General features: G+C 74.3%; 48 protein-coding genes (2 of these 48 only partly in view). 15 read left to right on the plus strand and 33 right to left on the minus strand.

Going from position 1 to position 57,355, the window contains the following annotated elements; all coding sequences use genetic code 11:
- A protein-coding gene (locus ACFWA9_RS01255) for an MFS transporter (RefSeq protein WP_380382221.1) crosses the window boundary here: on the plus strand, positions 1-444 show its 3' portion. Its footprint begins 765 nt before the window's first position; the window shows 444 of its 1,209 coding nt (coding positions 766-1,209); its start codon lies beyond the left edge, outside the window; its stop codon occupies positions 442-444.
- 223 nt (positions 445-667) lie between these two features.
- Here ACFWA9_RS01255 and ACFWA9_RS01260 read toward each other — a convergent pair whose 3' ends face one another.
- The 4 genes from ACFWA9_RS01260 to ACFWA9_RS01275 all read right to left on the minus strand — a co-directional run bounded on the left by ACFWA9_RS01260 (position 668) and on the right by ACFWA9_RS01275 (position 4,418).
- Positions 668-1,906 (minus strand): LacI family DNA-binding transcriptional regulator, encoded by a 1,239-nt coding sequence (locus tag ACFWA9_RS01260; RefSeq protein WP_380382223.1) that lies wholly within the window; start codon positions 1,904-1,906, stop codon positions 668-670.
- 122 nt (positions 1,907-2,028) lie between these two features.
- Positions 2,029-2,370: a DUF4229 domain-containing protein gene (locus tag ACFWA9_RS01265; RefSeq protein WP_329489223.1), complete on the minus strand. Its 342-nt coding sequence runs from the start codon at positions 2,368-2,370 to the stop codon at positions 2,029-2,031.
- Between the two features lie 107 nt (positions 2,371-2,477).
- Positions 2,478-3,005 (minus strand): GNAT family N-acetyltransferase, encoded by a 528-nt coding sequence (locus ACFWA9_RS01270; RefSeq protein WP_329489222.1) that lies wholly within the window; start codon positions 3,003-3,005, stop codon positions 2,478-2,480.
- A 21-nt stretch (positions 3,006-3,026) separates the two neighbouring features.
- Positions 3,027-4,418, minus strand: coding sequence for an MFS transporter (locus ACFWA9_RS01275; protein ID WP_380382225.1), 1,392 nt, complete (start codon positions 4,416-4,418; stop codon positions 3,027-3,029).
- A 169-nt stretch (positions 4,419-4,587) separates the two neighbouring features.
- Between ACFWA9_RS01275 and ACFWA9_RS01280 the strand changes: the two genes are divergently transcribed.
- Entirely contained in the window at positions 4,588-5,565 is a 978-nt protein-coding gene (locus ACFWA9_RS01280) for a GlxA family transcriptional regulator (RefSeq protein ID WP_380382227.1), read from the plus strand.
- Between the two features lie 393 nt (positions 5,566-5,958).
- Here ACFWA9_RS01280 and ACFWA9_RS01285 read toward each other — a convergent pair whose 3' ends face one another.
- Complete coding sequence (locus tag ACFWA9_RS01285; protein WP_380382229.1) at positions 5,959-6,513, minus strand: ATP-binding protein; 555 nt, start codon at positions 6,511-6,513, stop codon at positions 5,959-5,961.
- Between the two features lie 545 nt (positions 6,514-7,058).
- Here ACFWA9_RS01285 and ACFWA9_RS01290 point away from each other — a divergent pair.
- The gene (locus ACFWA9_RS01290; protein ID WP_380382231.1) at positions 7,059-7,850 is read left to right on the plus strand and encodes a sigma-70 family RNA polymerase sigma factor; all 792 of its coding nucleotides are present in this window, start codon (positions 7,059-7,061) and stop codon (positions 7,848-7,850) included.
- On the plus strand, positions 7,847-9,031 hold the full coding sequence (locus ACFWA9_RS01295; RefSeq protein ID WP_352291436.1) for a zf-HC2 domain-containing protein: 1,185 nt from the start codon (positions 7,847-7,849) through the stop codon (positions 9,029-9,031). Before ACFWA9_RS01290 ends, ACFWA9_RS01295 begins: the two co-directional genes overlap by 4 nt.
- A gap of 120 nt (positions 9,032-9,151) precedes the next feature.
- Here the strand turns inward: ACFWA9_RS01295 and purU are convergent, their stop codons facing one another.
- Entirely contained in the window at positions 9,152-10,018 is an 867-nt protein-coding gene (purU, locus tag ACFWA9_RS01300; protein WP_380382233.1) for a formyltetrahydrofolate deformylase, read from the minus strand.
- Between the two features lie 191 nt (positions 10,019-10,209).
- Entirely contained in the window at positions 10,210-10,725 is a 516-nt protein-coding gene (locus tag ACFWA9_RS01305) for a hypothetical protein (protein WP_352291437.1), read from the minus strand.
- Positions 10,726-10,898: 173 nt separating this feature from the next.
- On the opposite strand from ACFWA9_RS01305, the gene ACFWA9_RS01310 reads away from it, so the two are divergent.
- Positions 10,899-12,200 (plus strand): ABC transporter substrate-binding protein, encoded by a 1,302-nt coding sequence (locus tag ACFWA9_RS01310; RefSeq protein WP_352291438.1) that lies wholly within the window; start codon positions 10,899-10,901, stop codon positions 12,198-12,200.
- A 134-nt stretch (positions 12,201-12,334) separates the two neighbouring features.
- Here the strand turns inward: ACFWA9_RS01310 and ACFWA9_RS01315 are convergent, their stop codons facing one another.
- The gene (locus tag ACFWA9_RS01315) at positions 12,335-13,489 is read right to left on the minus strand and encodes a hypothetical protein (protein ID WP_380382236.1); all 1,155 of its coding nucleotides are present in this window, start codon (positions 13,487-13,489) and stop codon (positions 12,335-12,337) included.
- Positions 13,490-13,662: 173 nt separating this feature from the next.
- Positions 13,663-15,039, minus strand: a complete 1,377-nt coding sequence (locus tag ACFWA9_RS01320) for a transcriptional regulator (protein WP_329489213.1) — start codon at positions 15,037-15,039, stop codon at positions 13,663-13,665.
- 306 nt (positions 15,040-15,345) lie between these two features.
- On the opposite strand from ACFWA9_RS01320, the gene ACFWA9_RS01325 reads away from it, so the two are divergent.
- Positions 15,346-16,053, plus strand: a complete 708-nt coding sequence (locus tag ACFWA9_RS01325) for a bifunctional DNA primase/polymerase (RefSeq protein ID WP_380382238.1) — start codon at positions 15,346-15,348, stop codon at positions 16,051-16,053.
- Positions 16,054-16,638: 585 nt separating this feature from the next.
- Here ACFWA9_RS01325 and ACFWA9_RS01330 read toward each other — a convergent pair.
- The gene (locus ACFWA9_RS01330; RefSeq protein ID WP_352291441.1) at positions 16,639-17,331 is read right to left on the minus strand and encodes a metal-dependent transcriptional regulator; all 693 of its coding nucleotides are present in this window, start codon (positions 17,329-17,331) and stop codon (positions 16,639-16,641) included.
- 220 nt (positions 17,332-17,551) lie between these two features.
- Here ACFWA9_RS01330 and ACFWA9_RS01335 point away from each other — a divergent pair, with 220 nt between their 5' ends.
- The 3 genes from ACFWA9_RS01335 (at position 17,552) to ACFWA9_RS01345 (ending at position 20,427) form a co-directional block, all read left to right on the plus strand.
- The gene (locus ACFWA9_RS01335) at positions 17,552-18,316 is read left to right on the plus strand and encodes a sugar isomerase domain-containing protein (protein ID WP_380382240.1); all 765 of its coding nucleotides are present in this window, start codon (positions 17,552-17,554) and stop codon (positions 18,314-18,316) included.
- Between the two features lie 175 nt (positions 18,317-18,491).
- The gene (locus ACFWA9_RS01340; protein WP_329489210.1) at positions 18,492-19,427 is read left to right on the plus strand and encodes a DUF4231 domain-containing protein; all 936 of its coding nucleotides are present in this window, start codon (positions 18,492-18,494) and stop codon (positions 19,425-19,427) included.
- Positions 19,428-19,485: 58 nt separating this feature from the next.
- On the plus strand, positions 19,486-20,427 hold the full coding sequence (locus ACFWA9_RS01345) for an alpha/beta fold hydrolase (RefSeq protein ID WP_380382284.1): 942 nt from the start codon (positions 19,486-19,488) through the stop codon (positions 20,425-20,427).
- Positions 20,428-20,472: 45 nt separating this feature from the next.
- Here the strand turns inward: ACFWA9_RS01345 and ACFWA9_RS01350 are convergent, their stop codons facing one another.
- The 12 genes from ACFWA9_RS01350 to pdxH all read right to left on the minus strand — a co-directional run bounded on the left by ACFWA9_RS01350 (position 20,473) and on the right by pdxH (position 39,928).
- Positions 20,473-21,441: a 2-hydroxyacid dehydrogenase gene (locus ACFWA9_RS01350; protein WP_380382242.1), complete on the minus strand. Its 969-nt coding sequence runs from the start codon at positions 21,439-21,441 to the stop codon at positions 20,473-20,475.
- Positions 21,442-21,489: 48 nt separating this feature from the next.
- Positions 21,490-25,482: an FxSxx-COOH system tetratricopeptide repeat protein gene (fxsT, locus tag ACFWA9_RS01355; protein ID WP_380382244.1), complete on the minus strand. Its 3,993-nt coding sequence runs from the start codon at positions 25,480-25,482 to the stop codon at positions 21,490-21,492.
- Positions 25,483-25,632: 150 nt separating this feature from the next.
- Positions 25,633-27,000 (minus strand): TIR-like protein FxsC, encoded by a 1,368-nt coding sequence (locus ACFWA9_RS01360; RefSeq protein WP_380382246.1) that lies wholly within the window; start codon positions 26,998-27,000, stop codon positions 25,633-25,635.
- A 208-nt stretch (positions 27,001-27,208) separates the two neighbouring features.
- Positions 27,209-27,919 carry an aminoglycoside N(3)-acetyltransferase gene (locus ACFWA9_RS01365; protein ID WP_380382248.1) on the minus strand — a complete coding sequence of 237 codons (711 nt, stop codon included), beginning with the start codon at positions 27,917-27,919 and terminating at the stop codon, positions 27,209-27,211.
- Positions 27,920-28,053: 134 nt separating this feature from the next.
- On the minus strand, positions 28,054-30,441 hold the full coding sequence (locus ACFWA9_RS01370) for an FxsB family cyclophane-forming radical SAM/SPASM peptide maturase (RefSeq protein ID WP_380382250.1): 2,388 nt from the start codon (positions 30,439-30,441) through the stop codon (positions 28,054-28,056).
- A 61-nt stretch (positions 30,442-30,502) separates the two neighbouring features.
- Positions 30,503-30,688: an FxSxx-COOH cyclophane-containing RiPP peptide gene (gene fxsA, locus ACFWA9_RS01375; protein ID WP_380382252.1), complete on the minus strand. Its 186-nt coding sequence runs from the start codon at positions 30,686-30,688 to the stop codon at positions 30,503-30,505.
- 465 nt (positions 30,689-31,153) lie between these two features.
- Positions 31,154-32,191 carry an aKG-HExxH-type peptide beta-hydroxylase gene (locus ACFWA9_RS01380; protein WP_380382254.1) on the minus strand — a complete coding sequence of 346 codons (1,038 nt, stop codon included), beginning with the start codon at positions 32,189-32,191 and terminating at the stop codon, positions 31,154-31,156.
- A gap of 3 nt (positions 32,192-32,194) precedes the next feature.
- Entirely contained in the window at positions 32,195-33,367 is a 1,173-nt protein-coding gene (locus ACFWA9_RS01385; protein ID WP_380382256.1) for an FxsB family cyclophane-forming radical SAM/SPASM peptide maturase, read from the minus strand.
- Between the two features lie 44 nt (positions 33,368-33,411).
- Positions 33,412-37,425: an FxSxx-COOH system tetratricopeptide repeat protein gene (fxsT, locus tag ACFWA9_RS01390; RefSeq protein ID WP_352291450.1), complete on the minus strand. Its 4,014-nt coding sequence runs from the start codon at positions 37,423-37,425 to the stop codon at positions 33,412-33,414.
- Positions 37,415-38,752, minus strand: coding sequence for a TIR-like protein FxsC (locus ACFWA9_RS01395; protein WP_352291451.1), 1,338 nt, complete (start codon positions 38,750-38,752; stop codon positions 37,415-37,417). Before ACFWA9_RS01395 ends, fxsT (ACFWA9_RS01390) begins: the two co-directional genes overlap by 11 nt.
- Positions 38,753-38,858: 106 nt before the next feature.
- Positions 38,859-39,044, minus strand: coding sequence for an FxSxx-COOH cyclophane-containing RiPP peptide (gene fxsA, locus ACFWA9_RS01400; RefSeq protein ID WP_380382259.1), 186 nt, complete (start codon positions 39,042-39,044; stop codon positions 38,859-38,861).
- A gap of 158 nt (positions 39,045-39,202) precedes the next feature.
- Positions 39,203-39,928, minus strand: coding sequence for a pyridoxamine 5'-phosphate oxidase (gene pdxH, locus ACFWA9_RS01405; RefSeq protein ID WP_380382261.1), 726 nt, complete (start codon positions 39,926-39,928; stop codon positions 39,203-39,205).
- 323 nt (positions 39,929-40,251) lie between these two features.
- Between pdxH and ACFWA9_RS01410 the strand changes: the two genes are divergently transcribed.
- Positions 40,252-41,352, plus strand: a complete 1,101-nt coding sequence (locus ACFWA9_RS01410; protein ID WP_329489199.1) for a citrate synthase 2 — start codon at positions 40,252-40,254, stop codon at positions 41,350-41,352.
- A 133-nt stretch (positions 41,353-41,485) separates the two neighbouring features.
- Positions 41,486-42,604: a phosphoserine transaminase gene (gene serC, locus ACFWA9_RS01415; protein ID WP_329489198.1), complete on the plus strand. Its 1,119-nt coding sequence runs from the start codon at positions 41,486-41,488 to the stop codon at positions 42,602-42,604.
- A 409-nt stretch (positions 42,605-43,013) separates the two neighbouring features.
- Here the strand turns inward: serC and thpR are convergent, their stop codons facing one another.
- On the minus strand, positions 43,014-43,601 hold the full coding sequence (thpR, locus tag ACFWA9_RS01420) for an RNA 2',3'-cyclic phosphodiesterase (RefSeq protein ID WP_352291452.1): 588 nt from the start codon (positions 43,599-43,601) through the stop codon (positions 43,014-43,016).
- Between the two features lie 45 nt (positions 43,602-43,646).
- Here thpR and ACFWA9_RS01425 point away from each other — a divergent pair, with 45 nt between their 5' ends.
- Entirely contained in the window at positions 43,647-44,165 is a 519-nt protein-coding gene (locus ACFWA9_RS01425; RefSeq protein WP_352291453.1) for a GNAT family N-acetyltransferase, read from the plus strand.
- 48 nt (positions 44,166-44,213) lie between these two features.
- On the opposite strand, the gene ACFWA9_RS01430 is transcribed toward ACFWA9_RS01425, so the two are convergent.
- The 7 genes from ACFWA9_RS01430 to ACFWA9_RS01460 all read right to left on the minus strand — a co-directional run bounded on the left by ACFWA9_RS01430 (position 44,214) and on the right by ACFWA9_RS01460 (position 51,372).
- Positions 44,214-45,716, minus strand: coding sequence for an MFS transporter (locus ACFWA9_RS01430; protein ID WP_380382264.1), 1,503 nt, complete (start codon positions 45,714-45,716; stop codon positions 44,214-44,216).
- Positions 45,717-45,850: 134 nt separating this feature from the next.
- Positions 45,851-46,285, minus strand: a complete 435-nt coding sequence (locus ACFWA9_RS01435; RefSeq protein ID WP_329489192.1) for a MarR family transcriptional regulator — start codon at positions 46,283-46,285, stop codon at positions 45,851-45,853.
- A gap of 41 nt (positions 46,286-46,326) precedes the next feature.
- Positions 46,327-48,147, minus strand: coding sequence for a hypothetical protein (locus ACFWA9_RS01440; RefSeq protein ID WP_380382266.1), 1,821 nt, complete (start codon positions 48,145-48,147; stop codon positions 46,327-46,329).
- 66 nt (positions 48,148-48,213) lie between these two features.
- A complete protein-coding gene (locus ACFWA9_RS01445) occupies positions 48,214-49,050 on the minus strand; it encodes a nucleic acid/nucleotide deaminase domain-containing protein (RefSeq protein ID WP_352291456.1) in 837 nt (278 codons plus the stop codon).
- 16 nt (positions 49,051-49,066) lie between these two features.
- Positions 49,067-49,627, minus strand: a complete 561-nt coding sequence (locus ACFWA9_RS01450) for an SUKH-4 family immunity protein (protein ID WP_329489189.1) — start codon at positions 49,625-49,627, stop codon at positions 49,067-49,069.
- A 36-nt stretch (positions 49,628-49,663) separates the two neighbouring features.
- Positions 49,664-50,653, minus strand: coding sequence for a nucleic acid/nucleotide deaminase domain-containing protein (locus tag ACFWA9_RS01455; protein ID WP_329489188.1), 990 nt, complete (start codon positions 50,651-50,653; stop codon positions 49,664-49,666).
- The gene (locus ACFWA9_RS01460; RefSeq protein WP_329489187.1) at positions 50,650-51,372 is read right to left on the minus strand and encodes a WXG100 family type VII secretion target; all 723 of its coding nucleotides are present in this window, start codon (positions 51,370-51,372) and stop codon (positions 50,650-50,652) included. Before ACFWA9_RS01460 ends, ACFWA9_RS01455 begins: the two co-directional genes overlap by 4 nt.
- A gap of 246 nt (positions 51,373-51,618) precedes the next feature.
- On the opposite strand from ACFWA9_RS01460, the gene ACFWA9_RS01465 reads away from it, so the two are divergent.
- Complete coding sequence (locus ACFWA9_RS01465) at positions 51,619-52,023, plus strand: VOC family protein (RefSeq protein WP_380382269.1); 405 nt, start codon at positions 51,619-51,621, stop codon at positions 52,021-52,023.
- A 351-nt stretch (positions 52,024-52,374) separates the two neighbouring features.
- Entirely contained in the window at positions 52,375-53,157 is a 783-nt protein-coding gene (locus ACFWA9_RS01470) for an MHYT domain-containing protein (protein WP_352291457.1), read from the plus strand.
- A gap of 133 nt (positions 53,158-53,290) precedes the next feature.
- On the opposite strand, the gene ACFWA9_RS01475 is transcribed toward ACFWA9_RS01470, so the two are convergent.
- Both ACFWA9_RS01475 and ACFWA9_RS01480 read right to left on the minus strand, forming a co-directional pair.
- Positions 53,291-55,003, minus strand: coding sequence for a hydrogenase maturation protein (locus ACFWA9_RS01475; RefSeq protein WP_380382272.1), 1,713 nt, complete (start codon positions 55,001-55,003; stop codon positions 53,291-53,293).
- Between the two features lie 186 nt (positions 55,004-55,189).
- On the minus strand, positions 55,190-56,113 hold the full coding sequence (locus tag ACFWA9_RS01480; protein WP_329489183.1) for a DUF4231 domain-containing protein: 924 nt from the start codon (positions 56,111-56,113) through the stop codon (positions 55,190-55,192).
- Between the two features lie 137 nt (positions 56,114-56,250).
- On the opposite strand from ACFWA9_RS01480, the gene ACFWA9_RS01485 reads away from it, so the two are divergent.
- Entirely contained in the window at positions 56,251-56,694 is a 444-nt protein-coding gene (locus ACFWA9_RS01485; protein WP_380382286.1) for a VOC family protein, read from the plus strand.
- A gap of 76 nt (positions 56,695-56,770) precedes the next feature.
- Here ACFWA9_RS01485 and ACFWA9_RS01490 read toward each other — a convergent pair whose 3' ends face one another.
- A protein-coding gene (locus ACFWA9_RS01490; protein ID WP_352291463.1) for an NCS2 family permease crosses the window boundary here: on the minus strand, positions 56,771-57,355 show its 3' end. The gene runs 876 nt beyond the window's last position; only the last 585 of its 1,461 coding nucleotides appear in the window; its start codon lies beyond the right edge, outside the window — the gene reads right to left on this strand; the stop codon is at positions 56,771-56,773.

Here is a 57,355-nt window from a genome sequence, read left to right on the forward strand (position 1 = left end):
CTGGGCGGACTGCTCGGCGCGCTCGGGTACGGGGCGGTGCGCTGGCGCAGCGGAACGGCGACCCGCACCTGGGTGATGGCGCTCGGGATGGCCGTCTCCTACCTCCCGCTGGTGCTGCTGCCCGGGCCGTACGCGATGGCCGCGCTGGCCTTCCTGTCCGGGATCGGGCTGGCCCCGCTGCTGGCGGCCGCGTTCGTCCTGGTCGCCGAGCTGGCCCCGGTGGGCACGGTGACCGAGGCGTTCGCCTGGCTGGTGACGCTGTTCGCGACCGGCAACTCGCTCGGCTACGCCGTCTCCGGCAACCTCGCCGAGGACTCGCTGCGCCCGGTGGCGCTCTGCGCGGCCGGCGGGATCGGCCTGGGCGGGCTGCTGCTGTTCGGCGCCCGCCGCTGGTTCCAGCCGCTGCCGGCGGCCCCGGTGGCGGAGCCGGTACCGGTGGGCTGAACCCACCCCTCATACGTGACCGCGCCCGTCGGACCGGGTGGTCTGGCCGACGGGCGCGGTCACTGACCGTCGACGGGGTCCGGCCGACGAACTCCGTCCCGGCCGGCAGGGGTGTCGGTGATCAGACCGTTGATCGGAACGCCCGCACGCCGGAATCTCATCGTCCGTCTATTCACCCACCGCTGCGGCGCGAGACGTCCTGACGGCATTTCACCTGTCCGAACTAGTCCGAACGGCCGGTCCCGGCGGGCGAGGTCCCGGCGGGCGAGGCGCCGGCGGCGGGGCTCCCGGCCGCGGGGCTCCCGGCCGCGGCGGTCCCGGCCGCGGTCGAGGAGCGCAGCACCAGCGAGGTCGCCAGCGGCGGCACCGGCGCGACCGGCTCGCCGCGGAGCAGGTCCGCGAGGGCCGCGACCCCGGCCCGGCCCAGCTCCTCGCCGGGCAGGTCCACGGTGGTGAGCGGCGGGGTGAGCAGCTCGGCCACCGGGATGTTGTCGATGCCGACCACCGAGAGGTCCGCGGGCACCCGCAGACCGAGTTCGGCGGCCGCCTGGTAGACCCCGGAGGCCACCACGTCGTCGTCGCAGATCACCGCGTGCGGGCGGTCGGGGCCCGCCAGCATCCGGCGGGCGGCGCCGCGGGCGGCGGGCTGGCCCTCGTTGAGGCTGACGCCCAGCTCGACCACGTCCAGGCCGAGTTCCGCGGCGGCCTGCTCGAAGGCGGCCTGGCGGACCCGGAAGGTGTAGGCGGCGTGGGTGGAGCGCAGCCGGCCGATCCGCCGGTGGCCCAGCCCGGCCAGGTGTTCGACGGCGGCGCGCATGCCGCCGGCCACGTCCAGCTCGACGGTCGGCCGGGCCGGGTCGGTGCCGGGGTCGGCGTCCAGGAAGACCGCGGGGGTGTCGGCGGGCAGCGCACCGAGCTGGCTGTCGTCCGGGGAGCAGATCAGCAGGCCGTCGAACCGGCTGGTGGTGGCCGCGTCGGCGAGGGTGGCGCTCCCCCAGCCGGAGCTGACCACGACGGCCAGGCCGTGCCGGCCGGCCTCCTCGTGGACGCCCTCCAGCACCCGGCCGAAGAACGGGCCGAGGATGTTCGGCACGGCCAGCAGGATCATGCCGCTGCGGCCGAGCCGCAGTTGCCGGCCGGCCGCCTGCGGGCGGTAGCCGAGGCTGCGGGCCGCCTCCCGGACGCGCTCCCGGGTGGCGTCGGAGACCCGGCGGCCCGCCTCGGGGCCGGAGAACACCAGCGAGACGGTGGCCTGCGAGACCCCGGCGAGCCGTGCCACGTCCCGCCCGGTGGGCTTGCGGACCGGAGCCGGCCAGGTGCCGCTGACGCTCCCGCCCTGCGGCGCGGCGGGCCCGGGCAGCGGCTCGCGCAGCGGCTCGGAGAGCGGCCCGGCCGGCGGCCCGGCTTCGGACACCGGTTCGGCCGGCGGCTCGCGGTCGGCCGGCGGCTCGGTTTCGGACACCGGTTCGGACACCGGTTCGGCCGGCGGCTCGCGGTCGGCCGGCGGCTCGGTTTCGGACACCGGTTCGGACACCGGTTCGGCCGGCGGCTCGGGGTCGGGGGCAGGCACGGCGGTGACGCGGATCAGCCCTGCAGGGCGGTCGCGCGCGCGGCGTCGTCGGCCGCGTCCTCCTCGGCGTTCTGGTCGGCGATCCGCGCGGCCGTCCGGCTGCGGAGGCCGTCGACCCTGCCGGAGATCTGGGCCGACATCGCGTCGCGCTGCCGGCTCAGCAGCACGTAGCTGAGCGGCGCCGAGACCACGGCGGCCACCAGGAACAGGAAGATCGCGCCGGTCTGCCCCTTGACCGGGATGACCTGGAAGTGGCCCAGCAGCAGGGCGACCAGCAGGCAGCCGAGGAAGATGCTGACCCGCATGGAGGTGTAACGGAGCGTGGCGTGGGACTTGTCGCTCACCTTGCTGCTCACGGGGGACACATCCTTCTCTGCGCGGGGACCGGACCGGTATCCCAGTGAAGCATGCCCGCCGCGCCGCGCGGGGCACGGGTCACCCAGCCCCCCGCGCGGCCCCTCCGTCAGCGCAGGTCCAGCCACATCGTGACGTCGTCGCGGTCGTCCCCGGGGGCCACCCGGATCGCGGCGGGGACCCGGCCGACCTCGGTGTAGCCGCAGCGGGCGTAGAAGGCCTCCAGCCCGAGACCGCCGCGCAGGGTCAGCCGCAGTCCCTCCAGCCCCCAGGCCCGGGCCACCCGCTCGGCCTCGGCCATCAGCTCGGCGCCGTAGCCGCGGCCCTGGAAGTCGGGGTGCACCATGACGCGCTTGAGCAGTCGCCAGTGGTCCATCAGGCCGAACCGCATGGAGTCGAGGAAGAGCAGGGCGGCCAGCCGGCCGCTCTCCCGCTCGTGGGCGATCAGCAGCCGGTCCGGCCCGGCGGGCGCGAGGCCGGCGAAGTGCGGGTCGGCGGTCTTCCAGACCTCGTCCTCCGTCACCGGCGCCACGAAGCCGACCGCACCGCCGGCGTTGGTGACGTCGGTCCAGAGCCGGACGATGTCGGCGCGCAGGTCCGGACCGGGCTCGGGGTCGAGGGTGAAGGCGAGCGTCATGACGGTGAGCCTAGTGTCCGCTCACGACAGGCCCGGTGCCGGCGCCCCCGGCCCCGCCCCCACCCCCGGCCGGTCCGCCCGCAGGGCCAGGCAGAGCAGCACGGCGACCGCGCAGAGCCCGCCGGCCGCGTACCAGGCGAGGTCGTAGGTGCCGAGCGCGTCCCGGGCGAGGCCGGCCAGCCCGGCCACCGCGGCCGCGCCGAGCTGGTGGCAGGCCAGCACCCAGCCGAAGACGATCGGCGCGTCGTCGCCGAAGTGCCGTCGGCAGAGCGCGACGGTCGGCGGGACGGTGGCCACCCAGTCCAGGCCGTAGAAGATCACGAAGGCCAGGATCGGCGGCTCCAGCGAACCCGCGAACAGCTGCGGCAGCAGGAACAGCGAGAACCCGCGCAGCGCGTAGTAGACGACCAGCAGCAGCCGGGAGTCGAAGCGGTCGGTGAACCAGCCGCTGGCGATGGTGCCGATCACGTCGAAGATCCCGATCAGGGCCAGCAGGCTCGCCGCCGTGGTGACCGGCAGGCCGTGGTCGTGCGCGGCGGGGATGAAATGGGTGCCGACCAGCCCGGCCGTCGTCGCGCCGCAGATCGCGAAGGAGCCGGCCAGCAGCCAGAACGCCCGGCTGCGGGAGGCGTCCCGGAGCACCCGCAGCGAGCGGGCCAGCGCCCGGTTGTCCGCCACCGGCGGGGGCGGCTCCTCGGTCGCGCCGTACGGGAGCAGGCCGAGGTCGGCGGGGCGCTCGCGCATCAGCAGCAGCACCGGGACGGCGACCGCGCTGGCCGCCAGCGAGACGACGACGACCGCCGAACGCCAGCCGTGCTCCTCCACCAGCCAGGCGCCGACCGGCAGGAAGACCAGGTTGCCGGCCGCGCCGGCGGCCGTGAGCACACCGGTGACCAGGCCCTGGCGGGCCCGGAACCAGCGGCCGGTGACGGTGGTGGCGAACGCGCCGGCCATCGAGCCGCTGCCGAGGCCCACCAGCACGCCCCAGCAGAGGACCAGTTGCCAGGGCTCGCGCATCAGCATGGTGAGCCCGGCGCCCACCGAGATGGTCAGCAGCGCGCAGACCACCACCAGCCGGACGCCGAAGCGGTCCATCAGCGCGGCGGCGAAGGGGGCGGTGAGGCCGTAGAGCGCGAGGTTGACCGAGGTGGCACTGGATATCGTCCCCATCGACCAGCCGAACTCGTTGTGCAGCGCGTCCATCATCAGGCTGGGCGTGGAGCGGAAGCCGGCCGATCCGAGCAGCACCAGCAGCGAGACCGCGGCGACCACCCAGGCGTAGTGCGGCCGGGGGCGTCCGGTGCGGCTCGGCCGCGGGAGCCCGGAGGGGGCGGGGTCCGGTGCGGGGGCCGGTGCCTCGGCGCGGGCCGGCGCGGCGGTCGGGCCCGGGGTGGGGGTGTGGCGTTCGTTCACCCGGCCGAGTCTCCCGAACGGCCCGAACGGCCACGAGTGGCCTGACTGCCAGCTTTCGCAAAGATCGGGCCAGCGGTTCGGCGTACGCTGGTCGCCGGCCCGGGCGACGGGCGGCGGGGTGCCCGGCGGCAGGCGGCGGGCGCCGGCGGGGAACGGAAGGGCGGGCGCGATGGCGCACAGGATCGCGGTACTGGCGCTCGACAGGGTGATCGCCTTCGAACTGGGCATCCCCGCAAGGATCTTCGAGTCGGCCAAGGACGCCGACGGCGTGCCGCACTACCAGGTGGCCACCTGCACCGTGGACGGCCGGCCGGTCCCCACCAGTACGGACTTCCGGATCGCCGTCGACCACGGGCCCGAACTCCTGGAGTGGGCGGACACCGTGGTGATCCCGGCCTCCGCGGACCAGGGGCCCCGGGAGGTCGACGCCCGGCTCGATCCCGCCCTGGTCGCCGCGCTGGCCAGGATCCGGCCCGGCACCCGGCTGGTGTCGATCTGCACCGGCTCCTTCGTCCTGGCGGCCGCCGGACTGCTGGACGGCCGTCCGGCCACCACCCACTGGCGCTACACCGAGCTCTTCGCCGCCCTGTACCCGAAGGTCCGGCTCGATCCGGACGTCCTGTTCACCGACGACGGGGACGTCCTCACCTCGGGCGGGGTGGCGGCCGGCATCGACCTCTGCCTGCACATCGTGCGCCGCGACCACGGGAGCGCGGTGGCCAACGCGGTGGCCCGCACCTGCCTGGTGCCGCCCTGGCGCGAGGGCGGCCAGAAGCAGTACGTCGAACTCCCCCGCCCGGCCGTCGACGCCGGCCCCGGCGCCGCGGCGGTCCGTGCCTGGGCGCTGGAGCACCTGGACGAGCCGCTCCCGCTGCGCCTGCTCGCCGACCGGGCGGGCATGAGCGTGCGGAGCTTCACGCGGCGGTTCCGCGAGGAGACGGGCAGCAGCCCGGGCCAGTGGCTGACGGTCCAGCGCGCCGAGCGCGCCCGCCAGTTGCTGGAGAGCACCGACATGACCATCGACCAGGTGGCCCGGGAGTCCGGCTTCGGGACGGCGGCCTCGCTGCGGCTGCGGCTGCGCGGGCGGCTGGACGTCGCGCCGAGCGCGTACCGGCGCACCTTCCGGTCGGTGGAGCGGTCGCACTGACGGTGCGCCACCCCCGCGGGCCGCTCAGCGGCGGACAAGTGGGCGGCGAATGACCGGAACCGGCCCTGCGGAACGCACGGATCGGACGGCGGCGGGCCGCACGCACCCCGAGCACGGCACGGCCCGCCGCCATCCGATCGTGAAGCACGGGCCCTGAACCCGCGCAAAGCCCACCGCACTCGCCAAGGAGCCACCGCGCGATCGGCGTACCACGGCCCCCCTGCTGACATGATCCCCCTGGACAGCAGCACCGCAGCGGCGTTCGGGTGTTCCCTCGGCGTCCCCTCGCAACGGAGAGCTGCTCCCAGAGTGATCAGTCGGATACGTCACGTCAATGGGTTGTCCGAAATTCGGAATGGTTGCGTCAGGTTTCGGCCCGTTGATCGTCGGGCCTCACTGGGCCAGTGCGGCCCAGTCCACGGCGGTCAGCGGGTCCACCGGCGGCGCGCCGGCGCCGATCTCGCACCAGACGCGCTTGCCCGAACCGTCCGGATACCAGCCCCAGCGGTCGCAGAGCAGTTCGACCAGCTCCAGGCCCCGCCCGTTGGTGGCGTCGGCGTCCGCCCCCGCGTGCCGGGGAGCCGGCGCGGCCTGGCTGGCGTCGGCGACCTCGACCCGGAGCGGGCCGATCGCGGCCGTCTCCCGCGGCGCGCCGCCGCAGCCCGTCCCGTCCACCGGTCCGCCGCCCGGCGGGCAGCCGCCGGCCGCCGAAGTACCGCTCCCGGCCGGGGAGTCGTCGACGGGGAAGCAGAGCCGCAGGACGGCCGGACAGCCGGTGTGCACCACGGCGTTGGTCACCAGTTCGGAGACCACCAGGACGACCGTCTCGGCGATCGGAGCGTCCGGGTCCACCCCGTGGTTGAGCAGCCGCGAGCGCACCCAGCGGCGGGCCCGGCCGACCTCCGCGGGGTCCGCCCGCACCGCAAGCTGTACCTGAAGAACCTGCACCGCTCCACCACCCGCACTCGCAGTTCGGCCATCGTCTCGATCGGGCCGGATCGTCCGGCCGGCTGGTCCCGGCTCCCGCCGGGCCGCCGCAGGCCGGGCCGCCGTACGTCCACATCCGGTACGTCACGCCCGCGCCATCTCGTCCGTCGCGCTCCGGCTGCGACACGAATACGCCTCAGGATGGTTCGACGGGCGGACCGCAGCAAGCGCTTCGGGCATATTCCAACGATCGGGGGACAGGGCAGTGCATACTGTCCCGTTCACTCTGGCGAGCCTCGTACCGGCGATCGTCCGGCCCGGGCCGACCGGCCGGACATGCAGTGGCGAACCTACCGCCGGACACCCCGGGCGCGCCGCCCGCCACTCGCGAACCACCCGTGCGACATATGTCCAACGGCCTTCGAACAGCGGGATCCGCGGCAGATCCCACGATGTGACGATCCGAAACCGGGTGGCCCCTCCGGTCCCGAATCCGCCCGCTCCCGGAAGGCCGCAGGATACCGTTGGGCACGGCAGCGAACCCCACGGTAGGAGGGTGGTTACCGATGGCCACCCCCGGCAGCGCCCCGCGCTGGGACGAACAGCTCCAACGGCGCCTCGCCCGCGGCGAGGAGACGGCGCTGGGCGAACTGTACGACCAGCTCGCGCCGATGGTGCACGGACTGGCCGGGCGGATACTGGCCGACCAGGCCGCCGCCACCCAGCTGACCCGCGAGATATTCGCCCACGTCTGGGAGCACCCCGAGGCCTTCGACCCCGCCCAGGGCTCGCTCCGTTCCTGGCTCGGCGCCCTGACGCACAGCCGCGCCGTCGACCGCCTGCGGGTCCGGCGGGCCGCCGAGGCCCCGCTGGGCGTCGAGGGCGCGGACGGCACCGGCGCGCCGGGCGGGCCGGTCGAGGAGGAGATCCGGGCCGTGGCCACCGCCGCCCGCGTCCAGTACGTGGTCGACTCCCTGCCGCAGAGCCTGCGTGAGACCATCGAGGTGTCGTACTACGACGGCCGCACCTACCAGGAGACGGCCCGCCGGCTCGGCATCACCGAGCAGACCGCCAAGCAGCGGATGCGGCTCGGCCTGGAGCTGCTGGCCACCGAACTCGCCGAGGAGCGCGCCCATCAGCGGCAGCCGGGCCCGCCCGACTGCCGGCGGCACGACGGGTGCGACGGCGGGCCGCGGCAGGGCACCGCGCCGCACGAGGGACCGGGGCACCCGGGGCAGCGGCACGGCGATCGGCACCACGAGGGACAGCACCACGAAGGCCGGCACGACGACGGACAGCGGCACGACGGGCGCCGGCACGACGGACCGCGCCACGGGAACGAGGGCGGGGGCACGTGACCATCACCGAGGAGCAGCACGAGGCCCTGCGCTCGCTGCTCGGCGCCTGGGCCCTGGGTGCCTGCCCGCGGCGCGAGGCCGCCGAGTTGGAGCAGCACCTGCGCGGCTGCCCGGGCTGCGCCGAGGAGGCCGCCCGGCTCCGGGACGCGGCCGGCTGGCTCTCCGCCGACGAGCCGCTCGACCAGCCCGCCTCGCTGCGCCAGCAGGTCCTCGACTGGTGCCTGACCCGGCGGCCGGCCGAACTGCCCGTCCCCAACTGGGGCGTTCCCTACACCGCGGAGACCGCCAAGCTCGACGCACTGCTGCGCGACCTCGGCCCGGAGGAGTGGCAGGAGGTCGCCGAACTCCCCTGGCACGGCGGTACCGAGTACCTGCGCCCGGCCGAGGTGCTCTGCCATCTCGCCGCGGTGGACGGCTACGTGGCACTCGCCCTCGGGCTGCCCGACCCCGTCCCGGGCGGCGGCGCGGCGACGGCCGACCGCCGGGTGCCGCCGCAGGACGCGGCTCCCCCGCTCCCCCGGGTGCCCCGGCAGAGCGGCCCGCCGTGGGCCGGGATCACCGAGCGCACCGCCCGGCTGACCGCCGAGCAGGCCGGGCAGCCCCCGCAGCGGGTCCGGGCCCGGTGGCGCCGGCACTGCCACGAGCTGGTCCGCACCGCGGCCCTGGCCCCGCAGGGCAACACCCCGGTGGACTTCGGCTTCGTGACCGTCCCGCTGCGCGACGCCTTCGTCGACCGGGCCTTCGAGTGCTACGTGCACGGCGAGGACGTGGCCCGCGCGGTCGCCTACCCGTACGCCCCGCCGGCGCCGCAGCACCTGCGGCAGATGGTCGACCTGGCCGTACGGATGCTCCCGGCCGCGCTGGCGGGCCTGCGGGCCTCCCGGCCCGAGCACGCCGGGACCCCCGCGGGCGGACCGCCCGACGGCACCGCCCGGACCGGCCGGCAGATCCGGCTGGTCATCGACGGACCGGCCGCCGGCGAGTGGCTGATACCGCTGGACGGCCCGGAGTGCGGACCGCCCGGCGGTGAGCCGGTGGCCGCGATGGTCCTGGACGGGCTGGAGTTCTGCCAGCTGGCCGCCGCGCACCGCGACCCGGACCGGGTGCCGGTCGGCGAGCACGGCGACCGGGCGGCGATCCGCGAGGTGCTCCGGGCGGCGCCGCTGCTGTCCCGCCCTTAGCCGGGCGGGACGCGGGCGGGCGGGACGCGGGCGGGCGGGACGCGGGCGGGCGGGACGCGGGCGAGCGGGACGCGGGCGAGCGGGACGCGGGCGGGCGGCGCGGGCGGACCCGGACGGACTCTAGGTGAAGACCACCGTGCGGGTGCCGTTGAGCAGCACCCGGTGCTCGCTGTGCCACTTCACCGCGCGCGCCAGCGCCTGGCACTCGACGTCCCGGCCGAGCGCGACCAGCTGGTCCGGGGTGATGTCGTGGGTCACCCGGGCCACCTCCTGCTCGATGATCGGGCCCTCGTCGAGGTCGGCGGTGACGTAGTGCGCGGTGGCGCCGATCAGCTTCACGCCCCGGGTGTGGGCCTGGTGGTAGGGCTTGGCGCCCTTGAAGCTCGGCAGGAAGGAGTGGTGGATGTTGATCACCTTGCCGGACAGCGCGGTGCAGAGCTCGTCCGAGAGCACCTGCATGTAGCGGGCCAGCACGACCAGCTCGACGTTCTCCTTGGCCACCAGGTCCAGCAGTTCCTGCTCGGCCGCGGCCTTGTTGTCCCGGGTGACCGGGATGTGGTGGAACGGGATCCCGTAGCCCTCGGTGAGGTCGCGGAAGTCGGTGTGGTTGGAGACCACCGCGGCGATCTCCACCGGCAGCGCGCCGATCCGGGTGCGGAACAGCAGGTCGTTCAGGCAGTGCCCGAACTTGCTGACCATCAGGACGATCCGCATCCGCTCCTCGCTCGGGTGGATCTGCCACTCCATCCCGAACGACGCGCCGATCGCGGCGAAGCTGGCCCGCAGCTTGTCCACGCTCACCGGCTCGGCCGCGGTGAAGTGCACCCGCATGAAGAACAGTCCGCTGTCCCCGTCCCCGAACTGCTGGCTGTCGATGATGTTGCAGCCGGTCATGAAGAGGTAGCTGGAGACCGCGTGAACGATGCCCTGCTTGTCGGGGCAGGACAGCGTGAGGACGTACTGGGCGCTGGCCGTCTGCTGTTCCACGGTGGGGATATCCCGTCCTGAGGTCGTGCCGGTGGTGAATGGTCCAGCGTGTCACATCCTGGACAGCGACCGTTCCGCTGCCCGCACTGCGGGACGCTCCGGCCCACCGGCGGGCAGGCCGGGACCCGAGCCGCCGGCGCGGGTCCGCGCCGAAGCGCCCGGAACGGGCTCAGGGCGAGGTCAGGACGGGCTCAGGACGAGGTCAGGATGCGCAGCACGTCCAGCGAGCGCGGCGGGGCGTCCGGGTCCTCGCCGTCGTTGACCGCCAGCTTGACGTGGGCCTCCCGGGCCGCCCGGACCGCCTCCGGCCAGCCGTGGTGCCCCAGGTAGGCGGAGGCCGGGGCGTCCGCGCCGACCTGGTGCAGGATCCGGACCACCCGCAGCACCGCGACGTCCACCACCGCCGCCTCGGCCGAGTCCCGGAAGATCGTGCCGACGTACTTCTCGGCGGACCAGCGGTCCAGCCAGGTGTCCTCGACCAGCCGGTAGACGGCGTCGGTCACGTCCCCGAAGCCCTCCCGGCCGGAGAGCCAGGTCTCCTGCTGGAACCCGGGGTCGGACAGCATGTGCAGCGCCGAGCGCAGTCGGGCTCGCCAGCGCCACCAGGGCAGGTCGTTGAGCGGCATGCCGCCCATCGTGCTGGAGCGGTGGCCCGGACGAGAAGGGTTTCGGGAAGACCGATACGAAGAATCTGAGCTGGCGGACATGGACAGCGATCGTACGTTCCCCGACGGTTCGTGCTCCACTCCCTGTCTACACGCGTCCCCGCCCGGAGTTCCGTCGGCGTTTGCCGTTCGTACGCTTTTCGGCCCTCTCTGCTTGCGACGCCCGGGCTTGGCTGGGCCGGTACGCAGCAGAAGCGCCCCGGGAGGGAAGACCGATGACCGGCCTCAAGGGCTCGTCCCAGGCTCAGAACCCGATCGTGGCACGGCGCAACCGCCGCCCGATCGCCGCAGCCGCCATCACCGTGGCGCTGCTCCCCACCCTCTTCTCGGCCTCCGCGTGCGGCGGACCGGCCGACGCCGCCACCGGCAAGGGCGAACTGACCGTGATGACCTGGGCCCCGTCCGGCACCGGCACCGCGGACCGGCCCGGCATGACGGCCCTCGCCGAGGCCATCGGCCGCGACCTCAACGCCAAGGGCGGTCTGAACGGCCGCCCGCTGCGGGTCCTGACCTGCAACGAGCACAACACCGCCGACGGGGCCGCGGCCTGCGCGCAGCAGGCCGTGGACGCCAAGGCGGTCGCCGTGCTCGGCTCCTACAGCCAGTACGGGGACAGCTTCATGCCCGTCCTGGAGCGCGCCGGCATCCCGCTGATCGGCGGGTACGGGCTCTCCCAGCCCGAGTTCAGCAGCCCGCTCTCCTACCCGGTGGGCGGCGGTCTGCCGGCGCTGATCGGCGGCAGCGGCCGGCAGCTGGTGGAGGCCGGCTGCAAGGCCGTCGCGCTGGTCCGGCCGGACACCCCGGCCGGCGACAACCTGCTCGGCTACCTGGCCAACGCGCTCAAGCCGGCCGGGATCAAGCTGCTGGACGTCAAGGCGCCCGAGCAGTCCAGCGACTACGCGCCGGTCGTCCGCAAGGCGATCGGCAAGGACGAACCGGGGAACTGCATCACCTCCGCGCTCGCCGCCGAGCCGACCGGCAACCTGCTGGACTCCTACCGCCGGCTGGGCCCCAAGAACACCCGGGTCGCCTCGGTGATCGGCAGCGTCCAGCAGTCGGTGGTCGACTCCACCGGCGGCGACAGCGGCCCGCTGGCCGGCGCGTTCGTCACCAGCTGGTACCCGCCGGAGTCGGCCAAGGTCTGGGACGCGCTGCGCTCGGTGGTGTCCGGCGACTCCGCCGGCGGCCGCAGCGTGGACGTCTCCGACCCGGGGGCGCAGACCACCTGGGTCGCCTACGAGGTCTTCCGGCAGGTCGCCGACCGGCTCTCCGCCGCCGGCCGCCCGCTCACCGCCAAGACCGTGACCGCCCTGCTGGACGGCGGCGAGCAGATCGACGTCGGGCTCACCCCGCCGCTGAACTGGGGCACCACCAACATGCTGGCCAGCACCGAGTCGCCCCGGCTGGTCAACACCTGGGTGACCTACCAGGTGGTCAAGGGCGGCCGGCTGGCCCTGCAGCAGCCGGGTTTCGTGGACGTCCGCTGGGTGCTCACCGGGAGCCGGCCGCCGGCCTGACGGGCCTCGACGGGGCCCGCCGCGGGGCCGGACCGGTCAACCCGGGCCGGCCCCGCCGCATGTCCGGGCCGGCCCCGCCGGGGGCGGACCCCGTCGTCGTCAGGGGTCGCCGTCGCCGTCGGAGGCCGTCGCCGTCAGAGGTCGCCGTCGCCGCGGGTCGGCAGGCCGGTCTGGCCGGCGATGGTGTTCCACAGGCCGGAGGCCTGCTTCTTCGCGAGGGTGGCGGTCCCGCTGGCCTGGACCGCGTTCTTGTAGTGCTGGTTGTCGATCTTCTTGGGGTCGCAGGCGCTCTGCGCGTCGGCGGCCCAGGCCGCGTACTCGTCGTCCGCGGTCGCCGAGGCCTGCCAGGCCGCGTTGAGCTGCTCGACCAGCTGCGGGCCGCCGGGCAGCTTGTCCGTCTTGAGCGCGGCGAGCTTGGTCTGCAGCTCCCGGCGCTTGCCCGCGGCCTCGGTCAGGGCCTGCTGGGACTCGGGGAGCTTGTCGCACTTCTGCACCGCGGCGACCGCGCCGATCACCGCCTGACGGCTGTCGTTGGCGGTGCCCAGCAGGTCGGAGAGGGGCTGGGCCTGGGCCTTGACCTCGGGGCTGACGGCCGCCGCCGAACCGCTCGCGGGCGGCGGGCTGCCGGCCGTGCTGCTGCCGGTGGCCGCCGGGGCGGCCTTCTTCCCCGGGTCCGCCGTGTCGTCGTCCCCGTTCATCAGCACGACGACCAGGAGGCCGGCGGCCACGCAGCCGGCCACCACCCCGCCGATGATCAGCTTGCCGGACGACCGCCCGCCACCGCGGTTGCCGGCCTGGGTCGGGAAGTCCTGCCCGGGGTACCCCTGATGCGGGGCCGGGTACTCCGGCGGGGCCTGCTGGTAGGCCGGGTAGCCGTGGTCCGGCTGCTGCGGATAGCCCGGAGCGGGCTGCTGGTGCCCGGGCCGCGCCGGGTAGCCGGCCGCCTGCGGGTCCCCCGAGGGGTAGGGCGGCAGGTACTGCGTCTCCGGCGCCTGGGCGGCCTGCGGAGCGCCGTTCCACGGGGCGCCCTGGGCGGGCAGCGGCTGGCCGCCCCACGAGGCGCCCTGGGCCGGCAGCCCGTGCCCACCGCCGCCGAGGTACTCCGGCTGCCCGGAGGGCTGTCCGGGCGGCTGCTGCTGCCCCTGGAGCCCGGCCGGCGGCTGCTGGCCGGGCATCGGGGGCGGCAGCTGGCCCTGGGCGTCCGGCCCCGGGGGCTGACTCGGCTCGGGACGGAAGAGATCGTCCAGGTTGAAGTCACCCGAGTTGGGGTACGAGCGGCGCTGGCTCAACGCGATTCCTCACCTGTGCACGACCGCGCGCTGACGGCGGACCACATCTCGTCGGTTCTTGGGGGCATCACAGTTCCTTGGACGTCGCGCCCACGCTACCGGTTCACCGAACCGGGTGACCACGTGGGCGGTCCATCCCTCACCGGCCCCTCACGCGCCGCTCCTCGCCCCGGTCAGGCGGCCTCCGCCTCGGCCCGCGCCTGGAACTCGCGGACCACCCGCTGCTCCCGGTACGGCTCCAGCCGCCGCCGGAACTCGTCCAGGTACTCGACGCCCCGGTTGGACCGCAGCCCGCTCAGCAGCCGGACCGCCTGCGCGCCCGTCTCACAGGCGCGCTCCAGGTCCCGCTGCTGCAACTGGGCCGTGGCCAGCAGCACCAGGTCCACCGCGCGGCGCCGCACCCTGGTCGGCGGGTGCAGGTCGAGCGCCCGGCGGGCGTAGTGCTCGGCCTGGCCGGCCTGCTCCAAGTCCCGGTGGCAGTGGGCCAGCTCGTCCGCCAGGTAGGCGTCGTCGAAGTGGACGATCCAGTCCGGGTCGTCCTCCGGACGGCGCCGCTCCATCGCCTCCAGCGCCTTGGCGGCCACCGCCTCGCAGGAGCGGGCGTCGCCGAGCAGGGCGTGGCCGCGGGCCTCGGCCGCGTAGAACATCGCCATCGCCGTCGGAGTGGCCACCGAACGGGCGCCCTCCTGCGCGGCGCGGGCGAGTTGGGCGATCTCCCGCGGATTGCCGAGCGTCGCCGCCAGGTGGCTCATCGAGGCAGCCAGCACGTACCCGCCGTAGCCGCGGTCGTCGGCCGCCTGGGCGAGGCGCAGCGCCTGGATGTAGTAGCGCTGGGCCAGCCCCGGCTGCCCGGTGTCCACCGCCATGTAGCCGGCCAGCTCCGTCAACCGGGCGACCGCCGCGAAGAGTTGCCGCCCGGTCTCCTCCCGGTAGGCGCCGCCGAGCAGGCCGGAGACCACGCTGTTGAGGTAGTGGACGACCACCGGGCGGACGTGCCCGCTGCCGAACCGGTGGTCCAGGTCGACCAGCATCGCCGTGGTCGCCTTGATGGCGGCGACGTCCGTCGGACCGACCCGCGGGCCGCCGGTGCGCGCCACCACCGGGTCGGGCGGGGTGATCAGCCAGTCCCGGCTGGGCTCGACCAGGGCGGAGGCCGCCACCGTCGCCCCGGTCAGGAAGTCCCGCCGGCCGACGTCGCTGCGCCAGAGCTCGCAGACCTGCTCCAGCGCGGCGTTGAGCGTCGGCGCGAACTGCAGCCCGATCCCGGAGCTGAGGTTCTTGCCGTCGGCCATGCCGATCTCCTCGACCGACACGCCCCGGCCGAGCTTGCGCCCGAGCGCTTCGGCGATCACCGCCGGCGCCTGCCCGCGCGGCTGCTGGCCGCGGAGCCAGCGCGCGACGGAGGTCTTGTCGTACCGCAGGTCCAGGCCGTGTTCGGCCCCGCAGAGGTTGACCCTCCGCGCCAGGCCGGCGTTCGAGCAGCTGGCCTCCTGGATCAGCTGCTGCAGACGCTCGTTGGGCTGTCGTGCGACAAGTGGTCTCGCGGCCATTGGCTTCGCCTCCCCACACCCTCCGGTCCCGGCCGGCGGGCGACGATTCTGCTGATCTGTTGCCGACTGTCCGACCGTCCAAGGAATCTGACACCAGGTTAGCGATCAGCAACGCCACCGGGATACCCACGGTGACGATCCCCACCCCCCACGCGCCCTGGTAAATGCTCCCGTGCGCCCCCACTGCGCCCACCGTCGCCCGCCCCAACTCGGTTGCCTCACCGGTTCGGGTGACAATCGGTGCCGCCGGGCAGACCCGCTCGCGCCGGGCCGTAACCAGCCTCACGCACGGTAGTTGAGCAGCGCGTGGAAGACATCCCAGACTCCCCCGACCAGGGCGGCGACGCCGGCCTCCCTCCGCTGCTCATCGAAGCCGTCAGCTATGCCGAGAACCGCCACTGGGAGGTCGCCCCGGGCGCCTGGCTGATCGACGGCGACGGGCCGGCCCGCTGCTCCTGCGGCGACGGCCGCTGCCCGCTGCCCGGTGCGCACCCGATCGACGCGGACTGGGCCCGCAAGGCGAGCGCCGGTCCGGGTGCGGTGCGGCGCTGGTGGACCGAGCGCCCCGACGCCTCGATCCTGCTGCCCACCGGCCGGTCCTTCGACGTCCTGGACGTGCCGGAGGTGGCCGGCTGTCTCGCGCTGGCCCGGATGGAGCGGATGGACCTCCAGCTCGGCCCGGTGGTGGCCGTCCCGGCCGCGCCCGGCCGGGACGGGCGGCGGCTGCACTTCCTGGTACTGCCCGGGGTGGCGGCCAAGCTGCCGGAGATGCTGCGCCGGCTCGGCTGGCCGCCGGGCCGGCTGGACCTGGTGGCCCGCGGCGAGGGCGACTGGACGGTGGCCCCGCCGTCCCGGGTCGGTCCGAGCGGCTTCGCGCAGTGGGCCCGCTCGCCGTCCGCGCTGAACCGCTGGCTTCCCGACGCCGCGGAGCTGATCAGCCCGCTGGCCTACGCGTGCGGCCGCGAGGCGCCCTCGGTCCGCCCCCGGCCGGCCCAGCCGGCGGCGGTGCGCTGAGGCCCGGCCGACCGCCCGGACCCGGGCCCCGGGCCGGGACGGGCCGGTGATCGGGCCGGTGATCGGCCGAATGATTCACCACCCCGTGGACAGCCGCCCTACGCCTATCGGGTGAGGGCGTGCGATGCGCGACACCCCGCGCGCGACTGACGGGCCTTGCCCCCCACCGGAGGCGGGGCCCGTCAGACGCATGTGCGGATAAGGCTTCGATGTACCCGCTGGTCAACGGCGAAAGCCCCTCGTACGAGTGACAACGCTCAAGGATTGCCATGATCTGCCGAGGGGAGGAATTCCACCGTGAGGGGACGCCGGAAGGGTCGCTCGGACGGGGAAGCCGGGCGAGGCGGTCGGGAGGGAGCGGAGGGGAAAGGGAGGGGAGCGGGAGGGAACAGGTGGGGAGCGGGAGGGAACAGGAGGGGAGCGGGAGGGGCCGTGGCACCGGCCGGGTTCGGGGAGGCCGGTGCCGCGGGAGCGGGAGGGACGGGGAGGGCGAGCAGGGCCCGGTGCTTCGGGAGCACCGGGCCCTGCTCATCGCTTCGCGTCGCACGGCCGGCGAGGCCGTCACGGCCGCGCACCGCGCCGTGGTCAGGGCTGCGCGACGAAGACGTGCGCCGCGATCTCCTTGCCCAGTTCGGCCGCGTTGTCGCCGGTGCCCACCAGCACCCCGCCGACCCCGGCGGAGACCCGCACCGTGGAGCCCGGCCGGATCCCGGCCCGGCGCAGCGTGCGCATCAGCTCGCCGTCGGTCTGAATCGGCTCGCCGATCCGGCGGACCACCACGTCGGCGCCGCCGTCACCCGGCCGCACCGAGTCCAGCGGCACGAGCGCGGCGTCGAAGCCCTCGCCCTCGGCCTTGGCGTCCCCCAGCTCGTCCAGCCCGGGGATCGGGTTCCCGTACGGCGACTGGCTGGGGTGGCCGAGCATGGCGAGCACCTTGCGCTCGACCGTCTCGCTCATCACGTGCTCCCAGCGACAGGCCTCCTCGTGCACCTGTTCCCACTCCAGCCCGATCACGTCGACCAGCAGGCACTCGGCGATGCGGTGCTTGCGCATCACCCGCACTGCGAGCCGGCGACCCTCCTCGGTGAGTTCGAGGTGGCGGTCGCCCGCGACCTGCAGCAGCCCGTCCCGCTCCATTCGCCCGACCGTCTGGCTGACCGTGGGGCCGCTCTGCTCCAGGCGCTCGGCGATCCGGGCGCGCATCGGGGTGATGCCCTCCTCCTCCAGTTCCAGGATGGTGCGAAGGTACATCTCAGTGGTGTCGATCAGCCCAGACATCGCCGCTGGCTCCGTTCCTCGGTGTCCTCATCGCCAATTCTGACGTACCGGGCAGGCAACCGGGCCCGCGCAGGGGCTCCGGGGGCGGGTTTTCGTTCCTGTTGACAGCGGCACCGGTGAGGCAGCACCGTGCTCGCCGTAGCTTTCTCCATCGGCGGCCCGGTCGGCGGGCCGTCCCACCCGGCCGGCGGCCCCCACCGGCAGAGAGCGAAGGCAACAGATGAGCGACCTGGTCGGCCGGTACTTCGACGCCGCGATCGAGCACCTGCGGCGGGTCCGCGCCGAGGAGGCCGGCAACATCGAGGCGGCCGCCGCGCTGCTCGCCGGGGCGGTCCGCGAGGGGCGCCGGATCTTCACCTTCGGCTCCGGCCACTCCTCGCTGGCCGCCCAGGACGTGGTCTACCGGGCCGGCGGGCTCGTCCCGGTCAACCTGCTGGACGTCCCCGGGATGGCCGGGGTGACGGTGATGCCGGCCCCGCTGGCCAGCGCGCTGGAGCGGGTCTCCGGGCTGGCCACCACCACCCTGGACCTCACCCCCGCCACCGCCGGGGACCTGCTGTTCGTCATCTCGCTCTCCGGCCGCCAGGTGATGCCGGTCGAGCTGGCCCAGTACGCCCGGTCCCGCGGCCTGAAGGTGGTGGGGGTGACCTCGCTGGCGTACCCGGCGGAGGTCCCGTCGGCGCACCCGTCGGGCACCTATCTGAAGGACCACTGCGACGTCGTGCTGGACAACAAGATCGCGGTCGGGGACGGCGAGCTGACCCACCCGGCGGCGGAGACCACCTTCGGCCCGGTCTCCACCATCGTCACCAGCGCGCTGATGCAGGCCGTGGTCGCCTCGGCGGTCGGCCGGCTGGCCGACGCGGCGGCCGCCGGCGACGGCGCCGCCCCGCCGCTGTTCCGCTCCGGCAACGTCCCCGGCGGCACCGAGTGGAACGCCAAGCAGATGGCCGACAACGCGGAGCGGATCTTCTACACCTACTGAGCCGCCCGGCCCGGCCGCCCCGGACCCTCACGATATGGGACAACCTCCGGCGGCATCCCGGCCAATGCGGCCGGGCCCGGCCCCGGCCGGGCGTGCCGGGCGGGCGGGCTGGGCAGGAGGACGGTGCGACCGGAGCGACGGGTGGGGGCCGAGGATGGCGTCGGGTGCGGATCCGATGGGGTGGGCGCGCGAGGAGGACCTGCTGCCCGAGCTGTTCCGGGTCGCCGACACCGCCTCGCTGCGGGGCCAGCGGCGGTCGGTCCTGCTCTCCGCCTGGGAGCTGGCGCTGCTGGTGGCCGCCGCCGCGGCGGGCTCGGCCGACGGCGAGCCCTGGGCCTGGCCGGCCGCCGTCGCCTACCTCGGCGCGATCGTCCTCGCCCTGGTGATCAGCCGGCAGAACCCGCAGGGCCTCTGGTACGAGGGCCGGGCCGCGGCCGAGTCGGTGAAGACGCTCGCCTGGAAGTTCGCCGTCCGGGCCGACGCGTACCAGCCGCCGCCGCGCAGCCTGCCGGACGCCGAGGGCCTGTACCGGTTCCAGCTCGGCCGGGTGCTGAACGCCTTCCGGGGCAGCGGCGCTCTCGGCCCGGCCGCCGGGGGCGCCGGCCCGGACGGCGGCGACGGCACCGGGGTCACCGAGGCGATGCGCGGCCTGCGCGGCCAGCCGCTGGCGGTGCGCCGCGAGGTGTACCTGCGGCAGCGGATCCAGGTGCAGCACGGCTGGTACCGCGCCAAGGCCCGCTACTGCGCCCGGGCCGGCTTCTGGACCGGCGTGCTGGGCGTGGTGCTGCCGCTGCTCGGCCTGGTGCTGGCCGTCCTGCGGGCGATGGGCTGGTTCCGCTACGACGCGCTCGGCACGGTCTCCGCGGTGGCCGCCTCGGTCACCGCCTGGGCCCAGCTGCGCCAGTACCGGCCGCTGGCCGCCGCCTACCGCCTGGCCGCCGACGAACTGGAGCTGATCCGCCGCCAGCTGGCCGGGCTGGACGTCGCCTCGGCCGACGCGGAGGAGATCTGGGCCCGGCTGGCCCGCGACGCCGAGGACGCGGTGTCCCGGGAGCACACCACCTGGCAGGCCCGCCGCGAGGTGCGCGGGACGACCGACCGGGACCACTGACAGGGGCCCCGAGCGGAGCCCGGACCGGAGCCTGAGGAGGCCGCGCGTGTCATTACGGATGGTCAAGGCGGCCGACGGCCGTGCCCTCGCCGTCGAGACCGTGGGCGACCCGCGCGGCCGGCCGGTGTTCCTGATGCACGGCATGCCCGGCAGCCGGGTCGGCCCGCACCCCCGCAGCACCGTGCTCTACCGGCTGGGGGTCCGGCTGATCTCCTACGACCGGCCCGGGTACGGGGACTCCACCCGGCTGCGCGGCCGCCGGGTGAGCGCGGCCGCCGCCGACGTGCGGACCATCGCGGACTCCCTCGGGCTCAGCCGGTTCGCGGTGCTCGGCCGCTCCGGCGGCGGACCGCACGCGCTGGCCTGCGCGGCGCTGCTGGCCGAGCGCGTCAGCCGGGTGGCCGTCCTGGTCGGCCTCGCCCCCAGGAACGCGACCGGCCTGGACTGGTACGGCGGGATGACCCCCTCCAACGTGCGGGCGTACCGGGAGGCCGAGCGCGGGCACAACCGGATGGCCGACACGATGCGGTTCCGCTCCGAGCAGATCCGGGCCGACCCGGGCCGGCTGCTGCGGGGTCTGCGGCCGGAACTGCCGCCCACCGACCGCGAGGTGGTCGCCGACACCGGGCTGCGCCGGATGCTGCAGAGCAACTACCGCGAGGCCTTCCGGCACGGCGCGGACGGCTGGATCGACGACGTGCTGGCGTTCACCGCCGACTGGGGCTTCAAGGTGGAGGACATCGCCGTGCCCACCTGGCTCTGGCACGGCGCCGACGACCAGTTCTCCCCGGTCGACCACTCGCGCTGGCTGGGCGACCACATCCCCGGTGCCTCGCTCTTCCTGGAGCCCGGGGCCGCGCACTTCGGCGCCTTCCGGGTGATGACCGCCGCGCTGGCCTGGGCGGCGGGCCAGACCTCCACCGGCCAGACCTCCACCGGGCTGCCCTCCACCGGGCTGCCCTCGGCCGGCCTGCCGCCGGGCGGCCCGCTCAGGCCCTGACGCGGCCTCCCGGGGCCCCGGGAGCCTGCGGGAGACCGGAGCCGTTCAGACCCCGACCGGGGTGACCGGTTCGCCGCCCGCCAGCACCGCCAGCACGTTGTCCACCGCCAGGCCGCCCATCGCCTGCCTGGTCCGCACGGTCGCGCTGCCCAGGTGCGGGGCCAGCACCGCCCGCTCCTGGGCGAGCAGCGTGGCCGGGACCGCCGGCTCGCGCTCGAAGTTGTCCACCGCCGCGGCGAACAGCGCGCCCGACTCCAGCGCGGCGGCCAGCGCCTCCTCGTCCACCACCCCGGCGGTCATCGAGACCACCACCGCGCCGGGCGGCAGCAGCGCCAGCCGCCGGGCGTCCAGCAGGTGCCGGGTGGCGGGGCCGAGCGGGCAGGTGACCACCAGCACGGTGGACCGCGCCAGCAGCTCCTCCAGCGGCAGCCACTCGGCGCCCTCGGCCTGCTCCGGGGGCAGTTCGCGGCGGTTGTGGTAGCCGACCGGCATGTCGAACGCGCGGGCCCGGCGGGCCACCGCCTGCCCGATCCGGCCCATGCCGAGGACACCCAGCGGGGTACCGGCCAGCTCCAGGCCGAGCAGGAAGTTCGGCGCCCAGGCCCACGGCCGGCCGGACCGCAGCAGCCGCTCGCCCTCGCCGAGCCGGCGGGTGGCGGCCAGCAGCAGCGCCCAGGCCATGTCGGCGGTGGCGGCGGTGAGCACCCCGGGGGTGTTGCTGACCGCGACGCCCCGCTCGGCGCAGGCGGCGAGGTCGACGTTGTGGTGGCCGACCGCGTGGTTGGCGACGATCCGCAGGCCGGGCCCGGCCGCGTCCAGGAAGGCGCCGTCCACCACGTCGTCCAGCGTGGTGATCACCGCCGACCGGCCGCGGACGGCGGCCAGCAGCTCCTCGCGGGCCATCGGCAGGTCCGAGTCGTGCCGCGTCACGGCGTGCCGTGCGGTGAGCCGCTCGATCACCCCGGGGGCGAGGCGTCGGGTGACCAGGACCGGGGGCGGGGGCTGCTCGCTCATAGGGCCCGAAGCATACGCTCCGGGCCCTATGAGCGAGCAGCGTTCCGGTCACACCGGCTGCGGTTCCAGGTCCCGGTTGATCCGCTTCCAGCCGCGGGCCGCGACGGTGTTGGGGTGTTCCTCGCCGAACTGGCGGATCAGCTCGGCGATCGCCCGGGCGCGCAGGTCGGCGGCCTGGCCGTGCCGGCCGGCGGCCCGCAGGGTGACGGCCAGGTTGGCCTCGCAGGCCACCGCGTCCGGGTGGCGGGGCGAGTAGCGCTCGCACAGTCCGGCGTAGGCGCGGCGGCCCAGCTCCTCGGCGAGTCCGACCTGGCCGGCGTCCCCGTGGGCGTTGGCCAGGTTGATCATCGCGTTCAGGGTGTACGGGTGCTCCGGGCCGACCGAGCGGGTGAGCCCGTCCACGGTGTCCCGGCCGCGCTCGATGGCCCCCGGGACGTCGCCGCTGCCCCGCAGGTAGATGCCGAGGTTGTTGGCGCAGGCCAGGGTGAACGGGTGCTCCTCGCCGAACAGCCGGCGGTGGCCCTCGTACACGGTGGTGCAGAGGTCGCGGGCGGCCTCCTTGTCGCCGGAGGCGCTGTGGTCGGCGGCCAGGTTGAGCGCGCAGGCCAGCGCGTCGGGCGCGTCGGCGCCGTACCGCTCCAGGTAGCGCTCGTAGGTCTCCTTGGTGATCCGCCGGGCCTCGGCCAGCTGACCGGTCCGGCGCAGCGAGACGGCCAGCGACTTGGCGTTGCGCAGGTTCTCCGGGAGGTCCGGGTCCAGCACGTCGCCGAGGTCGTTGGTGACCTCCTGGAGCAGCTCCACCGAGCCCCGGTAGTCGCCGAGTTCGCGCAGGTCCCGGGCGAGGTTGGACTTGGTGGAGAGGGTGTAGGGGTGGCGCGGGCCGAGCACCGCGGTGCGCCGGTCCAGGGTCTCCTGGTCGAGTTCGCGGGCGGCCTCGCTGTCGCCGACCAGCCGGTAGTCGATGGCCAGGTTGTTCGCCATCGAGAGGGTGCGCGGGTTGTCGTCGCCGAACAGCTCCCGGAACTGGTCCAGGATCTCGCGGTCCAGGTCGAGCGCCTCCTGGAACCGGCCGAGGGCCCGGCGGTCGGCGCCGAGCGAGCCCGCGGTCATCAGGGTGTAGGGGTGGTGCTCGCCCAGCAGGGCCCGCTGGCGCTCCAGGGTGGACTCGTCCAGCGCCAGGGCGTCGGCGTAGTTGCCCTGCGAGCGGAGCACGTTGGCGAGCTGGAAGCGCAGCAGCAGGGTCTGCCGGTCGTCCTCGCCGAGCTTGCCGGTCCACTCCGCGTCCAGCGCGTGGCCGAGGTCCCGGGCGCGGTCCAGCTCGCCGCGCTTCCACAGGTAGCGGACGCGGTCGATGAGCAGCTGCCGGGTGTCCGCCTCGTCGCAGTTGTGCGCCCTGGAGGGTGACAGGTGCGGCCAGATCTCGTCGAAGGCCGGCCAGTTGGCCGGGTCGTCGGTGTCCCCGAGGACGGGCCGGGCGCCGGTCAGGATGCGGTGCACCTCGTGGACGGCGACCTCCTGCTCGTCCTCGGTCATCTCGGCCCGGATCACCGCCTGGACCAGCCGGTGCACCTGGAAGCTGTTGGTGCCGGCGTCGACCTTGGCGAGCGCGTACCGGCCGATCGCCTGGATCACCTTGCCCAGCATGAACTTGTCGCTGAGGTCGGCGTCGTACTGCACCAGCGCGCGGATCATCTGGTCGCTGTAGAACAGGTTCATCGAGATCGGCTCCGGCGCGAAGAACGCGCAGAGCTGGAGCAGCCGGACCGCCGCCGGGGACTGCGTGCGCAGCCGGGCGATCGAGACGTTCCAGGTCGCGCCGACCGGCGTCGGGTAGTCGGCCGGACGGGCACCCGCCAGCGCGCGGGCGGCCTCGGCCTGCAGCTGGGTGACGTAGGTGTCCACCGGCGTGCCGGTGGTGTCCAGCCAGGCGGCGGCGACCTCGACGGCCAGCGGCAGGTCGCCGACCGCCTCGGCCACCCGGTCGGCATCCGAGCGGGAGAGCCCGCGGGCGCGGCGGCAGAGGTGCTCGACGCTCTCGCCACGGGTGAAGACGTCCACCTCCAGCGCCTCCGCGTGCCCGGACCAGGCCTGGTTGCGGGAGGTGACCAGGATGTGGCCGGAGCCGCCGGGGAAGAACCGGCGGATCTCGGCGGGCTCGTCGGCGTTGTCGAAGATCAGCAGCCAGCGCGAGGTGGGCACCCCGCGGCGCAGCGCCTCCCGGGCCGCCTCGGCGGCCTCGGTCACCGAGTCGCCGACCCGCAGACCGAGCCGGCGGGCCAGGTCGGCCAGCGCCGGGGCGACCAGCTCGGTCTGCTCCGCGTCGATCCACCAGACCAGGTCGTAGTCGGACATGAAGCGGTGCGCGTACTCCAGCGCCACCTGGGTCTTGCCGACGCCGCCGAGCCCGTACAGCGTCTGCGGGGTGGGCAGCACGGCGGCCATCCCGCCGCGCAGCTGGTTGCGCAGCTGCTCCAGGACGGCGGCCCGCCCGGTGAAGGAGGGGTTGCGCGGCGGCACGTCCCAGACCTGCGGCTTGCTGCCGGGGAAGCGCGGGCCCGTCCCGGTGGTCTCGGCGAGCGGCACGTCGGCCCGGCCGAGGGCGCGCAGCAGCGTCTGCACGGACTGCGTCTCGTCCCGGCCGACCAGGTCGACCGGGTTGCGGTTGCTGAACGGCGCGGTGAGCCGGACGTCGCCGACCCGGACCGGGACGAGCTGGCGCCGGGTACCGGACGGATCGGAGCTGACCACCGACTCCCAGAGCGCGCGGGCCTGCGGCGAGCGCTGGTAGGCGGGCGAGAGCACGGCGACCGTGCGGTAGGCGGCGTCGATGCCGCGCTCGGTCTCCTGGCGCGGGTCGGAGCCGGCGCTGAGGTCCCGGGGCAGCACCCGGAAGCCGGCCCGGGTCAGCACCGACTCGATCCAGTCCGCCCACATCCGGTCCTCGGGGACGTAGGAGAGGTAGAGGTCGGCCGGGACGGACGGGCGGCGCCGGGTGAAGGCGTCGACGTAGCGCAGCCGGACCTCCTCGTCGACCGTCGGCAACGAGGTGACCCGGCCGTTGGTGATCTCGCCGGTCAGCCGTTCGCAGGCGGCCAGCATCGAGGTCTGGGTACCGCCCTGGTCACCGAAGGTCGCCAGGATCTCCTCGTAGGCGTAGAACGGCCGGTACGGGATCTCCACCGAGCCCCAGTAGTGGGCCAGTTCCTCGCCGGACAGACCGGCTGGCAGGCCGTCGAAGCGGATCCGGGCCAGCGCCCGGCCGGCGTCCGCCTTCTCCTTCTCGCCCTCGTCGATGCGCATCGGCACCGGCAGGATCCGGATTCCGCGCTCGCGGTAGCGGTCGTGGATGTGCTGGGCGATCCGGGAGGCGCCGTCGATGGACTGGTCGCTCAGGGTGAAGCAGACCACCAGGTCGTCGGGCATCTGGACGGTGCAGATCTCGGCGATGTCGGACAGGCCGGTACGGGAGTCGATCAGTACGTAGTCGTAGCGCTTGCTCATGTCGGCCTTGAGCGCGTCGAAGAACTGCCCGCCGTCGAAGCGGTCGTAGAAGATGTCCCAGTCCAGGTGGGTGACGGCCTCGGAGTAGTCCCGGTTGAACTGGCCGGCGGAGAGGAAGTCCAGGCTCCCGCCGCCGGGGAACAGCGGCCAGGAGAGCGAGAGCGCGTGCGGGTGCACCCGGGCGAAGTCGAGGTGCCAGCCCTCCTCGTGCTCGACCGGCCGCAGCGCCTCCTCCCGGTACTCGGCGATCAGGTCCATCATCCCGGTGGTGCCGGCCAGCACCGCCGGATCGAGGAACGGGTGGAAGAACTTGGCCAGGCCCGGCGCCTCCAGGTCCCAGTCCACGGTGAGCACCCGGAAGCCGTTGGCCGCCAGGATCCAGGCGGTGTTGGCGAGCGCCATGGTGCGCCCGGTCCCGCCCTTGTAGGAGTAGAAGGTGATGACCCGGCCCTGCCGGTCCTGCTCCGCCTCGCGCTGAGCGGCGAGTTCGGCCGCGGTCAGGCCGCCGATGCGGAGGTTCCTGGTGCGGTTCTCGCTCATGCGCCCACCTCGCTGCCCTCGGCGGTCGCTTCGCGAGACGCGCCGCCCCCGATGATTCGCTCGCTGCGCTCGCTCATACGCCCACCCCGCCGCACTCGGCGGTCGCTTCGCGAGACGCGCCGCCCCCGATGATTCGCTCGCTGCGCTCGCTCATGTCGTTCCTCCCCCGGGCGGCGTCCCGTGGTCCGGGCGGTCGCCTAAGTCGCTGGCTGAGTGGTCGTCGTCGCCGAAGGGAGCGGGGCCCGGCCCGTCCCGGCCGCGGCCCTGGCGGAAGGCGTCGCGCAGGTTGGGCCGCGGTGGTGCCGGTTCGTCGGGCTCGGTCCTGGTCCGGCCCTCGAAGGCGTACTTGGCCTTCATCGCGGCCCGCGGCAGCGCGTCGTCGAACTCCTCCAGACTGCCCAGCCCGGGGGTCCCGCCGACGGCGCCGAGGAAGCTCGGCCGGGCCGACCGGTGGGTGATCCGCAGTATCTGGTCGCTGAGTTCGCCCATCTCCCGGTGCCGCTCCACGCAGTCCGGGTCGTCCTGGTTCCACGGCTCCAGGACGCTCACCCAGGTGGAGTCCGAGCGGTCGAAGCGGCGGACCAGCTCGCGCCGCCGCTCGTCCTGGAGCGCCCAGCGGTCCAGCAGCAGCAGGCCGGGGGCGCTGGGTTCACTGCCCGCGATGATCGCCTCGGCCTCGTCGTCGAACTCGTGCACGGTGGCCTGGAACCCCAGCTGCCGGGCGAGGCGGACGGCGTGCTCGGCGAGCGGGCGGGTGGCGGCGGGCCGGTAGGGGTGCCAGTCGGTCCGCTTGGCGCCGTAGTAGTCGGGGTTGCGGTCGCCCGGCAGCTCGCCCCGGTGGTAGGAGAGCACGGAGATCCGCAGCTGCTTGGTGGGCGCGGTGACGTCGAACGCGCTGGGCAGGGAGTTGAAGTCCAGCCGGCGCCCGACCGGGATCACCGTCTCCTCCGCCACCTCCACGATCCGCCGGGCCAGCCGGTGCACGGCGAGCTCGTAGGCGGAGCGGAAGTAGGTGAGCTTCATCAGCGCGTACAGGCCCTCGGTGGCGTAGTCCGGCCCGAAACTGGTGTGGTTGAACTGGAGTTCGCTCGCCACCCGGGGCAGGCGGTAGCGGCTCATCGGCGCCCAGAGCACCGGGACGATCCCGCTGGTCCGCTCCGAGTCGAGGTTCGCCGGGTACACCGGGCGGCGGGTGAAGGAGTGCCACTCCTGGCCGCACGGCACGCTGTTGAAGTAGCGCGGCGAGTACAGCGGCACGAAGACCCGGCAGGTGGCCAGCTCCTCGGAGAGCCGCTCGGCCCACAACTCCCCCTGGTGCATGGACTCGTCCATGAAACCGACCGGGACTCCCGCCGGCACCGTGGTGAGCTGGAGCACCGCCTCGCAGAGGTCCCGGTACAGCTGCCGCACCCAGTGGTTGGGGTCCCCCGCACCGCGTGCCCCCGATCTCGGGGTGTGGGCGTAACTGAGGAAGAAGTACGGCCGGGCGGCGTCCTCGTCCCAGCCATGGTCGTTCACACGCGCCTCCCCCTGGCCCGCCGGCAACCTCTTTACCGCGAGTCCCCGTACGCGGGGCTTCAGTGTAGGAACGACTGCGGGACTAATGGAATAGCACCTCGCCCCGCACGAATTGACATGACCGAAACGAACCGGGTGCGACGGCGGCCCGGCCCGGGGCGGCGCCGGGCGCGCCCGGCGGTCGGTGCCCGGCGGTCGGCGCCGCCGCTCAGGCGCGGGAGCGGCGGAGGATCCGCTCGGCGAGGTCGACGGCCTCGCGGACCGGGACGAGGCGGCACGGCGCGCCGCCGATCTCGCCGGTGGTCACGCCCTCGGCCTCGCGGAGGACCTGTGCGCCCAGCGCGCCGAAGTGGAGGTCGTCGAGCTCGGGGGCCTTGAAGGAGATCCAGCCCTCCGCACCGCGGCAGCGGTACTCGCGCAGCGGGACGTCGGGCATCCTCAGGTCCGCCAGGTGGAAGGCGGTGAAGTTGGCCATCGGGACGCCCAGCATCAGCACCCGGGCGTCGAGGTCGTAGAGCCGGCCAAGCGGGGAGTCCGGGCCCAGGTGGCAGTCGTACGGGTGCCGTTCGGTGATCCGCCGGGCGTGCCGGCCGATGGCGGCCCAGGAGGTCTGGGGGTGGTGGCTGCGGTGGGCGTCCCGGTGGGTGCGGATCGCCTCCGAGAGGGCTCCCATGGTCGGGGAGCAGGGGGTGGTGGCCGGGTCGAAGGGCGGCATCAGGGCGCGGTAGGCGGCGACCTCGGCGGGCGAGAGGCCGGCGGTGGCGGTGGCGTGGATGCGGGAGGTGGCCGAGTTCTCGGGGGTGGCCGTGTACCCGACCAGGGTGCCGCGGTCGCCGACCGCCGCCAGCAGCGCCGCCACCACCGCCGCGGCCCCCCCCGCCACCGGGCCGAGCGACCGCAGCGACGCCTGGACGTGCACGACCGCGCCGGGGCGGACCCCGAGGGCCGTGACGTGCTCGGTCAGCCGGGCCTCGGTGAGGGCACGGAGTTCGGTGAGGATGACGGCTCCCCGGGGGTGAGGGCGGCGGACGGTGGACGCGGGCGGGGGGAGGCTCAGCCGCCGGCCATCGCGCGCTCCTCCCGGGCCAGCCGGGCCGCCCGCTCGGCGGCGTCGGGCAGCGCCACCGCGAGCCAGGGGGCGACCGTCGCCCGCATGCCGTCCGCGAAGCGCAGGCCGAGCGCGGTCAGCGAGCCGGACCCGGCCAGCCGTTCGACCGCCTCCGCGGTGTACTGCCGCCAGAGCGCGAACTGCAGCCGCGCCCGGTCGGCGGCCTCACCCGGCAGGCCGTCGTAGGCGAGCGTGCGGGTGCCCCAGTACTCGGTGACGGCCAGATGGGCGTAGGTGCCCTGGAGCAGCCCTTCGAGCGGCCTCGGGTCGGGCCGCCAGGGGGCGAGGTACAGCGTGTCGTCGTTCCGGTCGTACAGGTCCAGCAGGTCCAGCACCGCGCCGAGCTTCACGTGCTGGAACTCGTGCGCGAGCAGCAGGGCGAGGGTCGGCGCGGTGGCGGGCCGGGCAATGCCGACCACTCCGAACGCCTGCCGGGCGGCCGAACTGACGTCCCGCCCGGCCGGGCCCGGGCGCAGCGGGGTGACCGCCGTCAGCCCCACCCGGATGCCGTCCGCGTACCCCGGCAGGTCGTGCCCGAGCAGCTCCCAGGCCTCGCGCAGCGCACCGGTCCAGTGGAGCAGTTCGGCGTCCGGCAGCCGTTCCGCCACGGCGTGGTCGTGGCTGTCGCGCAGCGGGTCGACGTCCTCCAGCGCGACGGTCCACCCCCCGGCCAGCCGGATCCGCCGCAGCGGCTCGTCCAGGGCCGTGCGCACCGACCCGTCGGCCGCCCGGACGGTGAACCCGTCGGCCCGGCCGGTGACGACCGCCTCCCCGTCGGGGAGGGCGATCCGCCCGAGCGTCGGCAGGTGCAGCCACCCGCCGCGCACCGGTACGGCGACGGCGTCGCCCCGCCCGGCCCGCACCGCCGCGGCGGCGGCCAGGCCCGCCAGCGGGCCCAGCCCGGTCCCCAGGTCGCCGGCCAGCTGCCGGGCGGCCCAGGCGCGGGCGTACGGGTGGGCGAGCACGGTGTCGACGGCGGCCGGAGCGGCGGCGTCCAGCTCGGACAGCAGCGCCCACGCCTCCGGACGCCCCTGGCCCGAGGCGTCCCAGGCGGCGGCCAGCATCGCCCGGGTGAGGGCGAGCTGGGAGCGGCCCAGCGCGCGCACGGTGTCCGCGCCGCCGTATCCGCGGGCGAGTTCGTCGAGCTGCGCCGGGGCGAGCGCCGCCGGCACGACCGGTGCGGCGACCTGGGCCGGCAGGGCGACCGGCCCGCTCCGCGCCGTGATGCCGTTGATGAGCGTCATGAGGTCCCCGCAGTAGACGGAGGGGTTGTCGAAGCCGCCGCCACCATCGTGGCCCCGATAGCGGTGGGCGTACAGGCCGCCTCCGCAGGTGCGCACGACGGGACAGCCGCGGCAGGTGGCGGCGAGCCCGGCCAGGCCGGACTGGCGGGCGACGATGCCGGGGTGCCGGGCGACGTCGTCGAGGCTGTGCGCGAACACGTCGAAGCCGGTCGCGGGGGCGCCGTCGAACGCGGTCTTGAGGCTGTCGACCTGCTCGAAGGTGCCGTCGGTCTCCAGCACGACCAGGTCGGACGGCTCCAGGCCGAGCGACTCGGTGAGGCTGGTGAACCCGCGCAGCGTCCGGTGCACCGACTCGAAGGTGCGGACGGCGAAACGCCGCCCGTCGGCCTCCCAGTGGTCGTGCACGGCGAGCAGCCAGTCGGCGTACGGGTGCTCGCCCCGGCCGGCGGGGCGTTTCGGCGGATCGTCCCAGGTGGCGTGCGGCAGCAGGAAGTCGACCGCGGGGGGCTGGAGTTCGGCCAGCGCGCGGTACACGGCCACCGGGTCGTTCTCGACGTCGATGGTGCAGAGCAGCCCGGCGAAGAGGTGCTGGAACTCCGGTTCGCGCAGCAGTGCCACGGCCCGCAGCACCTGGGGGTGGCTGCTGCGCCCGTCGGCGAACCGGCGGTGCCGGTCGTTGGCGGCCCGGTCGCCGTCCAGCGAGATGCCCACCCCGACGCCCAACTCGGCGAACAGGGAGCAGAACTCACGGTTCAGCAGGACACCGTTGGTGTGGATGCGCAGGTCGAGGGCGCACCCGGGCGGGAGCGCCGCCCGGAGCGCCTCGGCCACCCCGCGCAGCCGGTCCGGGCCGGCGAGCAGGGGTTCTCCCCCGTGCAGGACGACCCGGACGCCGGGCAGCCGGTGCGCGGCCGCGTGCGCGCCGATCCGTTCGGCGGCCTTGGCCAGGACCTCGTCGCCGATGACCTTGGGCCGGGTGCGCCAACTGGTGTCCGCGTGCTCGTAGACATAGCAGTGGTCGCAGGCGAGGTCGCAGCGGCTGTGCACCTTGACCACGAATTGCGAGAAAGGCAGCGGAATTCGCTTCATCGTAGCTCTGGTGAATTCGGGCCCGGTCGGACGGAAATCCGGTCCGGCATTCCCGGACCGGTCAGATCGAGGAATTGAAGGCGGCGACCGCGACGCGACCGGCTTCCGCGCCGGGCAGGGCGCGCCGCAGTCGGGCGGCGAGCTCCTCCGCGCCGAGGGCGGCGAGGGCGGCGAGCGAGGGGCCTCGGTCCAGGTCCTGAGGGTCCGTCAGCTCGGTGCCTGGCCTGGTGCTGATTACCGGTGTCATATTCGTTCCTTAGGCGCGGTTAGGACCTGCCGGGGGTGGGTAAGCCACCCGATTGCGACCAATGTAGTGCCAGCGCGACGTCCGCGCGGCACCTTGCGGTCTCAAGTTGGTCTCCACGCCCGGTCGACGCCCTGTGGCGGCGCCCGGAGCCTCAAGAATTCACCCGTCCGGCGGTCGCGCACTTCGCCGTGGCGCGCGCCGAAGCGTTCCGTCGGCCCGTGCGGCGACTCGGCGGGCCCGGTTCCTCACCGCCCCCGTCCACCGGCGCGCCCGGCGGGTCGCCCGGCGGCCCGGACCCCGGTAGGCCCCGGCGCGGCCCACGCGGGGCACGGCTCTCGGGAGAGTCCGCGACGGGCCGGCCGAACGCCTGAGCGCTCGTCAAAACATTTCCCCTGTTCATTCTTACGGCAATCATCACTACCGCGCGGCAGGTCGGTGCCCGCCGTGGCGCGGGCGGCCCGCACGCTATCGAGGACCGTCCAATTCGCGTACGGTGCGCACGAGTTCCTCGGTGAACTCGCGGCCGTGCCCGGTGAGCTCCGCGCTGTCCAGCAGGGTGGCGCCCGCGGTCAGGGCGTGGCCGCGCCACCGGGTGAACTCCCCAGCGGCGCGGCGCGTGTCCCCCGCGCCGGCGGCCAGCTCGGCGCACCAGAAGTCCACCACCCCGAGGTGCGCGTAGGTGCCCTGCAGCAGGGCACCGACCGGGCGCGGGTCGGGGCGCCAGGGAGCGTGGTGGACGGCGGCGCCGTTGGGGTGGTGCAGCGGCACGAGGTCCAGCAGCGCGCCGAGTTGGAGGTGCAGGAACTCGTGCGCCAGGGCGAGCGCGAGCAGCACCGGATCCCCCGGCCGCGAGGCCGCCACCGCGCCGAACGCCCGGCGGGCGGCGGCGCTGACCGCCTCGCCGCCCGGGGCCGGCCGCAGCGGGACGATCGTGGTGACGCAGGCCGCGACGGCCTCCGCGTACGGCCGGTGGCGGCGCACCAGGACCTGCCAGGCGAGCGCCAGTTCGGTGCGCCAGTGGGCGAGTTCCCGCTCGTCGAGCGGCCCGGCCGGGGGCCGTCCGTAGTCCACCCGGCGCGGCCCGGCGTGGTCGATCGCCGGCGTCCACCGCAGCCCGTCGCACTCCAGCCGGAGGGGTTCGCCCGGCGCGGACCGGAGGAACTCCGCCAGCCCGTCCAGGCGGACGGTCTCACCCGCCGCGCGGGCGCGCAGCCGGTCGGCCGCCCAGGCGTCCAGCTCCGGCCGCAACAGCACCTCCTCCCACCGCGCCCGGTCGGCCCGTTGCGACGCCCGGAGCTCGGCGTAGGCCGCCTGGTAGGCGGTGTCCTCGGGCGCCGCCCGCCGCAGGGCCAGGAGCAGCAGCGCGCGCTTGCTCAGCTGTCCGGCGCGCAGCAGCCGGACGGCCTCCGGTCCGCCGCGCGCGGCCGCGATCGCCCGGAAGGTCGCCCGGTCCACCCCGTGCCGGGGCAGTCCGTCCGTCGTCCGCCCACCCGTACCCGCCACCGGTCATCCTCCTCGCGTCGCAGCGGCCGTGTCCGCCCGCAGCCTCCCCGCGATGTGGCGGATCAGCCGGTCCAGGTCCGCGCAGTACACGGACGGGTGAGCGAAGCCGCCCCCGGCGTCCGGCCCGGGGTAGCGGTGCGCGTACAGGCCGCCTCCGCACACGCGGACCAGCGGGCAGGCCGCGCAGACCGGCCCGAGCCCGGCGAGGCCGCGCTGGCGGCCCCGGAACGCCGGGTGGGCGGCGGCCTCACCGAAACCGTGCCGGAACACGTCCAGCCCCGTCCCGGCGGCGCCGTCGGCCACCACCTTGAGGCTGTCGGCCTGTTCGATCGTGCCGTCCGTCTCGACCACCACGAGGTCCACGGGGGCCAGCCCGACCGCCTCGCTGGCCGCGCGGCCGCCGAGCAGCAGCACCGCCAGCTCCTCGAAGAGCCGTACCCCGGTCTCCCGCCGCGGGGCGCCGTACCAGCGGTCGAAGGCGGCGATCAGCCACTCCCCGTACGGCGCCGCGTCCTCGCCCGAGGGCGGGCGGGTCGGCAGCGACCGCCGCACCCCGGCCGGCTGGGCCGCCCAGGTCCCGTGCGGCAGCAGCAGATCGACGCGCGGCGGCGCGAACTCCAGCAGCGCCTCGTAGGTGGCGACCGGATCGGCGGCGAGGTCCACCACGCAGAGCAGCCCGGCGAACAGCTCCCGGTGCCGGTCCGACCCCAGCAGCCGCAGCGCCCCGGCCGTCCGCTCCCAGCTGCCGCCGCCGGACGGCAGCCGCCGGTGCCGGTCGTGGTCGGGGGCGGCGCCGTCCAGCGACACCCCGACGGCGACCCGGTGCCGGTGCAGCACCTGCAGCAGCGCCGGCTCGTCCAGCAGCCGCAGTCCGTTGGTCTGCAGGCTGAACCGCACCCTCGGCGCGACACCGGCCAACTCCGCCAGCAGCGCGTCCAGATGGCCGGCCCCGACGAGCAGCGGCTCACCGCCGTGCAGGATCACCCCGACCTCGTCGAGCCCGCACCCCGCCGCGTGCTCGGCGATCCGCCGGGCCACCCGGCGGACCGTCGCCAGCTCCATCCGGCGCGGCCGCCGGCGCCAACTCTGGTCCGCCGCCTCGTACATGTAGCAGTAGTCGCAGGCCAGGTTGCACCGGCTGTGGACCTTGAGCAGGAACTGGCGGAACGGCACCATGCCCGCGAGCCTAGCCCGCCGCGGACCGGCCGCCGCGGTGGAGTTCACACCGACGGCGGCTCGATGTCGGAGTCCAGCCGCAGCCCCGCCTTGACCGCCACCGTGGTCGGATGCTCCTCGCCGAGCGTCTGCCGGGCCCGGCGGACGCAGTCGCCGCGCAGCTGGGCCGCGCGCTCGCCCTCCCCCGCCGCGGCCAGCGACAGCGCCAGGTTGGAGTTGACCCCGATCGAGTCGTAGTGGTCCGGCCCGAGGGTCTCGGCCATCAGTGGCGCCGCCTGCTCCTCGAAGGCCAGCGCGGCCGCCGGCTCCCCGGACAGGACGAGGTCGTTGGCGTGGTTCATCATCGCGATCGGTATGTACAGGTGCTGGTCGCCGAGGACGGCCCGGAACTGCGCCAGGGTGCGCCCGGACAGCTCCCGCGCCTCCGCCGTCCGGCCGGCCAGCCGCAGGTAGACGGAGAGGTTGTTGGCCCCGGCCAGCGTGACCGGGTGGTCCTCGCCCAGGTAGTCCCGGTAGCGGGCGAGGGCGCGCTCGGCGAGCTGGATGGCCCGGTCGGTGTCGCCGAGCGCGCTGAGGTCGCTGGCCAGGTTGGTGGCGGCCGCCAGGGTGTCGGGGTGCTCGGCGCCGTTGATGTCCAGGTAGCGCTGGTAGATGTCCTCGTCGATCTCCAGCGCCTCGTTGTACCGGCCGGCCCGGCGCAGCGCCACGGCGAGGTTCTTGCGGGCGCGCAGGGTGTCGGTGTGGCCGTCGCCGATGGTCTGCTGGTAGATCCGGACGGTCTCCTCCAGCAGGTCCAGGGCCTCCCGCAGCCGCCCGGTCTCGCGCAGGTCGCGGGCGTAGTTGGAGGCGGAGGACAGCGCGTAGAGGCTGTGCGCCCCGAGCGCGTCGCGCTGCTGGAGGTAGTTGCTGCGGTGGCGCTCCAGGGCGGCCCGGCGGTCGCCGGCGAGGTAGTCGGAGACCGCCAGGTTGTTGGTGATCATGAGGGTGCGCGGGTGGTCCGGGCCGAGGGTTCGGCGGGCCGCGTCCAGGGTCCTGCGGTCGCGCGCCCTGGCCTCCTCGTACCGGCCGAGGAACCGCAGGTCGGCGCCGAGGCTGTTGGCGACGGCGAGGGTGTGCGAGTGCTCGGGTCCGAGCGTGGCGGTGAAGCGGTCCAGGATGTCCTGGTCCATCGCGTACGCCTCGTGCAGGGCGCCCTGGGAGCGGCGGATGTTGCTGAGCTGGGTGCGCAGCATCAGGGTCTGGGCGTCGTTCTCGGCGTCGAAGCCGGCGCCGCCGTAGTCCTCCTGGCGCCAGATCTCCAGGGTGCGCTCGGCGAGGTCGCGGCCGGACTCGTGCAGGCTGCGCTTCCACTGGTAGCGGACCGAGTCGATGATCCACTGCCGGACGTCCTCGTCACCGCTGCCGGCCGCGCCGGAGGGCCACAGGTGCGGCAGGAGTTCGGCGTACTGCGGCCAGTTCGCGGGGATGTCCGGGTCACCGGGGTTCGCGGTGGCGAGGGCGGCGTGCACCACCGCCCGCAGCCCGGTCCGCTGCTCCTCGTCGACCTGGTCCCGCAGGACGGCCTGGACCAGCCGGTGCACGGTGATGGTCTCGCTGCCCTGGTCGGTGCGGGCCAGGCCGAACCGGTTGATGGCGCGCAGGAACTCGCCGATCGCCAGCTTGTCGCGGGGCGCGCGCGGCGGCAGCCGCAGCGCGTGGGTGACGGCCCGGCTGTAGAGCAGCCGCATCGGGATGGCGTCGGGCCCGAAGAACGCGCAGATCTCCAGGATCTGGGCGGCGGGGGCGTTCATCCGGCGCAGCTCCTCGACCGAGATCCGCCAGGTGGCGGCGGCCGAGTGCGGGTACTCGGCGGTGCGTAGCCGGGTGCGCTCCAGCATCTCGGTGAGCTCTTCGTCGAGCAGTTCCAGGTAGGTGGCGATCGGCATCGAGGTCTCCTGCAGCCAGACCGCGGCCTGGCCGACGGCGAGCGGCAGGTCGCCGAGCCGGTGCGCGACCTGGTCGGCGTCGTCCGGGGCGAGCCCGCCGTTGAAGCGGCGCAGCAGCCGGACGCTCTCCTCCCGGGTGAAGACGTCGACCTCGACCAGGCCGGCGTGCTTGGACCAGCCCTGGTTGCGCGAGGTGATCAGCACGTGCCCGCCGGAGGAGCCGGCCGGCAGCCAGGGCGCCAGCTCCTCGGGGGTGCCGGCGTTGTCGTAGACCAGCAGCCAGCGGCGGTACGGCTCGCCGCGGCGCAGCGCGTCCAGCACCGCGACGGCGGTGTGGGCGACGTCGTCGCTGCTCTGCACGCCGATCCGGGGGGCGAGTTCGGCGAGCTTCTGCGGGATGTTGGCGGGCTCCTCGGCGGGCACCCACCAGATCACGTCGTAGGCGGCCTTGAAGCGGTGCGCGTACTCGGCGGCGATCTGCGACTTGCCGGCGCCGCCGAAGCCGTAGAGCACCTGGCTGAGCACCGCGCCGGGGCCGCCGGTGAAGCGGTTGCGGAGCAGCTCCAGCAGCCGGCCGCGCCCGGTGAAGGAGGCGTTGCGCGAGGGCGCCTCCTGGATCTTGGGCGCGGTGCCGGGGAAGCGCGAGGGGGCGGCGTGCTCCCCGCTGTCCCCGTCCGGCCGGCTGCTGCTGCCCGGCGGCGGCCCGAGCTCGCTGTACAGCTGGGACTCGGCGAGCACGGCCGAGGAGCGGACCAGGTCGGGGACGGCCGGGCCGACGAACGGGCGGGGCACCGGCTCGTCCGAGTCCTGCAGCCGCAGCGCCACCAGGGCCGGCGAGCCGGAGCTCAGTTCGCGCCCGCTGAGGAGCTGCCAGGCCTCGGCCGCGCGGGGCAGCGCGGTGTACTCGGGCGAGAGCAGCGCGAGCAGCCGGCCCTGGCCGTCCAGCGGCCCGGCGGCCTCCGGCGGGCGGCCGCCGGGGTAGGGCTCGGCGGCGTTGTGCAGGGAGGTCTGGTAGCCGAAGCCGGTGAGGGTGGCGGCGGCCCACTCGGCCCACATCCGGTCCTCGGGGGCGTAGCTGACGAAGACCTGGCGGGGCATGGTGCGGGTGGAGCGCAGGTAGGCGCCGTACAGCCGGCGGCGGGCGTCCCCGGTGAGCGGGCGCAGCGTGCGGACCCGGCCGTCGGTGATCCACCCGGCCAGCCGTTCGAAGGCGTTGAGCAGGCTGCGCGCCTCCTGCGGCCGGTCGGCGACGGTGGCGGGCACCTCCTCGTAGGCGTAGAAGGGCTTGTACGGGACTTCGACGTCGCTCCAGTAGGCGGCCCGCCGCTCGGCCCCCAGCCAGCGGCCGAGGTAGGGCGCGAACGCCTCGCGGGCGTAGTCCCGGCCCGCTTCGAGCCGCTCCTGCTCGGCGTCCTCGACCCGCATCGGCACCGGCAGGACGCGGATGGCCCGCTCCTCGGCCTCGGCGATGGTGCGGGCCGCGTCCACGCCGCCGCGGATGTTCTGCGCGCTGAAGGTGAAGCAGTCGACGACGGAGTCGGGCATCAGGACGGTGCAGATGCCCGAGGTGTCGCTGACCCCGGTGCGGCTGTCGATCAGCACGTAGTCGTAGGCCCGGGCCCAGCGGTCGCGCAGTTCGCGCAGGAACTCGCCGCCCCGGATGTCCCGGCCGTGGTAGAAACTGCGCCAGTTGAAGCTGGTGACGGCGGCGGGGTAGGCGGCGTTCTGCCGCCCGGCCGGCAGGAAGTCGAGGCGGCCGCCGGGCGGCAGGTCGAGCGCCAGGCCGCAGATGTAGCCGCCCAGCCGGCCCGGTTCGTCCAGCCAGTCGGCGGGGGCGAGCCCGCCCGGACCGGCGGCGGTGGGCAGCGCCTGCTTGACGTACGCCCGCAGCAGGTCGATCAGGCCGTCGGTGGCGTGCAGTTCGGGGTCGACCAGCAGCGGGTGGTAGTAGCGGTGCAGGCCGGGCGCCTCCAGGTCCCAGTCGACCACCAGGACGCGCAGGCCGCGGCTGGCCAGGATCCAGCCGACGTTGGCCAGGGCCATGGTCCGGCCGGTGCCGCCCTTGAACGAGTAGAAGGTGACGACCGACCCCGGTCCGGTCCGCTCCGGGTCAGTTCCGGGCTCAGTGAACATCGTCCTGTTCCCTCCTCGACGGCACCGCCGCGCCGTCCGGGCTGCGGCGCGGTCCTGGCGGCCCGGCCGGAATGGCCAGCCCGGGCATCGCCGGGGCGGCGTCCTCGCCGTCGGGGCCGAAGCCGAAGGCGGCGCCGTCGACATCGTCCCCCCAATCGAAGTTGTCGTCCATGAGCTTGTTCTGAGCAACCGTCACCATGATGGTGAGGTCCGTGTCAAAGCTCTCCCGGCCCACCGCGACGCGGAACAAGTGCTCCAGGTCGCTCCGGCGCAACCAGTTGCGGCGGAACACGCTGCGCACGCCGGTCCACAGCGCGTCGCGCTCCGGCCCGGCTGGCGGGTCGTCCGTACCGGCCGGCACCATCACGCCGGTGACCGGGTGGTTCTGGTCGTCGTACTCGCGCAGCGCCGGCCGGTAGACCTCGCCGCCGGCCATCCACGGGTCCACCAGCAGCACGCTGACCTGGTTGTCCTCCCGGGCCCGGTCGAGCTTCTCGCCGAGGCCGGGCCCGACCTCCTCCAGGGTGGTGGTGTGCCCGGCGGAGGTGATCACCTGCTGGGCGCGGACCGCCAGCGACGGCTGCGTCGGCGGGTGGTAGGGCGCCCACTGCCACGGCTTGGCCCCGTACCAGCCGCCGCGGGACGAGCCGCCCGCCTCGGCGGCGGCGGCGTCGGAGGAGCGGCCGGCCGCGATGAACAGCCGGACCATCCCGGCGGTGGGCGCCGGCCGCATCGACGGCACCACCGGGAAGTAGCCGCGGACGGCGCCGAGGTCGAACTCGGGCAGCTCGCCCAGCCGCCGGGCGGCCGCGTCCCGGATCCGCTCGGCGACCACCCGGACCACCCGCCGGTAGTCGGGGCCGAGCGGGTCGGTGCGCAGCAGGTCGCGCAGGCCCGAACGGGCGTAGGCGTCGCCCATGCCCTGCTGGACGAACTGGATCTTCCGCACCTCGTCCGGCAGCTCCCCCGGCAGGGTCTCCCAGAGCACCGGGATCAGGGCCGGGACGACCTCGCCGGCCAGCTCCTCGTGCCGGCGGACCCGCCCGCGGAACGCCGTCCACTCCTTGCCGCAGTAGAGGCTGGCGAAGTAGGCCGGGGAGTAGAGCGCGACCATGGCCCGGCAGCGGGCCAGCATCTGGGCGAGCTGCTGCTCCCAGTTGTCGCCCAGGCGCAGCCGCTCGGTGTCGCGGTAGGCGAGCTCCTCGGCGCCGGCGGCGGGCTCGATCCGGCCGAGCTCGTCCCGCAGGTCGTTGAAGAACTGGTCGACGAAGGCGTCCCCGGCCTCGTAGTCCCGCCGGGCGTAACTGAAGAAGAAGTACGGCCGCACTGATCCCCCCGGGCCCGACGGTGCCGCGACTGCGCTGCTGTCCTCCCCAGCATGTCGCGAACTCCGCGGTCGCGCCCGGGAGTCGGCGAAGCTCGTGGCTCCGGGACTACAGGGACGACTGGAAGGCCGCGACCGGCTCCGCGCCGGGGGCCAGGACGTCCGCGACCACCCGGCGCAGCAGGTCGCCGAGGACGGTGTCGGGCAGGGTGTCGATCTCGTCCAGCGGCAGGGCGGTGACGTCGACCAGGTCAGAGCCGAGTCCAACGGCGGTTCCCGCACCGGTGACGCCCATCAGTCCCTCACTCGATCTGCTCGGCCCAGCGGGCTGGTGGCCCCGGGGAGTCGACCCGGTCCGCGACGCGCATACTACACCCGCGCATGACGGGTCATCAGCTGTGCTGCGCCGCCGCGCCAGGCCCTTTCCCGGCCGGGGCGGTCCGCCCCCGGCGGTCAGGGGCAGAGCCGCTCGACCCGCCAGCCGGTCGGCTCCGACGGGTCGGCGAGGAAGCGGAGCCGGTCGTGCAGCCGGTTCTCCCGGCCCTGCCAGAACTCCACGCTCTCCGGGACCACCCGGTACCCGCCCCAGAACGGCGGGACCGGCACCCCCTCGCCCTCCGGGTAGCGGCGCTCCAGCTCCGCGTACCGCTGCTCCAGCACCTCGCGGCTGCCGACCGGGCTGGACTGCTCGCTGGCCCAGGCGCCGAGCTGGGAGCCGTGCGGTCGGGTGCGGAAGTAGGCGGCGGTCTCGTCCCGGCCGACCTTCTCCACCCGGCCCTGCACGATCACCTGGCGGGCCAGCGCCACCCAGGGGAAGAGCAGGGCCGCCTGCGGGTTGACGGCCAGCTCGGTGCCCTTGCGGGAGCCGTAGTTGGTGAAGAACACGAAGCCGCGCCGGTCGAAGCCCTTCAGCAGCACCGTGCGCGAGCTCGGCCGCCCCCCGGCGTCGGCGGTGGAGAGCACCATCGCGTTGGGTTCCACCACGCCGGCGTCGTCCGCCTCGTGGAACCAGCGGGTGAACTGGGTGACCGGGTCGGCCGCGAGCTGCCCCTCGACCAGGCCCTCGTGGGTGTAGTGCTTGCGCATCACGGTGAGGTCCGGCCCGGGCCGGGCCTCCTCGGCCAGGATCCGGGAGGCGGGGCTCGGGGGCGTCGACTGGGCGCGTTCCGGGGTCTGCACGTCAACATCATCCCGTACGACAAGCAACCGGCACCGCTACCTCCGGACAAACCCCCGTGGGAGATAAGGTGTCTCGCCACCGCTCGGCCGTCCGAGCTACAGGCAATTGTCCGGAAACCGATGATTGATTCCGGAGAATCGCCGGGCGCGACCGGCCCTCAGGTGAAGGTCGAGCGGTCCTGCGGGAAACATCACCACCGTGGTGTATGGCGCAATGCACCCCGTGCCTGTCAGGCTGGCACCGAGTGCCAAACACCATTCGGTCACTGGCGTACCGCCCCACCACGGCGGCCCGCCGATCACAGAGCTGAAGGAGCCGTCGCATGTCCGACTTCGTACCCGGGCTTGAGGGAGTCGTCGCTTTCGAGAGCGAGATCGCCGAACCCGACCGTGAAGGCGGCGCCCTGCGGTACCGCGGAGTCGACATCGACGACCTGGTCGGCCACGTCTCCTTCGGCCACGTCTGGGGCCTGCTGGTGGACGGCAAGTTCAACCCCGGCCTGCCGGCCGCCGAGCCCTTCCCGATCCCGGTCCACTCCGGCGACATCCGGGTGGACGTGCAGTCCGCCCTCGCCATGCTCGCCCCGGTCTGGGGCCTCAAGCCGCTGCTCGACATCTCCGCCGAGCAGGCCCGTGACGACCTCGCCCGGGCGGCCGTGATGGCCCTCTCGTACGTGGCGCAGTCCGCCCGCGGCCAGGGCCTGCCGATGGTCCCGCAGAGCGAGATCGACAAGGCCGAGACGGTCGTCGAGCGCTTCATGATCCGCTGGCGCGGCGAGCCGGACCCGAAGCACGTCAAGGCCATCGACGCCTACTGGACGTCCGCCGCCGAGCACGGGATGAACGCCTCCACCTTCACCGCCCGCGTCATCGCCTCCACCGGCGCCGACGTCGCGGCCGCGCTCTCCGGCGCCGTCGGCGCGATGTCCGGCCCGCTGCACGGCGGCGCGCCGTCCCGGGTGCTCGGCATGATCGAGGAGATCGAGCGCACCGGCGACGCCAAGGCGTGGGTGAAGAACGCGCTGGACAAGGGCGAGCGCCTGATGGGCTTCGGCCACCGCGTCTACCGCGCCGAGGACCCGCGCGCCCGCGTGCTGCGCCGCACCGCCAAGGAGCTCGGCGCGCCGCGCTTCGAGGTCGCCGAGGCGCTGGAGAAGGCCGCGCTGGAGGAGCTGCACAACCGCCGCCCCGACCGCGTGCTGGCCACCAACGTCGAGTTCTGGGCCGCCATCATGCTGGACTTCGCCGAGGTCCCGGCGCACATGTTCACCTCGATGTTCACCTGTGCGCGCACCGCCGGCTGGTCGGCGCACATCCTGGAGCAGAAGCGCACGGGCCGGCTCGTCCGCCCCGCCGCGCGCTACATCGGCCCCGCCCCGCGCAGCCCGCGCGACATCGAGGGCTTCGAGGCCATCGCGCACTGAGGAACCGCTGGTGAGCAGCGGGTCCGACGCTCCGTCGGACCCGCTGTTTCCGCAGCTCGCAGCCGTGAAGATCGCATCTCAGCGGGCGGACTGCCGTAACACTTCCGCAATCGCGGCCGGTAGGCTGCCGCCCGTGGCTCAGATCCAGATCCCCGCTGACATCAAGCCCGCAGACGGCCGTTTCGGCTGCGGCCCGTCCAAGGTGCGCCCCGAGGCCCTGAGTGCCCTCGCCGCCACCGAGACCTCCCTGCTCGGCACCTCGCACCGCCAGGCCCCGGTGAAGAACCTGGTCAAGCGCGTGCGCGAGGGCGTGAGCAGCCTCTTCTCCCTCCCCGAGGGGTACGAGGTGGTTCTCGGCAACGGTGGCTCCACCGCCTTCTGGGACATCGCGGCCTTCGGCCTGGTGCGGGAGAAGTCCCAGCACCTCGACTTCGGCGAGTTCTCCTCCAAGTTCGCCTCCTCGGTCAAGGCGGCGCCCTGGCTGGGCGAGCCGACCGTGATCAAGACCGCCCCGGGCACCCACCCGCTGCCGGTCGCCGAGGCGGGCGTGGACGTCTACGCGCTCACCCACAACGAGACCTCCACCGGCGTCGCGATGCCGATCGGGCGCCCGGCCGGGGCGGACGAGGGCTCGCTGGTCCTGGTGGACGCCACCTCGGGCGCCGGCGGCCTGCCGGTCGACATCACCGAGACCGATGTCTACTACTTCGCGCCGCAGAAGTCCTTCGCCGCCGAGGGCGGCCTCTGGCTGGCGACGTTCTCCCCGGCCGCCCTGGAGCGCGCCGCCGAGATCGCCGGCTCCGGCCGCTACATCCCGCCGTTCTTCGACCTGCCGACGGCCATCGACAACTCGTCGAAGGACCAGACGTACAACACCCCGGCGATCTCCACCCTGTTCCTGCTGGCCGACCAGCTGGACTGGCTGAACGGCAACGGCGGCCTGGACTGGGCGGTCGCCCGGACGGCCGACTCCTCCTCCCGGCTGTACGGCTGGGCCGAGAAGTCGTCGTTCGCCACCCCGTTCGTGGCGAACCCGGCGGAGCGCTCCCAGGTGGTCGGCACGATCGACTTCGACGACGCGGTGGACGCCTCCGCCGTCGCCAAGGCACTGCGTGCCAACGGCATCGTCGACACCGAGCCGTACCGCAAGCTCGGCCGCAACCAGCTGCGCGTCGCGATGTTCCCGGCCATCGAGCCGGCGGACGTCGAGGCGCTCACCGCCTGCATCGACTACGTGGTCGAGCAGCTCTGAGCACCGGCACGGTCGCACGGCCCTGAGCGGGCCGGCACACGCGTGAGGGCCACCGCCTGCGGGCGGTGGCCCTTCCGTTTGTTCGCGCTACCTGTTGACGAGCGAGCTGATCAGGACGACCACCAGCAGCAGCACCAGGGCGCCGGTCACGATACGCATGCGAGTCTTGGGATCCACGGTCATCGAGCGTACCCGCGACCCGTCGGCGGCCAGACCCCGAGGGTGGCTCCGCCGGTGGCGTCCGGGCCGCGTCCGGTGAACCGGCGGGCGCCGTCGGAGGCCGGGAAGGCCACGTCGGCCGCCGCGCCGACCCGGCCCGGGGCCGCGTACGGCGACCGGCGCGCCGTCCCGCCCGGGGACCCCGCTCCCGCGATGCCCCACCCGGCTCTGAGCGGCCCCCGGGCGCGCCTCAGCTCCAGCGGGCCAGCGGCCAGGAGGCGACCGTCTCGTAGTGCGCGAAGCCGCCGTCGAGCTCGCTCTTCATCAGGTGCAGCTCCGCGGCCTCCCACTCCGGCCCGCGGTACCCGCCGAGCGCCGACTCCAGCGCCTCCAGCTCGGCCACCGCCCCCCGCTGCGCCGCCCGCCGGTGCCCCCGGGAGGAGCCGGCCCGGGCGAGGGTGAGATGCGGGTGGAAGGTGAACGCGTCGACCTCACCGGCCACCTCCGCGGTGGCCTCGTACACGGCCTCGGCGAGCCGCCGCAGCGCCCACGCCTGGCCCTCCACCCCGGCCCAGAGCACCCGGTCGCCGAACCGCCCGGCGCCCGCGAGCCGCAGCCGGTGCGCCCCGTGCACCCCGGCCACCGCCGCCAGCCCGGCCTCCAGCTCCGGCAGCCGCTCCACCGGCACCTCGCCGAGGAAGGCCAGGGTCAGGTGCCAGCCCTCGACGGCCGTCCAGCGCAGCCGGTCCGCCCCCGGCAGGGCCCGCACCGGGGCGACCGCGTCGGCGAGCCCCTGCAACGCCTCGACCGGCGGCAGCACCGCCACAAAGAGCCTCATGGGCTCATCTTCCCCCGCCGCCCGGTTGGGGTGAGAACCTTTATCATGACGATCCGTACCGGCGACCGCGCCGACACCGCCGACATCCTCGCCCTGCTCGACGGCGCGGTGGCCTGGCTCGCCGCGCGGGGCCGCGCCGACCAGTGGGGCGACCGGCCCTGGAGCAGCGTCCCGGCCCTGATCGACCGCATCGACGGGTACACCGCCGAGCCGTTCCTGATCCGGCTCGCGACGGACGACGAGGGCCGCACCATCGGCTGCTGCGTGCTGTCCGAGCAGGCCAGCGCCTACGCCACCCCCGTGGACGAGCGCGAGCTGTACGTCCGCAACCTGGTCACCGACCGCTCCCTGAAGGGCTCCGGCATCGGCGCCGCGCTGATCGCCGACGCCCTCGACGAGGCCCGCCGGCGCGGTATCGGCCTGCTCCGGGTGGACTGCTTCGCGAGCGAGGACCGCCGTCTGGTCGAGCAGTACCGGGCGCTCGGCTTCACCGAGACCGAGGCCTTCGAGTCCGAGTACCAGGGCAGGCCCTGGCGGGGCCAGATCCTGGAGATCCGGCTCTGACCCCGCACCCGGGGCGCACCACGCGGTGCGCTCCGGGGTGACGAGCCGTCAGCAGGCCGGTGCCAGCTCGGACTTGGCCGGGGCGACGGTGCGCGGAACGAAGGCCACCACCCGCCCGCCGCGACCCGGATGCAGATCGACCCGGACCTTCAGGTCCGCACTGCGGGCCAGCACCAGACCGACCGTGCCGGCCGCCAGCGCCGAGACCACCCCGCAGGCCAGCAGCCCGAGCCGGGGCCCGTACGAGGCCGTCACCCAGCCGACGACCGGCGCGCCGATCGGCGTGCCGCCGGTGAACACCAGGACCAGCAGGCCCATCACCCGGCCCCGCATCGCGGGGTCGGTGCCCAGCTGGAGCATCGAGTTGACCGAGGTGTTGAAGCTCAGCCCGAAGACCCCGATCAGGGTCAGCAGCAGCGCGAACGACCAGTAGTCGGGCGCGAAGGCGGCCAGCACCTCCAGCGCGCCGAAGGCCAGCGCGGCGGCGACCAGCCGGCGCAGCCGGGGCGCGCCACGCCGGGCCGCGAGCAGCGCGCCGGCCAGCGAACCGACCGCCATCGCGGTGTTCAGCAGGCCGTACTGCCCGGCGCCGACCTTGAAGGTGTCGTGGGCGAAACCGGAGAGCAGCGTCGGGAAGTTGAACCCGAAGGTGCCGATGAAGCCGGCCAGCACCATCGGCCAGAGCAGCTCGGGCCGCTCCTTGACGTACCGCAGCCCCTCCCTCAACTGCCCCTTCTCGCGGGCGATCGGCGCGGTGGGGCGCAGTTCGGACGACCGCATGGCGAGCAGCCCGCCGATCACGGCGGCGAAGGAGAGCGCGTTCACCGCGAAGGCCCAGCCACTGCCGACCGCGGCGATCAGCAGGCCCGCGACGGCGGGGCCGACCAGCCGGGCGGTCTGGAAGTTGGCGGCGTTCAGGCTGACCGCGTTGGCGAGGTCCTTGGGACCGACCATCTCGGAGACGAAGGCCTGCCGGGTCGGGTTGTCGACCACCGTGACGAGGCCGAGCAGCAGCGCGAACGCGTACACGTAGTAGGGCGTCACCACGCCGCCGACGGTCAGCACGGCCAGGCCCGCGGCGAGCAGGCCCATCGCGCCCTGGGTGTAGATCAGCAGCCGGCGCTTGGGCATCCGGTCGGCGAGCACGCCGCCGAAGAGGCCGAGCAGCAGCATCGGCAGGAACTGCATGGCGGTGGTGATGCCGACCGCGAGCGGGCTGCCGGTGAGGCTGAGGACCAGCCAGTCCTGGGCGATCCGCTGCATCCAGGTACCGGTGTTGGAGACCACCTGGCCGGCGAAGTAGTAACGGTAGTTGCGGACGCGCAGTGAGGAGAACATCCCTCCGGGCCGGGTGAAGCGGGCTCCGGTCGGGGATTCCTGAGCGGCGGGGGTGACCGCCGCGGTGCGTTCGTCGGGGTCGTCGTCGCCGTTGCCGGCCGGCCCCGTCGGGGCGGGTGCCTGGGCGTCGGCGGCCGCGGCGGTGGCCGCGGCGGGTTCGGTGGTCGGTTCCTCGGTGCGGATGGCGGCGCTGGCTGCGGCCGGCGGTGTCACGGTGCTCTCCCCTCGCGGCGCGACGACCCGGCAGGGGGTCGTCGCGCTCCTGGTTTCGGTGGTCGGTGCTGCGGTGATGCGGTTCTCCTTCGTCCTCCGGCGGCTGACCGGAACGGCTGGGCCCCGAGCGTGTCTTACAGGTGTGCGAGCTTGTAGAGCACCGGCGCGGCCGCCCGCAGGGCGGCCCACTCCTCCTCGTCGAGACCCTCGGCGAGTTCGGCGAGCCAGGCGTTGCGCCGGCGGCGGCTCTCCGCGAGGATCACCTCCGCCTGTTCGGTACTGCTGACGACCACCTGACGGCGGTCCTCCGGGTGCGGCTCCCGCCGCACCAGGCCCTTCTCCTCCAGCATCGCGACGATCCTGGTCATCGAGGGCGGCTGCACGTGCTCCTTCCGGGCGAGCTCACCCGGCGTGGCCTTCCCGCAGCGTGCGAGGGTGCCCAGCACCCCCATCTCGGTAGGGCTGAGCGACTCCTCGACCCGCTGGTGACGCAGGCGGCGGGAGAGGCGCATGGTGGACGACCGCAGCTGACTGACGGCTGCGAGGTCCTGCTCGGACATCTCGGGCATGTCCTTAGTCTATGTCATTACTCTCGCTAATGAAAATTGCTTCAGGCGCCGGCCCGCAGTCCGACGGCGGGGGCCGCGGCCCCGTGCGGCCGGGGCCGGGTGTCCACCGCGGCGAGGCCGTCCGGCATGCCCAGCACCAGCAGCGTTCCGGCCAGCGCCAGCGACCAGACCTCGGAGCCCGTCCGCAGGTCCAGCACCCCGCCGGTGCCGAGGTCGCGCACCCGGACCAGCCCGTCGGACCAGGCCGCGGCCACCACCGGGCCGGCCGCGGTCACCCCGGCGGCCACCGCCGTCACCGGGCAGCCGCGCCGGTCGGACGGCTCGGGCATCGGCGCCGAGCGCGGGCCCCAGAGCCGGACGGCGCCGTCGAAACCGCCGCTGACCAGCAGCGGGATCTCCGGATCGGACAGCGGTCCGCCCCCGAGCGCGGCGCCGGCCAGCGCGGTGACCGGCCCGTGGTGCAGCCGCTCGCTCACCACCGCGCCGTCCTGGTACCAGTGCACGGCGCCGGCCGCGTCGCCGAAGGCGGGCGCGGAGTCGGCCAGCCCGCCGATCGCGGCCACCGCGCTCAGACCGCCGCCCGGACCGCCGGCCACCGCGCGGACCGCGTCCAGCGCCGCCATCAGCCCGTACCCGTCCAGCCCCGGCCGCGGTTCGGCCGGCACCACCAGCTCCGCCCGGCCCCAGGCGTCGAGCAGCACCACGGAGCCGCCGGCCGTCACGGCCAGCCCCCGCAGCGGGCGCGGGGACGGCACCACCACGGCCCCGACCCGGCGGCCGGTGGCGACGTCGAAGGTCCGCACCGCGCCGGTCGGATCGGCCACCAGCACCTGCGACAGGTACGGCCCGACCCCGGCGGTGACCGCGACGGCCGGGCCCGGCCAGTCCCGGTCGGTGCCCTCCCAGCGCGCCCAGCGTCCGGACCACGGCGCGGGCAGCTGCGCGAGGACGGCCGCGGCGGCCGCGGCGGCGGTGTCCGCGCCCAGCAGCCTGGTCCGCAGCACGGCGGCCCGGACGGCCGGGTCGGGCTCCTCGATCACGGCCGGACCGGCGGCGCGCCAGGCCCGGCCGAGCGCGTCGTCCCGCCGCTCGACGGCCGCCGTCACCGGGACGGGGCGGGCCAGCGCGTAGAGCAGCGGATCGGCGGTCAGCGGGCCGGGGTCGCCACCGGCCGCGGCCGCCGTCCAGAGCGCGGACAGCGCCTCCTCGCCGGCGGACCGCAGATCGGCACCGGCCGGCACCGCCGGCGGAGCGGCCGGCGTCCCGAGGACCGGGCCGGGCAGCGGGTACGCGCCCGCGTCGCCGCCCCGGGCCGCCGCCCACTGCGCGAACCGCTCCCGGTCCGTCCACTGCGGATCGCCGAGCTCCAGCACCGCCGGCGCGGGCACCGCGGTGAACGCCCCGGCCGCCGCGCCCCCGGTCGTCGCCTCGACCACCAGGCGCACCCCGGGCAGCCGGAGCAGCGGGTCGAGCAGCCCGGTCACCAGGCCGGCCGGGTCGTCGGCCTGGTCCAGCTCGGGGACGCAGATCAGGGTCGGGCGGTTGTCCGCCGCGATCGCCTCGATCAGCGGGCCCGGGGCGTGCGCCACCAGGTCGAGCTGGTGGCCCAGCGACCAGACGGCCGTCCGGAGGGTGGCCCCGGCGGCGGGCAGCACGGCGTGGATCCGCCGCTCGCCCGGCGCCTCGTCCGTCGTGCAGCCGCGGACCAGCCAGGCCAGCAGGTGCGACTTGCCGGCCCCGGGCGGCCCCGCCACCCGGCAGAGCCGCGGTGCCCGCATGTCGTCCAGCCAGCCGAGCAGTGCCAGTCCGGCCGCCCTGCGCCCCGCCCCCAGCGGCGGCATCCGTCGCCCGTCCCGCACCATTCCCGCTTCCCTCTCCTGGTTCCACTGCGGCCCGACCGCTCGGGCCTCCCCGCGCGGCCCGACCGCTCAGCCCTGCCGCTCGGCCAGGCTGATCATCAGCGCCTTGATCCCGCTTTCGCGCGACTCGGCCGTCTCCCCGTAGTCGAAGCCGTGGGTGAACTCCGCCTGCGGGAACTCCGCCGCCATCCAGCGCGCGCAGTAGTGCCCGGGCATCATGCACGGCTCCAGCTCGCAGTAGACCCGCACCACCTGCTCGGGCTCCACGCCCTCCGCCCGCAGGCGGTGCCAGAGCACCTCCTCGGGGTGCAGCAGGCCGGGGCCGCCGATGGCCGTCTCGATCCGCGTCCCGCCCTGCTCGTCGACCACCTCGAAGGCCGCCGAGGAGTCGACGTTCAGCGGGCGCCGCAGGTCGTCCAGCACCCGCGGCCACCAGCCCTCGCGGTCCTCGAAGGCGGCTTGGTCGGCCGCCAGCAGCCCCTGGCGCAGCTCCCGGTAGGCGGCGAAGGCCGCCTCCGGCCGGTCGGACGCGGCGACCGCCGGCAGGTACCGGTCCAGCAGCAGCAGCCCGGCCGCGAACGCCTCCACCGTCGAGGCGACCGGCAGCTCCGCCGGCTCGGACCCCAGCAGCAGCGCGCGGACGGACCGGTCCGGGGCGAAGAACAGCTCGGCCCCGCCGTCGGTGCCGATCCGCAGTTGGGCGGCCGACGCTCCGGCCTCCAGCCCGGCCCCGGCCGCGTACTCGCCCAGCGACAGCGGGTCGGACTCCTCGGCGGCCCGGAAGTACGGCCCCACCTGGAGCGGCAGTCCGGGGTCGCGCAGCGGCCCGGCGGGCGCGACCGACAGGCTGCGCAGCCCCCGCGGCCCGAAGTGCGCCGTAAGCGCCGCCGTCAGCTCGTCGTCCATGTCCGCACCGGCCCTCTCACGTCGTCTGGTAGAAGTCGAGGAAGGAGTTCCAGAACTCCGCCTCGCTGCCGAACGGCAGATCGTCCCAGCGGCCCATGCCCTCCCGGATGTACTCCTCGGCATCGGCCCAGTCGTACGGCGTCGGCCGTTCCTCGGGCCGCGGCCGCTCGATGGCGATCTTGTACACCAGGTACGCCAGCGAGGAGATGTCACGGTGGATCAGCTGGTACTCCTCGTCGGCGTCCGGGTCGCAGACCCAGATCGTCCCGTCGTCGAGGTTGACGAACACGAACGCGCTGGACAACTCGCCCAACTGGCGCAGCGTGCCGTGCTCGGTCTCCACCAGCGAATCGGTCAGCGGCCGGGCGAACGCCCAGTCCGGGTTCTCGGGCCGCCGGTCCGCGAGCTCCTCCAGCAACCGGAACAGCCCGTTGGAGAACGGCACCCCGATCTCCGTCACGAAGCGGGCGCCGTCCCCGTCCGGCCAGATCCGGGCCGCCTCGTCGGGCTTGAACCTCAACAGGTCGCCGGGCGCGGCCTCGGCGACGACCCGGGGCCAGTCGATCCCTACCAGCACCGGTCATCCGTCCTCTCGGTCCGCCCGCCAACTGCCCTACTGTCCATGCTTCGCCTTCTTCGCCACGTGCTTCGTCTCGTGGGCCGCCTTGTCCTGCTGCCCCTGCGCGTCGAAGTCCTTCGTGCCCATCGTGCCACCATGCTGGCCCGCGGTGTGATCCTGGTGGAGCTGGTCCAGGTACGCCCGGTGGCCCCAGTCCCGGTTCTTCGTGGGGACCTTGCTGTCGTACTCCACGCCGTAGTTCACGTCGAGGTCGGGGTTCTTGGGCTGGAAGTGCCGGCCGAGCCAGCGCTCGCAGTTCTCGTTGGCCTGACAGGGGGCCCGCTCGGTGTACAACTCGGAGACGTGGTCCTCCCGGCCGCCGAGCAGCGGTTTGCCGATGGACCGTTCGGAGTGGCTCCGGTCACCGCTGCGGCCGACCAGGATGATCTCGTCGCCGTCCGGGTGCTTGTAGCGGAGCGCCGCGTAGTTCTTGCCGCCGTAGTCGCCCTGGGCCCGGCGGGCCTCCTCGACGGCCCGGGAGAGCGGGGTCGGAGCGTCGATCCGGCTGCTCGGGACCTTCTCGTCCTTCTTGGGGTTCCCGTCCTCGTCCTTGTCGGACTTCTTGTACTTCTTCGCGTGGTACTTGTCCTTGAGGTCGTCCGGGGACGGGTCCTTGACCTTCTCCGAAGCCCCGTCCAGCAGGGTCTTCAGGGACTTGTCGCTCCCGTCGACGTCGACGAACTTGCCGTCCTTGATCTCCTGGACCCGGCCGTCGTCGTGGACGTAGTACTTCCGGGGCGGCGTCTTCGGCCCGTCGCCGCCGCTGCTGCCCGCCTTCGGCGGCGGCGCGGCCTTGTCCTTGTTCTTCTCGTCGAAGGTGTGGGCGTTGCCGGAGTCGTTGTCCTTGTGGTGCTTGGCGGCCTTCGACAGGTTGTCGCCGGCCTGCTTGTACATCTTCTTGGCGGCCTTGCCCATGTCGTCGGCGAGCGCCTTGCCGAGCTTCTGGGCGCCCTTCTCCAGGGCCTTGACGATCGGGTCCGTCACGCGAAACTCACCCCCGCGACCCGGCTGCTGAAGACCTGCGCGTGCTGGGCCACCTTCTCGGCCTGTTCGTGCAGGGCCTTGGCGTGCGCCTCCACCGCGTCAGGGTTGATCTTGAACTGGGTGCCCCCCGACCCGCCACCGCCGCTCAGCGCGGCCTCGGCGGCCTCGAACACCAACCCGGCCACCGCCCCGGAGACGATCTCCACCAGCGGGGTGATCGCCGCCTCGATCACCTCGGAGACGATGTGGTCCTCCAACTGGTGCGCCAGGTAGGACATCAGCTTGCGCCCGGCCTGCTGGATCGCGATCACCCCGGCCTCCGCCAGGCCGAAGGTCGCCACCGCGGCGGCCTGGGCGGCGACGAAGGAGGCGGCCAGCACGATGAGCTCGCCGAGCGCCTCCAGCTTCATCGCCACGATCACGTCGGCGGCGGTGTCCAGCGCCTTCGCCACCACGTGGGCCGCCTGGACGACCTCGTTGAAGTGCTTGTCGGACATCAGCGCCCACTTGGCGATGAGCGCCTCGTAGGACGCCCCCTCGTACGCCCCGCCGAGCTGATGGACCGTCGCCGTCGAGTCCGCGTGCAGGTCTTCGAGGCCCTTCGCGAACTCCTTGACGTGCTCCCCGAATTCACGGACCTTGTCCTCGTTGACCGAGGGCCAGTGGATGCCGATGAAGTCCAGGAGCGTCGCTACCTCGCTCGGCAGCTCGATCGCCATTGGAGAACCCCCCGGTTAACAACAATCCTTCGATATCGTCGAAAGTTTATACATCCCGCATCCCACCGACAGTGGCGGAAACGTCCTGATTCTGTAGCGATCCACCCGGCTCCACGGCGCACGGCGCCGGACACGAGCCCCCCGCACCACCGGCCGCGCCCTCCGTGACTCCCGGTGCGATGCTGGTTCTGGGGCCCGATCCACGCGGGCCCCGGCACCACCCCTCAGTAGAAGGGCCGACCAGAAATGACCGACGTCGCCGCCGAGCAGGCCGAGCAGAACGACACCGGCTTCGCCCGCCTCGCCATGGTCACCATCGACTGCGCCGACCCGGTCGCGCTGGCCGCCTTCTACGGTGAGCTGCTCGGGTGGGAGACCAGGCACGTGGACGAGCGCTTCGCCATCCTGGACAACCCCGAGGGCGGCAGCCCGCTCGGGTTCGGACGGGTCTCCGGGTACCGCCAGGAGCCGTGGACCGAACCCGACGGCAGCAAGCACTTCCACCTGGACTTCTACGTCGACGACCTGGAGGAGGCCACCGCCCGGGCACTCGCGCTCGGGGCCACCGAGCCGCAGTTCCAGCACGGCCGCACGCTCAGGGTGCTGATCGACCCGGCCGGCCACCCCTTCGGCCTAGCCCCCCTGGAGTGACCGCGCCCCGGCGGCCGGACGCCGGCGCCGCGGCGGGCCCGGACGGCACATGCGCAGGGCCCGTGTGCGTGCGCAGGCGGCGTCAGGGCTTGGTGGCGAGATCTTGCCGATCACGTGAAGGACGGCTCTGACCTGCGGTTTCACCAAATGATCGAACATTGTGCGACTCACCGGTAGTGGCTACTGTCCCCCGTTGTCAGGGGCACCACACGCCAGGCTTCCCCCGGGCAGGACCACGACGCCGCACGTGCCGCGTCCCGGCACTGCCGCCATCCATGACCGGCCGTTCCCGGCCGACGAGTCCGCCCGATCCTGGCGTCCGTCCTCCCCCAATCCGTCCAGGAGTTCCTCGTGGGTGAGATCCACCATGCCGACCTCGGCTGGGTGACGCCGGCGGTTTCGTACTTCGTCGCCTGTCTGGGCGCCTTCGTCGCCCTGCGCAGCGCCCGCTGGGCCCTGGTCTCGTCGGGCCGCACCCGGACGTACTGGCTGCTGTTCGCGTCGACGTCGCTCGGCGCGGGCATCTGGTCGATGCACTTCATCGCGATGCTCGGCTTCTCCGTCACCGGGGCCGAGATCACCTACCGCCCGGGCCTGACCGTGCTCAGCCTGCTCGTCGCGATCGCGGTGGTCGGGCTCGGCATCTTCACCGTCGGCTACAGCCGCCACCCCCGCACCGCGCTGCTCGCGGGCGGTCTCACCACCGGCCTCGGGGTGGCCGCGATGCACTACCTCGGCATGGCCGCGATGGTCCTGCCCGGCCACCTCGGCTACGACCACACCACGGTGGGGCTCTCGGTCGCCATCGCGATCTTCGCGGCGACGGCCGCGCTCTGGGCCGCGCTGAACATCAAGGGCACCGTCGCCGTCCTGGCCGCCGCCCCGGTGATGGGCGTCGCGGTGTGCGCCATGCACTACACCGGGATGGCGGCGGTCTCCGTCCGGCTCGACGCCGAACAGGGCACCCAGGGCGGTGTGATGGCGCTCCAGTTCATCTTCCCGCTGGTGGTCGGGCTGGGCTGCTACATCTTCTTCGGCTCGCTGGCCTTCGCGGTCTCGCCGAGCCGGAGCACCCTCAACGCGCAGCCGGTGCTGATCGGCCGGGCCGCCCCGCTGGCCGGCCGCGGGCGCTGAGCGCCCGGTCCGGTGGGGGCGCCGGCCCCGGCGCGACGCCCCCACCGGACCGTCCTCGTTCCGGACCGTCCTCGGTCCGGCCGGTCCCACTCCGGCCGATCGCTACTCCGGCCGGTCGCACTGCGGCCGCCCGCTAATCCGGTCGGCCGAGCAGTCCCGTCAGGTGCTCCGGCGTCGCCACCGGGCAGACCTTGTGCACGAAGTCGCGCCGCAGCCGGTGGTAGGGCTCGCCCTCCCGGTAGAAGTTGCGGTGCATCCGCCGCAGCTCCTCCGTCCGGTGGTCGGCCAGCGGCCGCGCCTCCTCGTCCTCGGCCCGGCGGCGCTTCTTCTCCACCAGCCGGCCGGTCAGCTCCGGCGAGCCGGCCAGCGCGGCCGCCTCCCGCTCGACCCAGCCCCGGAACTCGGCCGCGCCGCCGCCCGCCGTCCGGTCCACCAGGCCGAGCCGCTCGGCCCGGGCGGCGCCCACCGGCAGCGTCTGCGTGGTCAGCTGCTCCGCCTGCTCGGCGCCGACCCGCCGGGGCAGCGTGTACGTCCAGTACTCGGACCCGTAGAGGCCCATCAGCCGGTAGTGCGGGTTGAGCACGGCCGACTCGCGGCACCAGACCTCGTCGGCGGCGATCGCCAGCATCAGGCCGCCGGCGGCCGCGTTCCCGGCCAGCGCCGCGACGGTGAGCTTGTCGGTGGTGGTCAGCACGGCCTCGACCAGGTCGTCCATCGCGTTGATGTTCTCCCAGGACTCCAGCGCCGGGAACGACGCCCCCTCGATCACGTTGAGGTGGATGCCGTTGGAGAAGAAGTCCCGGGCCGCGCCGAGCACCAGCACCGAGGTCGGCCGGTCGGCCGCCTCCCGGTAGGCGGCCAGCAGCCGGCGGCACTGCTCGGTGCTCATCGCCCCGCCGGCGAAGGAGAATTCGAGGAAACCGACGTCCTCCCGCTCGTGGTAGCGGATCTCCGCCCAGGTGTCCCGCCCGGCCGCCGAGGCCGGGGTGACCGGCACCTCGCGGACCCGGTGGAGGTGGTCGGCGAGCACCGTCGCGGCCGGCAGCTTGAAGGTGGCCGGCCCGCCGGGCGTCCGCCGCGGGCGCAGCTGCGGGATCCAGACCGCGCCGTCCGTGGTGGCCCGGCAGATCGCGCCGTCCCGCTGGGCGATCACCGCGCCGGGCCGGGCGCCGCGCAGCTCGTCCTCGGGGTGGCCGCCGTGCAGGAAGTACTCGCGCCCGTACAGCTCGTCGAGCACGCCCGGCTGGGAGTCGCCCGCGCGCAGCTTGCGCAGCACGGTGGCGGTGTCGTCGGCCTCCCAGTCGATCCGGCGGGCCTCCTGCTTGAGGAAGGGCCGCAGCCGGCCGCCCACGTCCGGCCGGTCGTAGTCGAGCGGTTCGGGCGTGAACAGCCCGCCCTCGAAGCGGCTCACCGCGAGCAGCACCGCCTCCACGGCGGCGTCCGCGACCTCGCCCCGGTACAGCTCGCTCTTGCCGCAGGCCCGCACCGGGAAGTCCACGGACGCCCAGATGTCCCCGGCGTCCATCTCCTCCACCGCCTGGAGGACGGTCACCCCCCAGCGTTCGGCGCCCTCGGTGATCGCCCAGTCGAGCGAGGAGGGACCCCGGTCGCCCTTCGGGCCGGGGTGCACGATCAGGACGGTCCGGGTCGACCAGACGTCCCTCGGGATCGCCTTGGTGAGCATCGGGCAGATGATCAGCTCGGGGTCGGTCCGGGCCACGGCGGCCCGGACCGGCTCGTCGCCGAGCGCGAGCTGTACGGCCACCTCGTGACCGCACTCGCGGAGTTCGGTGTGGACGCGCTGGGTCAGGCTGTTGAACGCGGTGGCGATCAGAAGAACGCGCAAAGGGGGCCTCCGGGCAGTGACTGACGTCGTGCGCGGAGGCGATGAAACCAGGGCATGGACACGTAACGATTACGGACGGCGCTTCTCCGGCCGACCCTCACCCACCTCGCACACCTGTGCCGACAGCACCCCGTACATTTCGCCCGATCTCCTCACGACCTCCCGATTCCACACCGGGTCGGCCGCTCACCGGGGGAAGGCGCGCCGGGCCCGCCAGGTGGTGTGCTCGCGCGAGACGGCGTCCTCCGCCTCGGCGGCCAGCCGGGCCCAGCGGGCCTCGGCGTCCGGGGCCTTCAGATCGAGGTCGGAGAGCTGGTTCCCGACGTTCTCCAGCTCGCGCGCGGCCAGCTGGTACGCGGCGGCCAGCGGGCGCAGCTGCTTCAGCTGGGTCCAGGCGATCACCGCGGCGGCCGCCGCCGAGCTGGCCCCGAAGACGTGCACCGGCAGCGCGCCGACCGCCTGCGCGATCGCCGCCGCCGCCCCGATGATGATGAGCGCGGCGATCCCCAGCCCCCAGGAGACCGCCTGCGTCTCGCACGCCTCGGCCCGCGAGCGGTACCAGGTGCGCTGCCCCTCGACCCGGGTGCGCAGGTAGAACGTCCGCCGCGCGACCAGGCTCTCGGCGCGCACCCGGCGCATCTCCGGGGTGATCTCCACGGTGGTGTCCGGCGGCACGATCTCCGGGTCCTCGAAGGCGTGCAGCACGTCCTCCATCTGGAGCAGGTAGCCGCGGTCCACCTCCGCCGACTCCGCCTCGCCGTCGAACGGCCGGGCCCGCATCGAGTACTTCCAGGCGAGCGTCTTGACCGACTCGGCCGCCGCCCGGGCCTCGTACCACCGCCCCTGCGGGTTGCTGCGGCGCAGCCGTGACCAGAAGTAGCCGGCCACCAGGAACGCCACCACCGAGAAGAGCGGCGTGATGTCGCTGTCCCCCCGGTGCTCGGGCCCCGGCAGCGAGCCGACCACCGCGGCGATCACGAGCATCCCGATCAGCCCCCGGTACCAGCGCAGTGTCTCGCGCTGACCGTCCAGCGAGGCCTGGTCCGCCGTCCGGAACAGCTCCGGCAGCAGCCTCGCCTCGTCTCCCCCGGGCGGGTCCTGTTGCACCATCGGTAGAGCCCCCTCCCCGTCTCCCGTCCAGGCAGTATGCCCAACGCCAACTGCCCTACACAGTGCCATTTTTGGCAGGTCCGTCAGGTCGGTCATTGATCGCACGTCAGGTAACCGATATAACAGGTTACATGCCTCTGCACTGGAAGCTCGTCATCGACTGCGCCGACCCCCACCGCCAGGCCGCCTTCTGGGCCGCCGCCCTCGACTACACCGTCGAGGACCACAGCGCCCTGATCGCCCGCCTGCTCGCGGCCGGCGCCGTGACCCCCGACCTCGTCACGGAGACCGACGGCCGCGCCGCCTGGCGCACCCTGGCCGGCGTCCGCCACCCCGACGAGCCCTTCGACCCGGTCAGCGGCACCGGCCTCGGCCGCCGCCTGCTCTTCCAGCAGGTCCCCGAGGCGAAGACCGCCAAGAACCGCCTCCACCTCGACCTCCACCCCGGCCCCGACGCCCGCGGCGCCACCGTGGAGCGACTGGAGGCCCTCGGCGCCACCGTCCTGCGCGCGGTCGACGAGCCCGGCGGCTCCTGGACGGTCATGCAAGACCCGGAGGGCAACGAGTTCTGCGTCCACTAGGGAGTGCCCCGGCCCCCGCGAACGCACCGGGCCCCTCCCCGCACGAAGCGGGGAGGGGCCCGGCGGGCACCACGGCTCAGAGCAGGCCGAGGGCCGGCATCAGGTAGTAGAAGGCGAAGACGGCCGAGACCGCGTACATCGCGATCGGCACCTCGCGGCCGCGCCCGGCGGCGAGCCGCAGGACGCAGAAGGCGATGAAGCCGAAGCCGATGCCGTTGGTGATGGAGTACGTGAACGGCATCATCACGATGGTCAGGAAGGCCGGGATCGCGATCGTGTAGTCGGCCCAGTCGATCTCCTTGATCGAGTTGGCCAGGATCAGGAAGCCGACGGTGACCAGGGCCGGGGTGGCGGCCTGGGCGGGGACCATGGTGGCGAGCGGGGTGAGGAAGAGCGCGACCACGAAGAAGGCGCCGGTCACGATCGAGGCGAAGCCGGTGCGGGCGCCCTCGCCGACGCCGGCCGTGGACTCCACGAAGCAGGTGTTGGCGGAGGAGGAGGTCGCGCCGCCGGCGGCGGTGGCGATGCCGTCCACCATCAGGATCCGGTTGATGCCGGGCAGGTCGCCCTTGGCGTCCAGCAGGTGGGCCTCGTCGGCGACGCCGAGGATGGTGCCCATCGCGTCGAAGAAGCAGGACATCAGGACGGTGAAGACGAAGAG

It is taken from the genome of Kitasatospora sp. NPDC059973 (genome assembly GCF_042737525.1).
In the GTDB taxonomy this organism is placed as follows: domain Bacteria; phylum Actinomycetota; class Actinomycetes; order Streptomycetales; family Streptomycetaceae; genus Kitasatospora.

Bases quoted from the DNA above. Each gene is read 5' to 3' on its own strand.
- ACFWA9_RS01465 (WP_380382269.1), top strand. From the start codon at position 51,619: ATGACCGACGTCGCCGCCGAGCAGGCCGAGCAGAACGACACCGGCTTC.
- ACFWA9_RS01370 (WP_380382250.1), bottom strand. From the start codon at position 30,441: ATGAAGCGAATTCCGCTGCCTTTCTCGCAATTCGTGGTCAAGGTGCAC.
- ACFWA9_RS01445 (WP_352291456.1), bottom strand. From the start codon at position 49,050: ATGGACGACGAGCTGACGGCGGCGCTTACGGCGCACTTCGGGCCGCGG.
- fxsT (WP_380382244.1), bottom strand. From the start codon at position 25,482: ATGAGCGAGAACCGCACCAGGAACCTCCGCATCGGCGGCCTGACCGCG.
- ACFWA9_RS01290 (WP_380382231.1), top strand. From the start codon at position 7,059: ATGGCCACCCCCGGCAGCGCCCCGCGCTGGGACGAACAGCTCCAACGG.
- fxsT (WP_352291450.1), bottom strand. From the start codon at position 37,425: ATGTTCACTGAGCCCGGAACTGACCCGGAGCGGACCGGACCGGGGTCG.
- ACFWA9_RS01335 (WP_380382240.1), top strand. From the start codon at position 17,552: ATGAGCGACCTGGTCGGCCGGTACTTCGACGCCGCGATCGAGCACCTG.
- fxsA (WP_380382252.1), bottom strand. From the start codon at position 30,688: ATGACACCGGTAATCAGCACCAGGCCAGGCACCGAGCTGACGGACCCT.
- ACFWA9_RS01305 (WP_352291437.1), bottom strand. From the start codon at position 10,725: ATGTCCGCCAGCTCAGATTCTTCGTATCGGTCTTCCCGAAACCCTTCT.
- ACFWA9_RS01310 (WP_352291438.1), top strand. From the start codon at position 10,899: ATGACCGGCCTCAAGGGCTCGTCCCAGGCTCAGAACCCGATCGTGGCA.
- ACFWA9_RS01320 (WP_329489213.1), bottom strand. From the start codon at position 15,039: ATGGCCGCGAGACCACTTGTCGCACGACAGCCCAACGAGCGTCTGCAG.
- ACFWA9_RS01410 (WP_329489199.1), top strand. From the start codon at position 40,252: ATGTCCGACTTCGTACCCGGGCTTGAGGGAGTCGTCGCTTTCGAGAGC.
- ACFWA9_RS01425 (WP_352291453.1), top strand. From the start codon at position 43,647: ATGACGATCCGTACCGGCGACCGCGCCGACACCGCCGACATCCTCGCC.
- thpR (WP_352291452.1), bottom strand. From the start codon at position 43,601: ATGAGGCTCTTTGTGGCGGTGCTGCCGCCGGTCGAGGCGTTGCAGGGG.
- ACFWA9_RS01385 (WP_380382256.1), bottom strand. From the start codon at position 33,367: ATGGTGCCGTTCCGCCAGTTCCTGCTCAAGGTCCACAGCCGGTGCAAC.
- ACFWA9_RS01435 (WP_329489192.1), bottom strand. From the start codon at position 46,285: ATGCCCGAGATGTCCGAGCAGGACCTCGCAGCCGTCAGTCAGCTGCGG.
- ACFWA9_RS01330 (WP_352291441.1), bottom strand. From the start codon at position 17,331: ATGTCTGGGCTGATCGACACCACTGAGATGTACCTTCGCACCATCCTG.
- ACFWA9_RS01340 (WP_329489210.1), top strand. From the start codon at position 18,492: ATGGGGTGGGCGCGCGAGGAGGACCTGCTGCCCGAGCTGTTCCGGGTC.
- ACFWA9_RS01480 (WP_329489183.1), bottom strand. From the start codon at position 56,113: ATGGTGCAACAGGACCCGCCCGGGGGAGACGAGGCGAGGCTGCTGCCG.
- ACFWA9_RS01440 (WP_380382266.1), bottom strand. From the start codon at position 48,147: ATGGTGCGGGACGGGCGACGGATGCCGCCGCTGGGGGCGGGGCGCAGG.
- ACFWA9_RS01350 (WP_380382242.1), bottom strand. From the start codon at position 21,441: ATGAGCGAGCAGCCCCCGCCCCCGGTCCTGGTCACCCGACGCCTCGCC.
- fxsA (WP_380382259.1), bottom strand. From the start codon at position 39,044: ATGGGCGTCACCGGTGCGGGAACCGCCGTTGGACTCGGCTCTGACCTG.
- ACFWA9_RS01345 (WP_380382284.1), top strand. From the start codon at position 19,486: ATGGTCAAGGCGGCCGACGGCCGTGCCCTCGCCGTCGAGACCGTGGGC.
- ACFWA9_RS01270 (WP_329489222.1), bottom strand. From the start codon at position 3,005: ATGACGCTCGCCTTCACCCTCGACCCCGAGCCCGGTCCGGACCTGCGC.
- ACFWA9_RS01280 (WP_380382227.1), top strand. From the start codon at position 4,588: ATGGCGCACAGGATCGCGGTACTGGCGCTCGACAGGGTGATCGCCTTC.
- ACFWA9_RS01460 (WP_329489187.1), bottom strand. From the start codon at position 51,372: ATGGCGATCGAGCTGCCGAGCGAGGTAGCGACGCTCCTGGACTTCATC.